Origin of the sequence: Photobacterium carnosum, assembly GCF_002849605.1 — a bacterium.
Classification (GTDB): Bacteria; Pseudomonadota; Gammaproteobacteria; order Enterobacterales; family Vibrionaceae; genus Photobacterium; species Photobacterium carnosum.
Map to the genome: position 1 here is coordinate 1 of NZ_NPIB01000006.1, position 57,671 is coordinate 57,671.

At 38.8% G+C, this 57,671-nt stretch carries 51 protein-coding genes, 1 other RNA gene and 1 pseudogene; 26 read left to right on the forward strand and 27 right to left on the reverse strand.

The window, feature by feature from the left end; genetic code table 11:
- Positions 1 to 481: 481 nt before the first annotated feature.
- The 4 genes from CIK00_RS07015 to CIK00_RS07030 all read right to left on the reverse strand — a co-directional run bounded on the left by CIK00_RS07015 (position 482) and on the right by CIK00_RS07030 (position 3,485).
- The gene (locus tag CIK00_RS07015; protein WP_101768197.1) at positions 482 to 913 is read right to left on the reverse strand and encodes a type IV pilus modification PilV family protein; all 432 of its coding nucleotides are present in this window, start codon (positions 911 to 913) and stop codon (positions 482 to 484) included.
- Positions 903 to 2,213 carry a hypothetical protein gene (locus CIK00_RS07020; RefSeq protein ID WP_101768198.1) on the reverse strand — a complete coding sequence of 437 codons (1,311 nt, stop codon included), beginning with the start codon at positions 2,211 to 2,213 and terminating at the stop codon, positions 903 to 905. The genes CIK00_RS07015 and CIK00_RS07020 overlap by 11 nt, the downstream gene beginning before the upstream one ends.
- 92 nt (positions 2,214 to 2,305) lie before the next feature.
- A complete protein-coding gene (locus tag CIK00_RS07025) occupies positions 2,306 to 2,926 on the reverse strand; it encodes a PilW family protein (RefSeq protein ID WP_101768199.1) in 621 nt (206 codons plus the stop codon).
- On the reverse strand, positions 2,913 to 3,485 hold the full coding sequence (locus CIK00_RS07030; RefSeq protein WP_167388532.1) for a GspH/FimT family pseudopilin: 573 nt from the start codon (positions 3,483 to 3,485) through the stop codon (positions 2,913 to 2,915). Before CIK00_RS07030 ends, CIK00_RS07025 begins: the two co-directional genes overlap by 14 nt.
- A 134-nt stretch (positions 3,486 to 3,619) precedes the next feature.
- On the opposite strand from CIK00_RS07030, the gene CIK00_RS07035 reads away from it, so the two are divergent.
- Positions 3,620 to 4,012, forward strand: a complete 393-nt coding sequence (locus CIK00_RS07035; protein WP_101768201.1) for a type IV pilin protein — start codon at positions 3,620 to 3,622, stop codon at positions 4,010 to 4,012.
- Positions 4,013 to 4,278: 266 nt separating this feature from the next.
- Here CIK00_RS07035 and dnaJ read toward each other — a convergent pair whose 3' ends face one another.
- The 3 genes from dnaJ to grpE all read right to left on the reverse strand — a co-directional run bounded on the left by dnaJ (position 4,279) and on the right by grpE (position 8,289).
- Complete coding sequence (dnaJ, locus tag CIK00_RS07040) at positions 4,279 to 5,421, reverse strand: molecular chaperone DnaJ (RefSeq protein WP_101768202.1); 1,143 nt, start codon at positions 5,419 to 5,421, stop codon at positions 4,279 to 4,281.
- A gap of 100 nt (positions 5,422 to 5,521) precedes the next feature.
- A complete protein-coding gene (gene dnaK / locus CIK00_RS07045; protein ID WP_101768203.1) occupies positions 5,522 to 7,438 on the reverse strand; it encodes a molecular chaperone DnaK in 1,917 nt (638 codons plus the stop codon).
- 236 nt (positions 7,439 to 7,674) lie between these two features.
- A complete protein-coding gene (gene grpE, locus CIK00_RS07050) occupies positions 7,675 to 8,289 on the reverse strand; it encodes a nucleotide exchange factor GrpE (protein WP_101768323.1) in 615 nt (204 codons plus the stop codon).
- 194 nt (positions 8,290 to 8,483) lie between these two features.
- On the opposite strand from grpE, the gene nadK reads away from it, so the two are divergent.
- From nadK to bamE, 3 genes are all read left to right on the forward strand, one after another.
- Positions 8,484 to 9,365, forward strand: coding sequence for an NAD(+) kinase (gene nadK, locus CIK00_RS07055; protein WP_101768204.1), 882 nt, complete (start codon positions 8,484 to 8,486; stop codon positions 9,363 to 9,365).
- 181 nt (positions 9,366 to 9,546) lie between these two features.
- Positions 9,547 to 11,214, forward strand: coding sequence for a DNA repair protein RecN (gene recN / locus CIK00_RS07060; protein WP_101768205.1), 1,668 nt, complete (start codon positions 9,547 to 9,549; stop codon positions 11,212 to 11,214).
- A gap of 170 nt (positions 11,215 to 11,384) precedes the next feature.
- Entirely contained in the window at positions 11,385 to 11,741 is a 357-nt protein-coding gene (bamE, locus tag CIK00_RS07065) for an outer membrane protein assembly factor BamE (protein ID WP_036795911.1), read from the forward strand.
- Positions 11,742 to 11,827: 86 nt separating this feature from the next.
- Here the strand turns inward: bamE and CIK00_RS07070 are convergent, their stop codons facing one another.
- Positions 11,828 to 12,136 carry an RnfH family protein gene (locus CIK00_RS07070; RefSeq protein ID WP_080158412.1) on the reverse strand — a complete coding sequence of 103 codons (309 nt, stop codon included), beginning with the start codon at positions 12,134 to 12,136 and terminating at the stop codon, positions 11,828 to 11,830.
- Positions 12,126 to 12,560, reverse strand: coding sequence for an SRPBCC family protein (locus tag CIK00_RS07075; RefSeq protein WP_101768206.1), 435 nt, complete (start codon positions 12,558 to 12,560; stop codon positions 12,126 to 12,128). Before CIK00_RS07075 ends, CIK00_RS07070 begins: the two co-directional genes overlap by 11 nt.
- Positions 12,561 to 12,765: 205 nt before the next feature.
- Here CIK00_RS07075 and smpB point away from each other — a divergent pair, with 205 nt between their 5' ends.
- The 7 genes and pseudogenes from smpB (at position 12,766) to CIK00_RS07115 (ending at position 19,999) form a co-directional block, all read left to right on the forward strand.
- Positions 12,766 to 13,242: an SsrA-binding protein SmpB gene (gene smpB / locus CIK00_RS07080; RefSeq protein WP_101768207.1), complete on the forward strand. Its 477-nt coding sequence runs from the start codon at positions 12,766 to 12,768 to the stop codon at positions 13,240 to 13,242.
- 111 nt (positions 13,243 to 13,353) lie between these two features.
- Positions 13,354 to 13,723: a transfer-messenger RNA gene (ssrA, locus tag CIK00_RS07085) on the forward strand.
- Between the two features lie 157 nt (positions 13,724 to 13,880).
- Positions 13,881 to 14,332, forward strand: a pseudogene (locus tag CIK00_RS07090) (tyrosine-type recombinase/integrase); the annotation flags it as partial.
- A gap of 952 nt (positions 14,333 to 15,284) precedes the next feature.
- Positions 15,285 to 16,691: a 3'-5' exonuclease gene (locus CIK00_RS07100; protein ID WP_101768209.1), complete on the forward strand. Its 1,407-nt coding sequence runs from the start codon at positions 15,285 to 15,287 to the stop codon at positions 16,689 to 16,691.
- 2 nt (positions 16,692 to 16,693) lie between these two features.
- The gene (locus CIK00_RS07105; RefSeq protein WP_101768210.1) at positions 16,694 to 17,344 is read left to right on the forward strand and encodes a DarT ssDNA thymidine ADP-ribosyltransferase family protein; all 651 of its coding nucleotides are present in this window, start codon (positions 16,694 to 16,696) and stop codon (positions 17,342 to 17,344) included.
- Between the two features lies 1 nt (position 17,345).
- Entirely contained in the window at positions 17,346 to 18,992 is a 1,647-nt protein-coding gene (locus CIK00_RS07110) for an ADP-ribosylglycohydrolase family protein (protein ID WP_167388533.1), read from the forward strand.
- Positions 18,993 to 19,345: 353 nt separating this feature from the next.
- On the forward strand, positions 19,346 to 19,999 hold the full coding sequence (locus tag CIK00_RS07115) for an HNH endonuclease (RefSeq protein WP_101768212.1): 654 nt from the start codon (positions 19,346 to 19,348) through the stop codon (positions 19,997 to 19,999).
- Positions 20,000 to 20,058: 59 nt separating this feature from the next.
- Here CIK00_RS07115 and CIK00_RS07120 read toward each other — a convergent pair whose 3' ends face one another.
- Entirely contained in the window at positions 20,059 to 20,580 is a 522-nt protein-coding gene (locus tag CIK00_RS07120) for a recombinase family protein (RefSeq protein WP_101768213.1), read from the reverse strand.
- Between the two features lie 54 nt (positions 20,581 to 20,634).
- Here CIK00_RS07120 and darG point away from each other — a divergent pair, with 54 nt between their 5' ends.
- Complete coding sequence (gene darG, locus CIK00_RS07125; protein WP_101768214.1) at positions 20,635 to 21,651, forward strand: type II toxin-antitoxin system antitoxin DNA ADP-ribosyl glycohydrolase DarG; 1,017 nt, start codon at positions 20,635 to 20,637, stop codon at positions 21,649 to 21,651.
- A 93-nt stretch (positions 21,652 to 21,744) separates the two neighbouring features.
- Here the strand turns inward: darG and CIK00_RS07130 are convergent, their stop codons facing one another.
- Complete coding sequence (locus tag CIK00_RS07130) at positions 21,745 to 22,122, reverse strand: hypothetical protein (RefSeq protein ID WP_101768215.1); 378 nt, start codon at positions 22,120 to 22,122, stop codon at positions 21,745 to 21,747.
- Between the two features lie 217 nt (positions 22,123 to 22,339).
- Here CIK00_RS07130 and CIK00_RS07135 point away from each other — a divergent pair, with 217 nt between their 5' ends.
- The 6 genes from CIK00_RS07135 (at position 22,340) to yjjX (ending at position 27,999) form a co-directional block, all read left to right on the forward strand.
- Positions 22,340 to 22,876, forward strand: coding sequence for an HPP family protein (locus CIK00_RS07135; RefSeq protein WP_101768216.1), 537 nt, complete (start codon positions 22,340 to 22,342; stop codon positions 22,874 to 22,876).
- On the forward strand, positions 22,869 to 23,285 hold the full coding sequence (locus CIK00_RS07140) for a universal stress protein (RefSeq protein ID WP_101768217.1): 417 nt from the start codon (positions 22,869 to 22,871) through the stop codon (positions 23,283 to 23,285). The genes CIK00_RS07135 and CIK00_RS07140 overlap by 8 nt, the downstream gene beginning before the upstream one ends.
- A 323-nt stretch (positions 23,286 to 23,608) precedes the next feature.
- Positions 23,609 to 24,166, forward strand: coding sequence for an alkyl hydroperoxide reductase subunit C (ahpC, locus tag CIK00_RS07145; protein WP_101768218.1), 558 nt, complete (start codon positions 23,609 to 23,611; stop codon positions 24,164 to 24,166).
- Positions 24,167 to 24,417: 251 nt separating this feature from the next.
- Entirely contained in the window at positions 24,418 to 25,998 is a 1,581-nt protein-coding gene (gene ahpF / locus CIK00_RS07150) for an alkyl hydroperoxide reductase subunit F (protein WP_101768219.1), read from the forward strand.
- A gap of 714 nt (positions 25,999 to 26,712) precedes the next feature.
- The gene (locus CIK00_RS07155) at positions 26,713 to 27,351 is read left to right on the forward strand and encodes a helix-turn-helix domain-containing protein (RefSeq protein ID WP_101768220.1); all 639 of its coding nucleotides are present in this window, start codon (positions 26,713 to 26,715) and stop codon (positions 27,349 to 27,351) included.
- A gap of 132 nt (positions 27,352 to 27,483) precedes the next feature.
- Entirely contained in the window at positions 27,484 to 27,999 is a 516-nt protein-coding gene (gene yjjX / locus CIK00_RS07160) for an inosine/xanthosine triphosphatase (RefSeq protein ID WP_101768324.1), read from the forward strand.
- 55 nt (positions 28,000 to 28,054) lie between these two features.
- Here yjjX and trpR read toward each other — a convergent pair whose 3' ends face one another.
- A complete protein-coding gene (trpR, locus tag CIK00_RS07165) occupies positions 28,055 to 28,372 on the reverse strand; it encodes a trp operon repressor (RefSeq protein WP_101768221.1) in 318 nt (105 codons plus the stop codon).
- A gap of 237 nt (positions 28,373 to 28,609) precedes the next feature.
- Positions 28,610 to 30,547, reverse strand: coding sequence for a murein transglycosylase (gene sltY, locus CIK00_RS07170; protein WP_233426543.1), 1,938 nt, complete (start codon positions 30,545 to 30,547; stop codon positions 28,610 to 28,612).
- Between the two features lie 290 nt (positions 30,548 to 30,837).
- Between sltY and ettA the strand changes: the two genes are divergently transcribed.
- Positions 30,838 to 32,505 (forward strand): energy-dependent translational throttle protein EttA, encoded by a 1,668-nt coding sequence (ettA, locus tag CIK00_RS07175; protein WP_101768223.1) that lies wholly within the window; start codon positions 30,838 to 30,840, stop codon positions 32,503 to 32,505.
- A 269-nt stretch (positions 32,506 to 32,774) separates the two neighbouring features.
- Positions 32,775 to 33,758 (forward strand): M23 family metallopeptidase, encoded by a 984-nt coding sequence (locus tag CIK00_RS07180; RefSeq protein ID WP_101768224.1) that lies wholly within the window; start codon positions 32,775 to 32,777, stop codon positions 33,756 to 33,758.
- Positions 33,759 to 33,874: 116 nt separating this feature from the next.
- On the opposite strand, the gene radA is transcribed toward CIK00_RS07180, so the two are convergent.
- A complete protein-coding gene (gene radA, locus CIK00_RS07185; RefSeq protein ID WP_101768225.1) occupies positions 33,875 to 35,266 on the reverse strand; it encodes a DNA repair protein RadA in 1,392 nt (463 codons plus the stop codon).
- Between the two features lie 150 nt (positions 35,267 to 35,416).
- On the opposite strand from radA, the gene CIK00_RS07190 reads away from it, so the two are divergent.
- Positions 35,417 to 37,765: a PilZ domain-containing protein gene (locus tag CIK00_RS07190; protein ID WP_101768226.1), complete on the forward strand. Its 2,349-nt coding sequence runs from the start codon at positions 35,417 to 35,419 to the stop codon at positions 37,763 to 37,765.
- Positions 37,766 to 37,833: 68 nt separating this feature from the next.
- Here the strand turns inward: CIK00_RS07190 and serB are convergent, their stop codons facing one another.
- Positions 37,834 to 38,799, reverse strand: coding sequence for a phosphoserine phosphatase (gene serB, locus CIK00_RS07195; protein WP_101768227.1), 966 nt, complete (start codon positions 38,797 to 38,799; stop codon positions 37,834 to 37,836).
- A 265-nt stretch (positions 38,800 to 39,064) separates the two neighbouring features.
- Here serB and CIK00_RS07200 point away from each other — a divergent pair, with 265 nt between their 5' ends.
- The gene (locus CIK00_RS07200; protein ID WP_101768228.1) at positions 39,065 to 39,679 is read left to right on the forward strand and encodes a YtjB family periplasmic protein; all 615 of its coding nucleotides are present in this window, start codon (positions 39,065 to 39,067) and stop codon (positions 39,677 to 39,679) included.
- 101 nt (positions 39,680 to 39,780) lie between these two features.
- Here the strand turns inward: CIK00_RS07200 and deoD are convergent, their stop codons facing one another.
- The 6 genes from deoD to CIK00_RS07230 form a co-directional block, all read right to left on the reverse strand.
- A complete protein-coding gene (deoD, locus tag CIK00_RS07205) occupies positions 39,781 to 40,500 on the reverse strand; it encodes a purine-nucleoside phosphorylase (protein WP_045039527.1) in 720 nt (239 codons plus the stop codon).
- Positions 40,501 to 40,704: 204 nt separating this feature from the next.
- Positions 40,705 to 41,925 carry a phosphopentomutase gene (gene deoB / locus CIK00_RS07210; RefSeq protein ID WP_101768229.1) on the reverse strand — a complete coding sequence of 407 codons (1,221 nt, stop codon included), beginning with the start codon at positions 41,923 to 41,925 and terminating at the stop codon, positions 40,705 to 40,707.
- Between the two features lie 10 nt (positions 41,926 to 41,935).
- Complete coding sequence (gene deoA / locus CIK00_RS07215) at positions 41,936 to 43,267, reverse strand: thymidine phosphorylase (RefSeq protein ID WP_101768230.1); 1,332 nt, start codon at positions 43,265 to 43,267, stop codon at positions 41,936 to 41,938.
- Between the two features lie 208 nt (positions 43,268 to 43,475).
- A complete protein-coding gene (gene deoC, locus CIK00_RS07220; RefSeq protein ID WP_101768231.1) occupies positions 43,476 to 44,252 on the reverse strand; it encodes a deoxyribose-phosphate aldolase in 777 nt (258 codons plus the stop codon).
- 594 nt (positions 44,253 to 44,846) lie between these two features.
- Positions 44,847 to 46,139, reverse strand: a complete 1,293-nt coding sequence (locus CIK00_RS07225) for a NupC/NupG family nucleoside CNT transporter (RefSeq protein ID WP_101768232.1) — start codon at positions 46,137 to 46,139, stop codon at positions 44,847 to 44,849.
- A 218-nt stretch (positions 46,140 to 46,357) separates the two neighbouring features.
- Positions 46,358 to 47,161, reverse strand: a complete 804-nt coding sequence (locus CIK00_RS07230; RefSeq protein WP_227990426.1) for a TatD family hydrolase — start codon at positions 47,159 to 47,161, stop codon at positions 46,358 to 46,360.
- A 168-nt stretch (positions 47,162 to 47,329) separates the two neighbouring features.
- Here CIK00_RS07230 and prfC point away from each other — a divergent pair, with 168 nt between their 5' ends.
- Complete coding sequence (gene prfC, locus CIK00_RS07235) at positions 47,330 to 48,919, forward strand: peptide chain release factor 3 (protein WP_101768233.1); 1,590 nt, start codon at positions 47,330 to 47,332, stop codon at positions 48,917 to 48,919.
- Positions 48,920 to 49,027: 108 nt separating this feature from the next.
- On the opposite strand, the gene rimI is transcribed toward prfC, so the two are convergent.
- The 5 genes from rimI to ubiT form a co-directional block, all read right to left on the reverse strand.
- Complete coding sequence (gene rimI / locus CIK00_RS07240) at positions 49,028 to 49,483, reverse strand: ribosomal protein S18-alanine N-acetyltransferase (RefSeq protein WP_101768234.1); 456 nt, start codon at positions 49,481 to 49,483, stop codon at positions 49,028 to 49,030.
- On the reverse strand, positions 49,473 to 49,874 hold the full coding sequence (locus tag CIK00_RS07245) for a DNA polymerase III subunit psi (RefSeq protein WP_101768235.1): 402 nt from the start codon (positions 49,872 to 49,874) through the stop codon (positions 49,473 to 49,475). Before CIK00_RS07245 ends, rimI begins: the two co-directional genes overlap by 11 nt.
- Positions 49,875 to 50,035: 161 nt before the next feature.
- Positions 50,036 to 51,133: a glycerol dehydrogenase gene (locus CIK00_RS07250; RefSeq protein WP_101768236.1), complete on the reverse strand. Its 1,098-nt coding sequence runs from the start codon at positions 51,131 to 51,133 to the stop codon at positions 50,036 to 50,038.
- A gap of 254 nt (positions 51,134 to 51,387) precedes the next feature.
- A complete protein-coding gene (locus tag CIK00_RS07255; protein ID WP_101768237.1) occupies positions 51,388 to 51,894 on the reverse strand; it encodes a GNAT family N-acetyltransferase in 507 nt (168 codons plus the stop codon).
- On the reverse strand, positions 51,884 to 52,405 hold the full coding sequence (gene ubiT, locus CIK00_RS07260) for a ubiquinone anaerobic biosynthesis accessory factor UbiT (protein ID WP_101768238.1): 522 nt from the start codon (positions 52,403 to 52,405) through the stop codon (positions 51,884 to 51,886). Before ubiT ends, CIK00_RS07255 begins: the two co-directional genes overlap by 11 nt.
- A gap of 223 nt (positions 52,406 to 52,628) precedes the next feature.
- Between ubiT and CIK00_RS07265 the strand changes: the two genes are divergently transcribed.
- From CIK00_RS07265 to CIK00_RS07275, 3 genes are all read left to right on the forward strand, one after another.
- Complete coding sequence (locus CIK00_RS07265; RefSeq protein ID WP_101768239.1) at positions 52,629 to 54,668, forward strand: sensor domain-containing protein; 2,040 nt, start codon at positions 52,629 to 52,631, stop codon at positions 54,666 to 54,668.
- A 141-nt stretch (positions 54,669 to 54,809) separates the two neighbouring features.
- Positions 54,810 to 55,817 carry a ubiquinone anaerobic biosynthesis protein UbiU gene (ubiU, locus tag CIK00_RS07270; RefSeq protein ID WP_101768240.1) on the forward strand — a complete coding sequence of 336 codons (1,008 nt, stop codon included), beginning with the start codon at positions 54,810 to 54,812 and terminating at the stop codon, positions 55,815 to 55,817.
- A gap of 10 nt (positions 55,818 to 55,827) precedes the next feature.
- Positions 55,828 to 56,703, forward strand: a complete 876-nt coding sequence (locus CIK00_RS07275; RefSeq protein WP_101768241.1) for a U32 family peptidase — start codon at positions 55,828 to 55,830, stop codon at positions 56,701 to 56,703.
- 66 nt (positions 56,704 to 56,769) lie between these two features.
- Here CIK00_RS07275 and nlpI read toward each other — a convergent pair whose 3' ends face one another.
- Positions 56,770 to 57,663, reverse strand: coding sequence for a lipoprotein NlpI (gene nlpI / locus CIK00_RS07280; RefSeq protein WP_101768326.1), 894 nt, complete (start codon positions 57,661 to 57,663; stop codon positions 56,770 to 56,772).
- Between the last annotated feature and the right edge of the window lie 8 nt (positions 57,664 to 57,671).

Genomic DNA, 57,671 nt, shown 5'->3' on the forward strand with positions numbered 1-57,671 from the left:
TGCATGTGTTAGGCCTGCCGCCAGCGTTCAATCTGAGCCATGATCAAACTCTTCAATTAAAGTTTTGTTGGTCTTTCGACCGGCTCAATAAATACTGACTTTAATACCAACTCTTTATAAATAAAGAGTGTAATTTTAAAGCTTTTTATCATTTAAAAAATGATAATTAAATAACTGTGCCAAAATAATCTTCTCTATAAATAGATTGGGTCATTTTGTATTGGTCACTCAGTTTATTGATAAATCTTTCGACTTAACTATTCAGTGAGTGCCCACACAGATTGCATGGTCAAATTGTTAAAGAACAATACTGACTTTAGGTAACTGCTTGCGCCGCTGTCCGTGTCAGTGAGGTCGCATTATAGGGAGATTTTTGATCCTGACAATTGTTTTTTTACAAAAAAAAATCGTTTGACCATTTTTTGTTCAAAACGATTTAATTTGGTTTAAATTATGTCTTTTTAGCGATGATAGCCGTTGTTTAATCAAATTCACTGTATTTAGAGATAGCCGTTTTTAAAGATACCGCTTGCGGTACGCCACGACGATCATCCCAGCTAACACTAACATCAATAGTTCGCAGTGCATCAGATAACGATAAAGTGTTGGCATCACAAGTAAGCGTATAATCAGTACCATTCACCATCGATTGTAGACAATTAGTTGATTCAGCCATGCTCACAAAGGAAATCAATCCAGTAGCACCACTAATATTACTGGCGCGGGTTTGGTAATACTCCATCTGCGCTTCTGCTATATGAAGTGCATCTAAGGTCTTTAATGCATTTTCTGCTTTTACTTCCATATAGGCTTGCATCTTCACTAACCCCAATACGCCAACAGAAAGTACACCAAGAGCAATCACTACTTCTAATAAACCAAAGCCTGTTATTTTTTTTATATTAGAAGTCATGCCAAGATCCTTCTTGCCAAAATAAACTATCAATATATTTACTACTTTTCCCTTTGTTATAGGACGGAATTATTGAGCCATCGATATTTACTATTTTATTAGGTGCATCAATTCCTATTCCTCCATCTATATATACAGACCCACGAACATTGATTACACTTTTATCATATTCTCCAGCTGTTACATTATGTTCTTGAAATCCACCAGGAGTAACGCCAATCAGAGTTAGGTTATTAAATAAATCTATCCACCCATCTCTAACATTAAAACTATCAGAAACATATTGATAAATAAGACCATTAATATGAGATACTGCCTCTAATAAAACTAACCCATCAAAAAATACTAATTGGACAGCATTATCCGCAGTATTCTCAATGACACTCCCAAAAGGATTACCATCTAATGCACAGCTGCCATGAACCCATATTCTTCTTTTTCCTGCTACATAAGAATTTTTAATTAATGTATTACAGTTTTTAACCCACCCACCAGAAGTCCGTTCGGAAGCACCTTTACCAATAATAATTCCTTTAGGATCACTCTCTATTTCTGTCATGACTTGACTGTATTCCGAAATATCTTTCCCAAAAATAGATTTAAATATATCTAAAGTAGCATTTTCAACAATATCTTTACCTTTTACTGAGCTTGTTCCATAACTTGGAGGATGATTTACATCAAATAAATTTGAACGATAATCAGAAGCACAATTAAACCCAACAGCAGCTAAAGGTCCTCCGGCATGACTGCTAGTACTTAAATCAGTAGTTAAAAAGTGATCATCATTACCCGAAGTATATTGAAACGATACAACGCCACCAGACGTTATCGTTTTACAGTAAAAATCTCCGTCATTATTTTTTTCCTCAGTGCTATTTGGCACAAAATGCTGAGACCCTTTTAATTCTACTGACGCACTTGTTTCTAAAGTAGAAATAACTCCGCCACCACCAAGTATTATTGTTTTAGTTATTTTTTTTAAGCTATTAAAAAATTTAACTTTACTTTCTAATTGAAACTCTGTTGATGTCACAGGAATCAGTTTTAACGTTAATTTAGTAGTATTACATTCATCAAAATCAGTGAAATTATTTTTCTTTATCTTATATTCAGCAAACCCACACTCCAATCCACCTTCGGCAGCCCAATGCGCTTGCCTTGCCAATACTTCATTTTGTGTACGTTTAATCTGATAAAATAAATTCTTATATGACGCCAATGAAAATAACAACGCCACTATTAATAGCATGCTAGTAATTAATAATGTCGTCATCCCTGACTGTTGGTGTTTATTCATTATTGCCAATCCCTTGTCTTAATCTGAATCGACTTCGTGGTACTTACTGAATCATCATTTTTTAAATGCCCAGCAAGCGTGATTTTATTTAGTTACCTAGTTGCACTGGCAGTGCTTATGGGGTTGTGCCAATTCCTTGTTTTAATCTGAATCGACTTCGCGGTACTTACTGCATCATCATTTTTTAAATGCGCAGCAAGGGTGATTTTAATTAATTGACTGGTCGCACTAGCAGAGCTAATAGGTTTATTCTCAATATCAAATTGATTTACAGAAATCTGCTTATCATAAATTAATGAATAAGCATCTGTTGGATTACAAGCTGTAGCTATCGTTTTTATTGCCGAAGATACGCGATAAACTAATTTTTTATCTTTTCCTTTATACATCAATTCATTATATCGACGTCCATCAGGAGAATCATAAGCGTAAGATAAGCAGTTATTCGCAGGATTTACATAGACGACATTACTCGCCCCTGAAATTATCAAACTTGAAGCACCACTCGACACATACCCAGCTCGCAGTACATCTTCTTTGATCAATCGAAAAGCATCATTAACATCTTGTTGAAGCAACAATTCTAATGAACGCTTATTTGCTGCTTGATAACCCGATAAAAAAACCGAACCGACAACACCAATCGCAATAAGCCCTACTGATGAGGCTATAAGCAGCTCAATTAAGCTAAAACCTTGATTAGCACTCTTCATAAGTACCCAACTTTTCAGAACCAGCTTCTAAGCAGGTATAAATACGCCCAGTAATGGTATAAACCGTTGTTTTTAATTTATAGTCACCAATGCTATAGCGATAACTACCATTAGCATTAGGTTTTCCATGAAGAGGCTCAAAAGAAAATTGCTTTAATGTTTTGCTATTTTTAAAAATAACCCCAGAAAAGTTAGTACTATCGATTGAAGAAAGACTATCGGTATCGATATCATCACAACTTTTTTTACTTTTATATGTTGAAGTAAAAACACACCAATCACTATTTATTCTCGTACTTGACACCAATGGGGCATTAACATACACATTTTTCCCACGCATCACTGCTTCTGATTTGGCTTGCACCAGTAACCACTCTATTTCTGTCGCCAAGCGTTTAATTTTATTAGATTCAATTAATCCATTAAAACTCGGGGCTGCCATTGCAATAACAATGCCCATGATCACAACCGTGAACACCAATTCCAGCAGCGTAAATCCTCGCTGACTGTCACCGCTGTGATGTATGTAATGAAAGTACGTGATAATTTCGCGAGCCATTCTCCAAATCCCTATTAACGTCATTCTGATCCCTAAGAACAACTTGCTTCAGAGTTTATCACCACCGCAAAATAGCAGAATAAGGATATCAATCAGTTATCGAGGCAACTCGAATATTTAAGAGATTACGGAAGATGATTAAACAAAAAGGCGTGACGCTGATCGAAATGTTGATTGTAGTGGCAGTCATTGGAGTATTAACAGCCATTGCTTACCCTTCATATCAATCGCATGTATTGAAGGGCCATCGTACTCAGGCGATGGGGGATTTGATTAAAATTCAATTAGCGCTAGAAGAAAGTTATACCCAAGATAGTGCCTATGATTTTACTATTGTCAGTGGTGGTAGTTGTTCTTTTTGCGATACTGATAAAGACCGTTATGTATTCACGATCACACCAAAAACCGCAGATTATATAATCACCGCTACAGCACAAACTAAGCAAGAAAATGATACTGACTGCTTAGATAAGAAAAGATTAACGTTAAACAGTAATAGTAAAGGTTCACCTGAGCGTTGTTGGTAATATTTTCACTGGCTTCTTTTATGCTCAAACGCGTGATAAATAGATCACGGATAGCTCGTACCTCTCTTCCGAGATGACGGATTATTTCCTTTATGATGAGGGGCTTAGTTCTACTTATTCCATTAATTAAGTGGTCATATTTAAAAAGCTAGATTCCCTATCGCTCTTGCGGACATTCACTGTAGGGAATGGCGATATTGAGCCACAAAAAAACCGCTACTAGCATTCACTAATAGCGGTTTTTATTTATTCTTTTTTACGACTGATTAGTTGGTTAAATCGTCGAAAAACTTTTTCACACCGTTGAAGAAACCTTCAGATTTTGGCTTGTGCTTACTCGCATCTTTGCCACTAAACGTTTCTTCCAGTTCTTGCAGTAATTCTTTTTGACGCTTACTTAAATGTACTGGTGTTTCAACCACCAATTTACAGATAAGATCACCGCGTAAACCACCACGAACAGAATCAACACCTTTACCACGCATACGGAACATACGGCCCGTTTGCATTTCAGCCGGTACTTTTAAGCTTACACGACCATCAAGGGTTGGTACTTCAACTTCACCACCTAATGCTGCCATTGTGAAACTTACAGGCACTTCACAATGTAGATTATTACCTTCACGCTGGAAAATGTGGTGTTCTTTAACATGAACTTGAACATACAAATCACCCGCTGGTGCACCGAGTTCTCCAGCTTCGCCTTCGCCAGTTAAACGAATACGATCGCCAGTATCAACACCCGCAGGAATTTTAACTGATAGCGTTTTAGTTTCTTCTACACGGCCTTCACCATGACACTTACTGCATGGATCTTTGATAATTTGACCACGACCATGACAGTGTGGACAAGCTTGCTGAACCGCAAAGAAACCCTGACGCATCTGTACTTGTCCAGCACCATGACAGGTACTACACGTTGTTGCAGATGAACCTTTTTTAGCGCCTGAACCGTCACAGCTATCACAACCAACTAATGTTGGTACACGGATTTCTTTCGAACAACCGCGAACAGCTTCTTCCAACGTTAGTTCCATGTTGTAGCGAAGATCTGATCCACGCTGTGCGCGTTGTTGACGACGACCACCGCCACCACCAAAGATATCACCAAACACATCACCAAAGATGTCACTGAAGTCTGCACCGCCGCCGAAGCCGCCGCCGCCGCCGCCCATACCACCTTGTTCAAAGGCTGCATGGCCGTGTTGATCGTAAGCAGCGCGTTTTTGGGCGTCTGTTAGAATTTCATAAGCGTATTTCACTTCTTTGAATTTCTCAGCAGATTCCGCATCACCCTGGTTACGGTCGGGGTGGAACTTCATTGCTAAGCGTTTATAAGCTTTTTTAATGTCACGCTCACTTGCGTCACGAGCCACACTTAACACTTCGTATAAATCACGTTTCGACATAACTTGATTGTCACCTAGCTAGATATAGTTACGGGCGTTAGAGTAACCTCAAACGCCCGTAATTTAAACAAGATGTTAATTAATAGATATTAATAACGTCTTATTTGTTGTCTTTAACTTCTTCAAACTCAGCATCAACAACGTCGTCGTCTTGCTTAGCTTGTTGCTCGCCAGTTGCGCCATCAGCTTGTTGTGCTTGCGCTTTTTGTTGAGCAACTTCCATTAGCTTTTGAGATGCAGCAACAAGCGCTTGAACTTTCGCGTCGATTGCTTCTTTATCTTCGCCTTTACGTGCTTCTTCTAGTTCAGCAATAGCAGCTTCGATTTTTGCTTTCTCATCAGCAGGAAGTGCATCACCAGCTTCTTCAATTTGCTTACGAGTACCGTGAACAAGTTGGTCAGCTTGGTTACGAGCAGTTACTAGCTCTTCAAACTTCTTATCAGTTTCTTTGTTAGCTTCAGCTTCCTGAACCATCTTCTCGATGTCAGCATCGCTTAGGCCGCCAGACGCTTGGATAGTGATCTTCTGCTCTTTACCAGTCGTCTTATCTTTTGCTGAAACGTTTAGGATACCATCGGCATCAAGGTCGAAAGTTACTTCGATTTGAGGCATACCACGTGGCGCAGCTTGAATACCTTCTAGGTTGAACTGACCAAGAGACTTGTTGAAGCTCGCTTGCTTACGCTCACCTTGAATAACGTGGATAGTTACCGCGTTTTGGTTATCTTCAGCAGTAGAGAACACTTGGTTCGCTTTTGTTGGGATAGTTGTGTTCTTCTCGATAAGTTTAGTCATCACGCCGCCCATGGTTTCAATACCAAGAGACAATGGAGTAACGTCTAGAAGAAGAACGTCTTTAACTTCACCAGCAAGTACACCAGCCTGAACAGCAGCGCCTACAGCAACAGCTTCATCAGGGTTAACGTCTTTACGTGGCTCTTTGCCGAAGAATTCAGTTACTTTAGCCTGAACCATTGGCATACGAGTTTGACCACCAACAAGGATGATGTCGTTGATGTCGCTAACAGAAAGACCAGCATCTGCAATAGCTACTTTTAGTGGCTCAAGAGTACGTTGAACTAGATCTTCAACTAGTGCTTCTAGTTTCGCACGAGTCACTTTAACGTTCATGTGCTTAGGACCAGTTGCATCAGCTGTGATGTAAGGTAGGTTGACATCAGTTTGCTGTGCAGAAGACAGTTCGATTTTCGCTTTTTCTGCTGCTTCTTTTAGACGCTGCATTGCTAGCGGATCGTTCTTAAGGTTGATACCTTGGTCTTTTTTGAATTCGTCTACTAAGTAGTTGATTAGACGTGTATCAAAGTCTTCACCACCTAGGTGTGTATCACCATTAGTTGCTAGAACTTCAAATGTCTTCTCGCCATCAACTTCATCGATTTCGATGATTGAGATATCAAATGTACCACCACCAAGGTCGTAAACAGCGATAGTATGATCACCGCCGCTCTTATCAAGACCGTAAGCAAGTGCTGCTGCTGTTGGTTCGTTGATGATACGTTTAACATCTAGACCTGCGATACGGCCAGCATCTTTTGTTGCTTGACGTTGTGCATCGTTAAAGTATGCAGGTACTGTGATAACTGCGCCAGTTACTTCCTCACCAAGGAAATCTTCAGCAGTTTTCTTCATTTTCTTAAGAATTTCAGCAGATACTTGAGGAGCAGCCATTTTTTGGCCTTTCGCTTCTACCCATGCATCACCGTTATCAGCCTTAACAATTTTGTAAGGCATGATTTCAAGATCACGCTGAACTTCTTCGTCTTCAAAACGACGACCGATTAAACGCTTGATAGCGAATAATGTGTTTTCAGGGTTTGTTACCGCCTGACGCTTTGCAGGTTGACCAACTAGCGTTTCGCCATCTTGCGTGTATGCAACAACTGATGCTGTTGTACGCTCGCCTTCTGCATTTTCAATTACACGTGGCTTACCGCCGTCTAATACAGCTACACAAGAGTTAGTTGTACCTAAGTCAATACCAATGATCTTACCCATCAGACAATCTCCGAAATTCGTTATATGTTCTTAACTATACCCAAAATCATAAATGGGTTAGCGGTTCGGGATAACCCCGTGACAAATACATTTAATGTCTTATGACTACTAAATAAGGCCGCCAGATTACTTTTCAAGGGGAGATCCCAAAAAAAATGCAAAAAAATAAAAAAACCCACCGAAGTGGGCCTTATTTTGCGACATTATCAAGTAAACCTTGATTCCCTTATCACAAATTACGCTTGAGTATTCACATTACCTGCAGCGGCTTTTGATACCATTACCATTGCTGGACGGATCACACGGCCATTTAGCTCGTAACCTTTTTGCATTACAGCCATCACTGAATTGGGTGCAAAATCAGCACTTTCTTGCATAGCCATTGCTTGATGGAATTCAGGATTAAATGCTTCACCTTGTGGATCAATCACTTTTAAACCAAATTTGCCAACAGTTGATGTCATTGTCATCAATGTTAGTTCAACACCTTCCATCATTGCTTTAGTTGCTTCGTTATTCTTGTCGGCCATATCAATAGCGCGCTCAAGGTTATCAATAACTGGCAATAGTTCTTCAGCAAATTTGTTTAATGCGTATTTACGTGCTTTGTCCATTTCTTGCTCAGAACGACGACGAACGTTATCGCTTTCAGCACGAATACGTAAAGCCATATCTTTCACTTCGTTCACTTCAGCATCTTTTGCTAATAAAGCAGCTTCTAGTTCTGCAATACGAGCTACGTATAACTCTTGCTCAGATTCAACAAACTCACCCTCGACAGCTTCGACTTCAACAGCTTCGACTGCATCGTTTAGCTGCTCATCCTGTACATTGTGTTTTTTGTTAGTCATGCGTTGGTTCTCCGCCAAGATAAAAGGGGTTTTATTCACTTAGTAGCCTTATTGGATAAGCGCCACTTTTTAAATAGTCTTGAGCATATTATGGGGATGAACTTCAATGATTCAAGCCAATATTGACAACAAACCACGACAAGTTGTTTTTTCTAAGGCTATACTGACCTACCATCATTTGTCGGAACAGGGACATGAAGCGTATTTTTGACACTATCGCGTTAATTGGCAAACCACGTAATCCTGAGGCATTGCAAACGCATACTAGCCTTTATGAATGGTTAACCGCACAAGGTTATAACGTGTTAGTCGATCATCGATTAGCCAACGATATTGACGTACCTGAGCATTGCTTTTGTGATTTACTCACCATTGGCGATAAAGCAAATTTAGCGGTTGTTGTAGGTGGTGATGGCAACATGCTAGGTGCTGCTCGCGTATTATCACGGTTTGATATTTCAGTGATTGGCGTTAATCGCGGTAACTTGGGGTTCTTGACTGATCTTGATCCTGAAGATTTTGAGCAACAACTCGCGCTCGTACTTGCTGGCGAATTTATTAAAGAAGATCGATTCTTACTTGAAGCCGAAGTGCACCGTCATGGTCAAATTAAAAGTCGTAATTCAGCCTTAAACGAAGCTGTGCTACACCCTGATAAAATTGCCCACATGATCGAATTCGAAGTCTATATAGACGATTGCTTTGCGTTCTCACAGCGTTCTGATGGCTTAATTATTGCGACACCAACAGGCTCAACAGCCTATTCACTTTCTGGTGGCGGCCCAATTTTATCAACCAGTTTAAATGCCATCACACTGGTGCCAATGTTTCCCCATACTTTATCATCACGGCCATTAGTCGTAGACGGTGATCGTTGCATCAAGCTACTCGTGTCGCCCAATAATGGCAGCACCTTAGAAGTTAGCTGTGATGGCCAAGTCTCGCTTCCCGTAAGCCCTGGCGATGAAGTTCATATTTATCAAAGTGAAGATCGTCTGCAATTAATCCACCCTAAAAATTACAGTTACTACAATGTACTACGTAGAAAATTAGGTTGGTCGAGCCGATTATTTTAAGACCACAACGCCCCTCTTCCCTTAGACCAGCACATTTTAGTGGCTGGTTTTTTTATAGCTGCACAAAAAGTTAACCTAAGTCACATTTCATCTAAATAATTATCACCTCAGCACTTTACTGGTTGTAGATACAGTATATACTGTATGAAAAAACAGGTGTTGATTTAAACAGGTGAACACAATGCTCGCGCATATGACGATCTCTAATTTTGCTATTGTCAAAACTCTTCAATTTGAACTAAAACCAGGCATGACCACCATTACAGGTGAAACTGGTGCAGGTAAATCTATTGCAATTGATGCATTAGGTTTGTGTCTTGGTGATCGTGCTGAAGCTTCAATGGTAAGGCCGAATGAAGATAAAGCTGAAATTTCAGCGTCATTTTTATTGGCAAACAACCAAGCAGCTCGACGTTGGCTCGAAGATAACGAACTCAGTGATGGTGAAGAGTGTATTTTGCGCCGAGTGATCACCAAAGAAGGCCGTTCACGTGGCTTTATTAACGGCAGCCCTGTTCCCGCATCACAACAAAAAGCGTTAGGGCAACTGCTGATCAATATTCATGGTCAACATGCTCACCAACAATTAATGCGCCCTGAATATCAACAACAAATGCTTGATCAATATGCAGGTCATCATTTATTAATAAATCGAACTCGCAGCGCCTATCAACGTTGGCGTCAAGCGCATAACGAGCTAAAGCGGTTAACCCAAAGCCGTGATGAAAACGAAGCGCAAAAACAATTACTGCAATACCAAGTCAAAGAACTCGATGAATTAGCCTTAGGCGAAGAAGAATTTAGTGAAATTGAAGAAGAGCATAAGCGCCTGTCAAATTCAGGTGAGCTCGCGATTTCAAGCCAAACAGCACTGTCGGTTCTGTATGACAATGACGATGGCAATGCACTGCAACTATTACAACTCGCTTGCCAAGAGGTAAACAACCTTGGTGAATATGACAGCAGTTTAAGTGCGATTCCGCAAATGCTTGAAGAAGCGATTATTCAAGTTCAAGAAGCTAGCCAAGAATTACGTAGCTACCTTGATAACTTAGATATGGATCCTCATCGGTTAATTTACCTTGAAGAGCGCTTAACTAAAATCATATCGATGGCACGCAAGCACTATGTAATGCCAGCAGAGCTTTACCAAAAGCACCATGACTTACTGAAAGAACTTGAAAACCTTGATTGCAGCGATGAACGTTTAGAAGACATGGCGGCTAACGTTGAATGTTTACGTCAGCAATGTATTGAAGCCGCTGAAAAATTAAGCAAAAGCCGCCAGCGTTACGCTAAAGAGTTAGATCAAAAAATCACCGAAAGTATGCATATGTTAAGTATGGAGCACGGTGAATTTGAAATAGCACTGACAAGCGATCCTGATCGCATGTTAAGCCCGCTAGGCTACGACAGCATTAATTTCTTAGTATCAACGAACCCAGGCCAACCGTTACAGCCATTAGGCAAAGTGGCATCGGGTGGTGAGCTTTCCCGTATCTCACTCGCGATTCAAGTGATCACTGCTCAAAAAGTTGAAACCCCAAGTTTGATTTTCGATGAAGTCGATGTCGGCATCAGTGGCCCAACAGCGGCTATTGTCGGCAAAATGCTACGAAAGCTCGGCAAATCAACCCAAGTTATGTGTGTGACTCACTTACCGCAAGTCGCAGGTTGTGGTCATCAGCAAATGTTTGTTGCCAAAAAAACCACTGATGGTCAGACAGAAACCCAAATGCGCCCATTGAGTACTGATGATCGTATTGCAGAGCTAGCACGCCTATTAGGTGGCAGTGAGATTACTGAGCGCACTCTCGCAAATGCAAAAGAACTACTGGTTGCGGCTTGATTTAATTTCGCATCTTGCGCGAATATGAAATAAACTAAAACATTGATGCAACTATTGCCATCAGCAGTAGTCGAATATCAAAATATATTACTTTTTTTCTTTACCGCTTTTTACTTCTGCCAAGACCTTGTTTATCATCGCAGCAGTTAAAGCTAAAAAGCCAGGATGCTATGAGTTGGAAAAACATTGCAGCCCTAACCTTAGTGTTGGGCTTACTTAGCGGCTGTTCGGTCGCTGAACGTTTGGTTTATCGTATTGATATTGACCAAGGTAACTATGTAGAACAAAAAAGTGTTAATACCTTGCGTGTTGGCATGACGAAAACACAAGTTCAATATGTACTGGGTACACCTATGTTAGTTGATCCAAGTTACCCCAATACATGGAACTACATTTTCTACGAACAAAATGGTCATGATAAGCCAGTTCAAAAGAACTTGTTCTTAACCTTCAACCAACAGGCACAGCTTGTTAGTATGAAAGGTGATTACAAACAAGGTCCTAACTTCATGGATCCTATGAATTAATTCTATTCATAGAAAATGGTTGTTTTCAAAGTAATAAAAAAAGCTCGCTAATGGCGAGCTTTTTGTTGTCTGCAATAAAATAAATATTACTTTTCTGCGTCTTTTTTCGCTTGTTCTGCGCGCTTACGGCGGATCTCACGCGGGTCAGCCACTAACGGACGATATATTTCAATCCGATCGCCATCACGCGCAGTCGCATCTAATTTCACATTACGACTGTAGATACCAACTTTATTGATATTCAAATCAATCTCAGGATACATAGTTAATATCCCTGATTGCTCGATGATCGCTTGAATAGGCGTTTCAGCAACAACCGCCAGCTTTAACACCCGTTGTACGTTGGGCAGTGCAAAAACAACCTCAACATGAATTAAGGGTTGATCAGAATGCATACACTTCTCTTGCTCGCTGTGTGAACGCCTGCACCATATTACCGGTCAGATCACGAAAAATTTTACCAAAGGCAATATCAATCAGCCCACTGGTAAATTCAAACTCTAAGTTTAATTCAATTTTACACGCTGTCGCATCAAGTTCAGTAAATGTCCATCCGCCAACTAATTTTCGAAAAGGACCATCCACCAGCTGCATTTGAATCTGGTTAAAATCAACCAATTTATTATGCGTCACAAATGTTTTGCGTATACCCGCCTTAGCAATATCAACCGAGGCCATCATATGGCTGGCTGAACTCTCAATGATTTTACTACCTGCACAGCCGGGTAAAAACATCGGGTAAGATTCAACATCATTCACCAAGTTAAACATTTGTTGTGCGCTAAAAGGCACCAGTGCCGAACGGCTAATTTGTGGCATAGTTTCTCCTTCATCGAACACATCCTCACCCTGAAGATAAAATCTATTCGTTGCGTTTAGTCAATGATACCATTACTGGGCTATCGACCAAAATAACAGTTACCATCAAGCGGTATTATGGTAACGTCCATAGCTTATTCGACCAGAAAAATCACTGATATTAGATTTTGTTCTGGGACTGCAACAATGACTCTACGAGGTCAACATGGCTAAAAAACCAAAGCAAAGTAGCAATACTATTGCCAAAAATAAAAGCGCTCGTTTTGAATTTTCCATCGGCGACGAATACGAAGCCGGAATGGTACTACAAGGTTGGGAAGTAAAAGCCATCCGTGACGGTAAAGTAAACATGACTGAAAGCTATGTTTTCTTACGTAACGGTGAAGCCTTTATTTCAGGCTTAACCATTGCACCATTAAATGCAGCATCAACCCACGTTGTCGCTGATCCAACCCGTGTACGTAAGCTATTGCTTAACCGTCGTGAACTGAGAAAAATCGAAGATTCAGTAAACCGCGAAGGCGATACTATCGTGGCATTGGTGATGTACTGGAGCACTTCTTTCGTAAAAGTGAAGATCGGTACTGCACGTGGTAAGAAACTGCATGATAAACGCGCTGACAGCAAAGCCAAAGATTGGCAACGTGATAAAGCCCGCATCATGAAAGGTAGTAACCGTTAAGCTACCTATGCAACATGATGTTAGCATTTGAATAGTAATCAATCACTTGGTCAATAAATTATAATATAGTTATTGACCTTGTTAAATATTCTGCTAACATCAATCGCATCTGGGGCTGATTCAGGATTCGACAGGATCACGAAGGCTTGTGGAGCATGTCGAGGTGCGGTTTGCCTCGTTAAACAACCGCAAAAAAATAGTCGCAAACGACGAAAACTTCGCACTAGCAGCTTAATACCCTGCTGAGAGCGCTCCTGCCCTAGCTTCCGCTTGTAAGACGGGGATTAACAGGGGTTCAAACCCAAACGAGATAGCGAGGGATTCTTTGACTAGAGAGATGAACCGCGAAATAGAATTCTGGTATGTATTTGCATAGCGTGTCAATTCGCAGTGACGATACGAGAATAAAGATTGACTAAGCATGTAGCGCCATCTGTTAGACTGATTTTGGACGCGGGTTCAAATCCCGCCAGCTCCACCAAACGTTTGGAAAGGGCCACTTCTTTTGAAGTGGCCTTTTTTAATGCCTAAAATTCAGTAAAATCATCGTATTAGCTTGTTTTACGTCCTTATATTCCCTCTGTTGACTTACTTTAGCTCACCGTTGATATGCACGGTTATGGCCGTCCTTTATTTTCATGACGCGCCCATCAGAAGCAGCAGGCGCTCGCTGGGACGAAATAGATTTAGAAGCAAAAGTCTGGACGATTCCACCAGCAAGAATGAAAAAACGTCGTGAGCATCGTATTCCATTAACTAAGCAAGCCATTGCCCTATTGGAAATCATGAAACCAATTAGTGGACATCGAGAATTTGTGTTTCCATCCGATAGCGATCCATTAAAACCATGTAATAGCCAAACGGCAAACATGGCTCTTAAACGAATGGGCTTTGCGGGGAGGCTTGTTAGCCATGGTCTAGCTCACTTGCGAGTACTACGCTTAACGAGCAAGGCTTTGAAGCAGATTTGATTGAAGCTGTATTAGCACACGTTGATGATAACCAAGTACGTAGTGCTTATAACCGTACTGATTATTTAGAAAGACGTATTCCTATGATGGAGTGGTGGAGTGGTGGAGTGGTGGAGTGAGTATATAAATGACTCGGCTCAGGGTAGCCTATCAATAACAGGAAAAGTATAACGACCTATTGACAATATTAAAAAAAATAATTAATAGTAATTATCTATTATTAAAAGTAAATTTATCAAATGACGCTTAAAGAAAAAGTCGAACTAGTTTATAAACAATTAAAAGATGAGTTTTATGAGATTATTTTAGGACCATCAATTTTAATACTAATTGCATTAATTATTACTATTATTAGTAATAAAAATTTGGCTATTAATGATGTAACGTCTGCGCTTATATCTAGCAGTTTATTTGTAATAATAACAATCTGCATGATAAATTACCTACTCCCAATTACTTATATAATAAAAACTAAAAAATCAAATATATATGCTGTCAAAATGCTCGAATATGGCATGGGATTTATTCGTACTCTTATATCATTTTGCTTGTACATAATTATATTTTTGGCTTTTAATTTAAAGCATCCAGATTTCAACATTATAATTTTTTACATGTTAATCTTTGTAATGTCATTCTTACTATTTATAAATATTATGACAAAATTCATTATTGCTAAATATAGAATAAACTAATATCAATATAGTAATAGAAGTCGTTTATCTTTTAGATATTCGACTTTTTTACTTAAATTCTCATGATTAGGTATATAAATAAGCATAAGCGAATAGATTTACAATATATTAACCAAGTTTAATTTTAAAAATAAACATGTTCAATACCTAGAACCAATCTATAGAGATCACCAAGTTTCAATATAATAAAACTAGTGGCCATAACGATAAATCATTCATAATAATTAAACAAACCATCAGAAAACACCTTAACTAGCTGTTAATTAAGCCATTACCGCCCTATTTTGCTACAAATATCACTAAAAAAATAAAGACAACCAGTATCATACACGTCACATATGATATACGCATAAAAAATAAGGCCATTAGATTCTATATGGAAGCATTAAAAACAGTAAATTTAACTCCAGAGCAAAGAGCATTGGCTATAAATACCATGCCAATGAATCGGATTATTCGTGGTGCAGCTGGTAGTGGTAAAACAACAAGTGCGTTATTTTTACTTAAAATAGGATTATTACACCATAAGACAATGAAAATGCGTACTGGAGATACGTCACCAATCAAAGCGATTGTATTTACATTCAATAAAACATTAAAAGCTTATGTTGAGTCACTTGCAAAACAAATAGCAGGCGATGTGACAGATATTGCAATAGATATTGAAGTTGTTCATTTAGCTAAATACATGATGGATAGGTACCCTTACGCAGAAGATCAACATCTTCGTATCACTCCTCATAAAATGGGAATTCCTTTTCATATATTATCAAGATCCCCTCTATCATATATAGATACTCTAGATGAAATTGAATATATCTTAGGTAGATACAGATATTATGAATTTAACACTTATATAGAAAATGAAATTGCTAGTAGAACAAATAAATATACAACTAACAAAGAAATTCGAAAAAATATAATTGATTTTGCCGTAAAACCATATATTGATTTTAAATCACATAATAATTTTATAGATTTAAATGATATGACAAATTATTTCGCCTCAAATAAAGTAGACTCATTTGAAGTATTAATAGCTGATGAATGTCAGGATTTTTCTACTAACGATTTAAGATCTATCATTAACCAACTATCTAACGATAGTTTTGGTACCTTCGTATTAGATACAGCACAAAAAATATATAAGCGTTCATTTACATGGAAAGAGGTTGGATTAACCATTCGTCCTGAAAACTCATTTAGATTAGAAAGAAACTATCGTAACACAAAAGAAATAGCTGACTTTGCATCATGCTTATTAAAGAAAGTTAATCTTGACCATGATGCAACACTCCCAAATAACTCAAGTTGCGATACTAGTGGCGCAAAGCCGATAATATTTGAGGGCTTATTCAGTGAACAAGCGTCTTTCGCCATAAACTATATTAAAAATAATATTGATTTACAGCATGAAACTGTCGCCTTTCTACATCGTAAAGGGTATGGATATTTTGAATATCTTCGTTGTCAATTAACACAAAATAACCTCCCATATTGTGAAATAACAAGTCAACATAATTGGCCATCTGGGACTCAAAATATCGCCTTATCTACCTTACATTCAGTCAAAGGGCTTGAATTTGATCATGTTTTTATAATTGGACTTAATGAAGAACACTTTATATATGATGAAGTCAATGATCACGATTACCAAGAAGCCTGTCGCTTAGTTGCAATGGGAATAACAAGAGCAAAAAAAACTATTCTCCTTGGTTACAAAAAAGAAAATAAGCCCTTATTTATCAATGAGTTCTGTGCGTCCACTTACGAAATGAAATAAAAATGTCGAATATAAAAAGTTTTATAGCTACTCATAAAATAGAAGAAGTTCTTCATTTTTCAACTAATCATGGTCTTGTCGGCATGGCAAGTCTTAACGCTATAATTTCAAGAGATCAGATTAAAGACATGGATCCCAATAGCCCTCTTTATGCTTTAAACGCTAAGAATGCTAAATTCAGATCAGATCCGGAATGGATTGAATATGTAAATCTATCAATAAGTCGAATTAACTCTAGTTTCTTTAGATTTAGCCGCACTTGGAAAAGAGCTCCTTATGATTATTGGATAATACTATCTTTCAAACCTGAGATATTAGAACATCAAAATGTTGTATTCTCTACAACAAACAATATTTATCATCGTTCATGTATTAGGAAACAAGGTATTGATGGTTTAAAAAATTGCTTCGCTGACTCTGTTATTTCAAAAAATAACACCCGTATAACTAGAACGAAAGATTTACCTTTAAACTGGACTACATGTCCCGAAGCTGAAGTTCTATATTACAAAACTTTATCACTTGATTATCTAAATTGTATTTACGTCGAAGACAATGATACTTATGATCAAGTGGTAACAACACTATTTGCATTGACAGATAAAACTGATTTTAATGTAATCATTAACCAAGATAAATTTAAAGGACTATGAAGTGAGTGATATCAGACATCAAGCAACTGTTCGTTCTGCACTATGGGCCGCTTATGGTGATGCTCTCGGCTTCATTACTGAACTTGCAAAAGATAAATCAGCAGTCAAATATAGATCAGGAAAAAGTGAAATATGTTCACTTATTCCTTGGAAGCGAGTTCTTGGTGGTATGTATGGCATTAGTACTAACTTAGTGTCAGGTTGCTATTCAGATGATACTCAATTAAGACTATCTACATCAAGAGCAATAAATGGCCAAGGCTTTTTTGATGTTGAGGCTTTTGCTAAATTCGAATTAACTGTATGGCAAGCATATGCTCTTGGGGCAGGAAGAGGGACTAAAGCAGCAACACAATCTCTTACCTTCAAAAATAAAAATTGGTTTAATAACTTCTTTTCCGTCAAAGGCAATATTTATACTAATGGCGGTGGTAATGGTGCAGCAATGAGAATACAACCTCATGTATGGGCTGCCCAAGATTTATCCAATCCTATATCATTTCTAACTGATGTTGTAAAAAATAGCATTACAACCCACGGACATCCACGAGGAATTGCTGGTGCTGTTTTCCATGCATTGTCATTAGCAACTTTACTTCAAGGATCTTCTCTTACACTTGAAAAATTAGTAACTATAGCTGATTCATGTAAAAATATTCCTAATATTATACGTTCTGATGACTACTTATCTAATATCTGGCTGCCAGAATGGGAAGAGCAACTTGAAACAACAATAGATCAAGCTTTTGAAATCGTTTCTAATGAACTCCTTGAAGACTTAAAAATATCACAAGATTGGCTTAATGATCCCCAAGAAGACTACCGTAATTTAATTAACCTTCTTCATTTAGATAAACCAGAACAACGTGGTTCTGGTACAAAAACAGCTCTAATTTCATCAATTTTAGTTTTAAAACTGAATAAATTAACTGCGCAACAAATAATCTATGAAATCGTTAATGCTCTTAACACTGATACAGATACTATAGCAACAATGTTTGGAGCATTAGCTGGTATTATTTCAAATGATATACCTATCGAAAATATACAAGATCAAAAGTACATAAAAAGTGAAGCATCAAGATTATATTACATATCTCAAAAAATTGAGGTGCAAGGTTTTGTTTATCCAAATTTAATAAAATGGACACCACAGAGAAGTGCTGTTGCAAATATTTTTTTACGTGATAACAAATTAGAATTAAATGGGTTTGGTATTATAGAACCAATTAGTACCCCATCCCACGGAAAACAAAAAAGCCATTACTATCAATGGTTTAAAACGGAGTGGGGATTTACAGCTTTAATAAAAATAAAAAGCGAGTATCTGCCATACTCTGAACAACAAAATATAACCAATGCACATGTAGAGCCTCTATCTGATAATAAACTGCCTAATCAATTAGTTAATAAACAAATACAACAAGATCTCCCTCTTTCAATAGAAAATCCTGTGGCAGATATTAATGAGGTAAGTATTGATTATTTAACCAAAAAAGCAATTGCCAGTCATTTTAATCCTCAAATAATAGGAGAGCATATATTACTCCTTAGTTCTAAAAATGAGCTCCCTATAGAGTCTGTAATTAGTTATAGCTCTATAATTGCTAAAGCTAAAATCGGTAGAGACAAACGAGGCGTTAACTAAACATCTCCAGAATTAATTATTCAATATTGAGCCAGACTATTAATAGTCTGGCTCATTCTATATAGAATTGATTAATTAAGTATCAATAAAAAAATATTATCTGATGAGTTAACCAAAAACCTAATCACTTTAGTCATTGATATAATTTCTCTTTTTTCTCTTGAGAATACTAACTATGATTGTAAATAGCTATAACACTACCAATAGTATGCCTAATAACAACATGGAAAAAAGAGAATGAAAACTCCTAAAGATCTCAAAATCGGAATAAGACTTACTAATAATGAATTACACGACTACTTTAAGGTTGGTAATAGTGGTGGGATGATAATAATATTCTTCACTACACAGGCATGGGCGCGATAGGTCCGCAGTCATTTTATTTTGCACAAAATAAAACGGTTACAGACTCTCAAACCAATGGTATTACTCTTTACTTATTTGAGAGATTTGATAACAAGAAACCATACAGCTTCCACAGCGAGTGTGAATTAGCAGCCCCCCCTTATATTAACCAACAACTTGACGCAAATAAAAATCCACATGATGTCTGTATTTTCCCTCTTCGCCTTAAAATAGGTATACCTATTACTTTTGACGAAACAGAGCTCGAACATAATATTATATTAAAACAAAAAATAGCCCGAAAACTCACAGATAAACAACTTTCTGAATTAGAGAAGAAAAACAATTCAACACCGGAAAAAAAGAAGACAGGTAAACAGGTATCAGCATACAAACGTGATCAATTTGTTATTGAATATGCCCTAAGAAGAGCAAAAGACAATTGCCAGCTTTGCCTTGAACGAGGTCCTTTTAAAAAGAAAGACGGCTCTTACTTTTTAGAAGTCCATCACATAATATGGCTATCTAAAGGTGGTACTGATACCTGGGATAATGTTGTTGCACTTTGCCCTAACTGTCATAGAAAAATACATATTTTGATAGATATAAAAGATATCAACAAACTAACAATAAAAGCTAAACAGAAACTATCGAACAATTAAATTTTACGTAAAACCCCTCTTTATACCTTATAAAATTGGTATTGATATATATTTTATCTTTACTTATTCCAATGCCTTTTTACTGTTGCAATACTAATTCTTAATTCTTTCGCCACATTACTTTGCGATAATCCACCAGCTTTTTTAGCTTGTACTGCTATGGTCGTATTATGTGCTTCTGGTCTACCAAGTTTCTTTCCTTGAACTTTTGCCCGTTCAATTCCTTCTTTAGTACGCTCTCTTATTCGATTCCGTTCAAACTCAGCAAAGGCTGCAAACATTTGTAGCATTAGCTTTCCTTCGGCACTGGATAAATCCGCAACAGGTAAATCTAAGCAAACGACCTTAATCTCTTTTTGGGTTAATAAATTAATCGTATTTTGTACATCAATATTGTCACGCCCCAAACGGTCTAATTTTAAAACAACTAACATATCACCCGTTTCCATCTGGTGATTAATCAACATTTTAAATTGCTCTCGCTTCATTGCTTCCACTGAGCCTGAAACTGTTTCACTCACTACATGCGAATCTGAAACGTCATAATCTTTTTGACGAATAGCAATAATTTGGTTTTGTATTGTTTACTCTATTGCTGTTAAATCTGAGTGGTATTATTAATTGAGTAGTTCACAATGATTTCGTACGTTAAAGGCAATATTCTTCACGATCAAGCTGATGCCATTATCAATACCGTCAATACTGTTGGCGTTATGGGTAAAGGATTAGCTTGTGACAATAAAGAATTAACGACAGGGCAACTGTTATCTATACCTACTCACTCAATGAATGCCCCTTACTTTATTATTAACTTTCCAACTAAAGCACACTGGAAAGGCAAATCAAAAATAGAATATATCCGTGAAGGATTAATCGCCTTAAAGAAAGAAGTTGAGCGTTTAAATTTAACATCAGTCGCTATACCAGCTCTTGGTAGTGGTTTAGGTGGATTGCCATGGTCTGAGGTTGAATCTGAAATCTTAAGCTCGTTAAGCGACATGCCAGATATAGAATGGCGTTTATATCCCCCTCAGAATGCACCACAAGCTGAATTGATGGTAAATAAAACCCCAAAGCCTAGAATGACTATTGGTCGCGCGGCAGTTATAGGTTTAATAAATCAATACCTATCAACAGGTTTACATTACAACCTATCACTACTTGAAGTTCAAAAACTGGTGTACTTTTTAACTGCATCAGGTGAAACACTAAATAAAGTCCAGTTTCAAAAGCATCACTATGGTCCGTATGCCGATGTGTTACGCCATGTACTTAATAAAATGGAAGGTCATTTTATTTCTGGCTACGCTGACGGTAAAAATACGCCAGACGTTCCAATTACATTGAAGCAAGATGCAATTACCAGTGCACAGTCATTTTTAGACTCTCACCCAGAGACAAAGCATCACTTTGATGAGGTAACCAAACTGGTCAATGGCTTTGAGTCACCTTATGGCATGGAATTACTTTCAACCGTTCACTGGGTCGTTACTCATGAATGCGCAGGTGATGAAATTAATCCAGATGATGTAGTTAGTAAGGTTCACTCATGGAGTGAGCGTAAAGCGCAGATGAAGCCAGTTCATATAAAGGCTGCATTAAAACGGTTATGTGATGAACAGTGGTTAAATAAAGTTGCGCCATCTTTATAATAAAAAGCGCCAGCAAACCTACGTTGCTAGCGCCTTAAATAAACCATCATGTTACGTATGACGTACATGGTGGTTAATGATTACATTGAGTGACTACTCATCAATGCCGCAATCAGTACAACTTTGTAATACGATTTCATGTTCAAAAACAGCAGTCTCGCTACCGTCTGCTAGTAGCTCTGCAATTTCTTCCGCTACTTCTTGCTCATCTTCTGCTTTTACTTGATTTGCTAGTGCTTCTTCTGAGTAACCGTAAAAGTTTAGTAATAAGTAATCACGCGCTTCATCTTTAGAACAAGTCACGTTCACCAACAATTCTGGCTCAACATTATCTTGTGCGATCATCGCTGTTACTTGTGCGATAACCTCTTCTTTCATTGCTGGTGTTAACCAACCAAGATCAGCGTTTACTGTGTTTTTTTTGCATTTATAACAAGGCAGTTTATGGAAGTAATATTGAAAGCTAGTCATGAGTCATTTCTTCTTTAAGTTTTGTATAACACGATTATGAGGATTTTCTCACAAAATACTATCTCAATAGGTATTGAAGATAAAAACTCTTGCTGATAAACAAATAAGCATCATGACCGCATTCTTAGATAATACTTATGAGGCATTAATAACCATCACGTTTAATTATAATTGACATATACTATTAATAAATTGAACTAATAAGTAAGTATTACGAATGGATAATATGCAAAAGGGGATCCATTATAAGATCACCCACCCAGCTCATAAACTATGGATGATTGCGTTAGTTGCCGCAGCAGGATCTGCATTATGTATTGGTATTCTTGCCTTTGTAGATGGGGTCGCCAAGGGTGACTATCTATTAGTCGCGCCTTTTGGAGCCACAATGGTATTGGTCTTTGGTTTACCACAAAGCCCTTTAGCCCACCCTAAAAATGTCGTATTCGGTCACCTGACGACAGCGATCATAGGCATTATCTTTGCCAATCTTTTACCTGTAACGTTTTGGTCTTTAGGCTTAGCGGTTGGGGTGGGGATTTTTATGATGATCATGCTCAATGTTACCCATCCACCTGCAGGCGGAAACCCGTTGTTGATCATGTTAGGTGCACATACCAGTATTCTGTTCGCGTTTTATCCCATTTTTGCAGGTAGCTGCTTCATTGTTCTTATTGCACTGTTGTACCATGCATTAGTCTCTCGTTTAGAATATGCATGGGTTAATAAACCGAAAGAAGGCAAAGATGTATAAAAAAGTATTGTATGCGCTAGATATCGATTCTAAGCCCTATCTTCTCAAAGCGATTGCTTTAGCTGATCAACTCAATGCAGAACTCTTTGTAGGTTATGCAACGAATCTTGATGAACAACTATTTTCTGATGATGCGTATTTAGGAAATACCGTTGGGGATGATATTGTTAATACAGAAAAAGCCGAGCTAGAAAGTAAAATACAGGCGTTAATTACTGACACGACCATAAATAGAGATCATGTTTGTATTGTTAATGGGCCTGTTGGGATGGCGATTGAACGATTAGCGACAAATTTATCGGTTGATCTCGTGGTGATGGCAAATTCTCACCATTATTTTAGTTTTTTATCGAAAAATGCGCTTCTAATAAAATTAGCAACTCACCATGATTTTTTAAGTTTGTCTTAATGGTAAGCGTGTTACATTTTTAGAAAGGCTCTATTTTATAGTCAAATAAAGTAGGGCTTTTTTATTACCTAGATTATCTGAGTTACTCAGCAAGCTATCCTCTTTGCTATTCCCTTCATAGCTAAATCATTCATAGCTGACCACCCATTATGTGCTGTCAGTATCAATCCAGAACGGATGCTCAGCAATAATAGGTTTTAGCTATCGAATGTATCGGCTGTAACGATTTCCTTAAGATCCCTGTTTTGACAATAATGGTTCCAGAGATTTGATTTGCACTACAGCATAAAGAATTAAAATTATATTCAAAAGGATTCCATATTATGATCAACACTGAAATCAAGCCATTTAGCGCTACAGCATACAAAGAAGGCAAATTCGTAGACATCACTGAAAAAGATGTTTTAGGTAAGTGGTCAGTATTCTTCTTCTACCCTGCTGACTTTACTTTCGTATGTCCTACTGAACTTGGCGACTTAGCAGACCATTACGCAGAGCTACAATCTCGTGGTGTTGAAGTATTCTCAGTATCAACTGATACTCACTTCACTCACAAAGCATGGCACGACAGCTCTGACACTATCGGCAAAATCAACTACTTCATGGTAGGCGACCAAGCAGGTAACATCACTAATAACTTCAACGTTATGCGTGAAGGTCAAGGTCTTGCAAACCGCGCTACTTTCCTAATGGATCCACAAGGTGTTATCCAAGCAATGGAAATCACTGCAGAAGGTATTGGCCGTGAAGCTGAAGACCTAATGCGTAAAGTGAAAGCAGCACAATATGTTGCATCACACCCAGGTGAAGTTTGTCCTGCAAAATGGAAAGAAGGCGAAGCAACACTGACTCCTTCTCTAGACCTAGTTGGTAAGATCTAATCTTATTGACCTTAGATGACAATATTCGTTTTTGACGCCGAATCCGAAATAAATATTATTCATCTTACTTTTAAATAATTCACTTATTTAAAAGTAATAAGGCATCAAACATCTCCTAATGTTTGGTGCCTTATTAATTAGAAGACCTTCAAACATATTTACGCCTTTTTATATAGGCAATATGTCGTATTACAGTAGACCCGCATTCATTATCTGCTGTTAAGCCGTGAACAAATTAAAAAGGCAAAATTATGTTAGAACAAAACATGAAGCAGCAACTAAAAGCGTATTTAGAAAACTTAAAAACTGATGTACAACTGGTATTAAGTTTAGATGATAGTGACACTGCACAAAAATTACATGAATTGGCTTACGAGATTGCAGAACTCAACGATAAAGTCAGTGTTATAGAAGATAATAACGCCAGCGTACGTAAGCCCGTAATGCAAGTGATTAACCCAACCAAACAGACTTCAATGAGCTTTGCTGGTCTGCCAATGGGACATGAATTTACATCATTGGTATTAGCACTACTGCACAGCGGTGGTCACCCAATGAAACTAGAACAACCAGTTATCGACCAAATCGCCGCATTAGATCAAGACATCGTGGTTGAGACTTTCATTTCATTATCTTGCCAAAACTGTCCTGACGTCGTTCAAGCTTTCAATATGATGGCGGCGATTAACCCACGCATTAAAGCAAGCATGATTGATGGTGCAGCTTTCCAAGCAGAAGTAACTGAACGTAATATCATGGCGGTACCGACTGTTTATGTAAACGGTGAAGTATTTGGTCAAGGTCGTATGTCGCTAACTGAAATTTTAAACAAGTTAGACACTGGCGCAGCGAAGAAAGCAGCCGTTAGCTTAAATGATAAAGCCCCCTTTGATGTATTAGTGGTTGGTGGTGGTCCTGCTGGTGCTTCTGCTGCCATTTATGCAGCACGTAAAGGTATTCGCACTGGTGTTGTCGCTGAGCGCTTCGGTGGTCAGGTGATGGATACTATGTCTATCGAAAACTTTATTTCAGTTCAAGAAACAACAGGTCCTCGTTTAGCAGCAAGCCTAGAAGAGCACGTAAAACAATACAACGTTGATATCATAAATGAACAACGTGTAAGTAACATTATTGAAGCGGCTAATACTGATGATGGCTATGCTCATATTTACTTAGAAAGTGGCGCAATTCTAAAATCTCGCAGTGTGATCATCAGTACCGGTGCTCGCTGGCGTGAAATGAACGTCCCTGGTGAGCAAGAATACCGTAATAAAGGTGTAGCTTACTGTCCTCACTGTGATGGTCCATTATTTAAAGGCAAACGTACTGCGGTTATCGGTGGCGGTAACTCTGGTATTGAAGCGGCAATTGACCTAGCCGGTATTGTTGAACACGTTACTGTGCTTGAGTTTGCCGACACATTACGTGCCGACCAAGTGTTAATCAATAAAGCAGAAAGCTTGCCTAACATCGACATTATTACAATGGCTCAGACTACTGAAGTTGTAGGTGATGGCACGCGCGTTACAGGTATTAGCTACAAAGATCGTAATACTGATGAAATCAAACACATCGAACTTGCAGGTATCTTTGTTCAAATTGGCTTAGTGCCAAATACTGAATGGCTAAAAGAATCAGCCGTTGCATTAACACCACGCGGTGAAATTGAAATTGGTACTCACGGTAATACTAACGTTAACGGCATCTTTGCTGCTGGCGATGTAACCACCGTTCCTTTCAAGCAAATCATCATAGCAATGGGTGAAGGTGCAAAAGCAAGTTTAGGCGCATTTGATTACTTAATTCGTACACCAGCACCAACTGAAAAATAATTATATCCATACTATAAATTAATCAAATAAACAAAAGGCCTGTTCTCAATCAGAACTGGCCTTTTTAATATTAAAAAAATAACACACTGAATAATCACCCTTTTAGCTATAAATACTTTATCTAACGTCGAATCAACTGCTCTCTAATAATGAAACAATCAAAACCACCATCATATGTATATTTAAACTTAAGCATTAAATGCGTATTTAGCATAAACAACAGTAATAACCATACTTCAAGCCCGTATTATTCTTCAATTAATCAATAATAAAATTAATACCAATAAAAACTATTTAATTTCATTATTGACTTAATCATCATTAAAAATGTTAATTTTACAAAATAAGGTGCGTTTTACAAAAATAAAAAAACAAATGATCCCATCTTATTTAACACTCTAGAGTTTACTTTTAAATTATTTAAAATCATATTGTTATAACTTTTTGTTATTTTTACATCTCCCTTTTACTGTCTGTATTCGTAAAGAACCCAGACATAAAAATTACCCGTTTCACAATCAAAACTTATTTCTTTCTGCGTATTTTGTTCCACTTTTTACCCATCTTTCCTCTGGGGTATATTCCTTTAACCAAATCAATCGCACTTTTTAAGTAACAATGATTCCTTTTCTACACTTTTGAGTAATATCTTTTATAACTATTGAGAATTCATATTGTATTCACCCCCCCTATTTGAAGCAGGAAGCTAGTTACATGGAATATTTAGAAAGAATTAAGCGTTTAGCTAAAGTTCAAGGCATCAGTCAAAAACAACTTGGTGAAGCGCTAAACCTTCAGCAAGGTACAATGAGCCGTAAACTCTCGGGTAAATACGGTATTGAAGTACGTGAATTAGAAAAAATTGCTGAAACATTAAATACATCAATTGGCTATATTTTAACGGGTCAAATTGACACAGGAACACAAGCAACGACAACTATCAGTACTGAACACGATAGCTCTGCAACCTGCACATATATTCCGGTGATCCATCGTAAAGATTTTTCAGCTTACAATTTAGGTGATTCGGTTGAGGTGATCAGTAAGCGTGCGATCCCCCAGCATTTAGAGCGTGATGCATGTATAGGTCTATTCATTGATAATGAAAACATCTCGCATTGCGCACCAGTGGGTAGCTACGCATTAGCAACTAAAGAAGCCGCTTACCGTCCAAAGCAACCCGTATTTGCTTCTTTACGTGGTAGTGAGCCTGATTTTTATCACATGACTCAACTTGCTGATGGCGTTGTATTCTCGACTTCACAACCTGATTTTCCAAATCTATTTGTCAATAATGGTGAGTTTCAAATTCACGGTTATATTATCCAATCAGACTGGGCTTACGATCGTTAATCACGACAAGCTGCTCAATTAGGGATTAAGGAAGGCTCATCTTTTTAGGTGGGCTTTTTTATTACTTTTATTTCGAACATAAAGCGGTTATTTTTAAACTATTTAATACGTTATTTAACTGAATTTATCATTATGCCTACTATTATTGTCGCCTCAACCAATCCTGCAAAAATTACCGCAGTAATCGATGCATTCAATGCTGCTTTTCCTCAACAAATATTTACCACAACAGGTGTAAGCACTGACAGTGGCGTGCGTGATCAACCATTAACGTGTGAAGAAACATTACTAGGGGCGAATAATCGCGTTATTTCTTGCCGTGAACGTTACCCTGATGCAGATTACATTGTCGGGCTAGAAGCGGGATTAGATGATAATTTCACTTTTGCATGGATGGTAATTGAACACCAAGGTAAAAAATCGACAGCACGTTCTGCTTCGCTACCTTTGCCGCCACTGGCTTTAGCAAAAATAGCACAAGGAATGGAGTTGGGAGATGTGATGGATGAAATGTTTGCTCAACAAAATATTAAACAAAAAGGTGGTGCTATTGCAATGTTAACCCACCATTTATTAAGTCGTAGTAGTGTTTATCAACAAGCATTAATTCTCGCGTTAATCCCTTTTTTACATCCTGAATTATACTAAAGACAATTCAGTGTGTATGACTAACGCGCGATATTTTAATAACGACTAATTAGCATTATTCTGCGACAGAAGGGGTATTTTTAGCTAGAAAATCAGCTAACCATGCTTTTGTTGCGTCGTCTTGATGTTTAAGTTCATTTGAACCGCGTGTAATTGTTGCTACCCCAACACCGAGTAACTCACTAATTTTACGCTGACTACGTTCACCATTTAGTAGCTCGTGTACTATGTTCACTCGTGCGATTAAGGCTTCTCTTTCATCATGAGTTAATAATACTTTAAACAGTAACTGATCTCGTTGCTCCATAGAAGCTTGCTGAAGTAAATCTAAAATCTGTTGCCAGTCAGTATATTTTGGTGAGTCTACAACCATTTTCGTTTATCCCGTAAGGCATTATATACGCGGTGCAGTGTACCGCGATTCCTACATCAGACCAAGTAAGGGTTATTATCCTAGCCGTTGCTGGCTAAATAATATTTATATCAATCAGTATGATATTTACGATTAGAACGCTAACACTCATATGGAAATATTCTCTTATTAATAAATAACCGCTACTGTTATTTTTAACATAACAATAGCGGTTAATTTACAACACTCAAGTAATGATTAATAGCGAGCTTTTAGTTCTGAGGGGCTAAATAACACCCCTTTACGTCCCATTAATTCATTATAATAAATATCAAACATCAGCACATTTTGGACATAACCGCGAGTTTCATTAAACGGTATTTGTTCAATAAAGGCATAAACATCAAGTTTACCGTCGGTTACTTTTTTCCATTGTGATACTCGACCGGGGCCGGCATTATAAGAAGCAAAAGCATAAATACGATTATCATCATTTCGCTTTAACATCATTTCTAAATACGCACTGCCTAAACGAATATTCACACTCGGATTAAATAAACTTTGTTTACCCTTGTATTTATAATCAAGTTTTTTCGCTGTTTCTGCCGCGGTTGCTGGCATAAGTTGCATTAATCCACTCGCACCAACATGTGATCGTGCATGAATATTTAACGCACTTTCTTGACGCGCTAATGCCATCATGGTCGACGTTGGAATATTTCGTTGCTTACCAAAGAAATCAAATAACCATTTGTGTGCCAATGGAAAGCGCAACGTCATATGATCCCATAATTTACCCGAAATCGTAGCCTGAACAGCAAGGTAATGCCATTGATGTTTCTCTGCATATACCGCTAATTGACGTTTCGTTTGTACATTGGTGATTTTAGATAACAAATAACCCCATTCACGGTTAGCAGCAGTCACTTTATCAAGTGCTATCAACTCTTTAATACGCACTAAACTCTTTTTATAAGGCTTTAATAATGCGGTCGACGTCGGTGCTTTCGTTAATGGATAGACAATCGGCTTATGTAATATTGTTGCCGCTGCTGCACTGTAAAAGTCACGCTCACCTAATAATGAAGTATAGATTTTATTCGCTTGTTTTTTATTACCGTTTTGCGCTAATAATTTCGCTTTCCAAAATGTCCAACGCGGCGTCTGTTGTGCTTCTTTTGGTAAGCGATCAATCCACAGCTGGGTCTGTTTCCAATCCGCCTCACGAATAGCATTACGCACACGACGCTCTAACAGGCTGGCATTGTCACTCTGTGCTAATTTGCTGTCACGCCATTGCGCTAAGCTCGCATCTGTCGTTGACATAAGACGCGAAGCAACAGCATCAGCCAATGTTTGTTTGGTGGCTTTATCAAAATGTTGTCCACGTACCACTTGGTCATACTCAGCAACCGCTTGTTGAGTATCGGTACGTGCTAATAATAAAAAGGCATTCTGAGTCAACGCTTGGTTAAACGGTGTGACTTTACTTTTTTTAGCAAACTCACCCACATTTTGAGGTTGGTTATATAACGCTAACACAGCCTCACCACTAGCTTGCGCATCGCCCGTTAATAACTTATCAAGGTAGCTTAATAAACTTTTATTACCCTTGGCATAGGCTAATACCATGCGATCTAACACCATCGCATTAGTGCGTTTACCCGCTGCATTCCAACTGTCTAATAAATTATCGCAACTAGCGGGTAACGAACTGCCTGTTTGCCACAATTTACTCGCACCTTGCCACGCTAATTGAGCATGGCCCATTTTCTCTTTGGCGTAATAAAATGCACATTGAAGATCAGTATTACGAGGGACCGCAGGTTGGATCATTAAAAAATCATGCCACCGTCCAGTCCTTACTAATTGGTTTAAATAGCGGGTTTTAATCGACTGACTAAACGGTAACATTTTATATTTATCAATAAACACCTGCACTTGGCTCGATTTTTGAGTCGCCAACTGGGCATTAAATTCACGATACTCCAAATAAGGATAAAGTGGATACCCTCCTAACTTGGTTTTCTCTTGATGAAAGAGTGCCATATCATTGGCTGAAAAAGCAGTTTGGGCTTGTTCATACCATGTACGTTGTTGCGCTAAAGAAGCGGCATGAACAGTCACAGTACTGGTTAACCCAACCGTCAACAAAGCCAATGAAAAAATGCGAGAAGAACTAAATAGACGTGCCACGATTAACTCCATATCAAAAAAACACTAACAAACATGTACAATCCTTGTTCAAAGATAGCAAAAAAAAAGCCACATTAACGCAAAATAGTGTTACTTCATAAGCACTAACACACATTCATCGGTAGTAATTACTATAAAGTCTGATTGTGATAGCAACGATAACAATAAACAATCCCTTTCTATCGCTAAAATACATTACTCAACCGAGGAATAGATAACAATTCGGATGAACTTTTAAAGATTATAGGTACTATATAAACTTCATTTTAGAGTAGAGATCACACACGGATATGGCTGATTACGTCTATACCATGTCGCGAGTGGGCAAAATCGTCCCACCTAAGCGTCAAATCTTAAAAGATATTTCACTGAGTTTTTTCCCTGGTGCCAAAATTGGTGTCCTTGGCCTTAACGGTTCAGGTAAATCAACCTTACTGCGCATCATGGCAGGCATTGATACTGATATTGAAGGTGAAGCACGTCCTCAAGCTGGCCTTAAAGTCGGTTACCTACCTCAAGAACCTGTATTAGATGAAACCAAAACAGTACGTGAAATTGTTGAAGAATCGGTTTCTGACGTTAAAGAGGCTTTAATTCGTCTCGATCAAGTATATTCAGCCTATGCTGAACCTGATGCTGATTTTGATGCACTTGCAAAAGAACAAGGCGATTTGGAATCATTAATTGAAACCAAAGATGGCCACAACTTAGGCATGCAACTTGAGCGTGCTGCCGATGCATTACGCCTACCCGATTGGGATGCGGTGGTTAAAAACCTCTCTGGTGGTGAGCGTCGTCGTGTCGCTATTTGTCGTTTATTGCTTGATAAACCCGACATGCTGTTACTTGATGAACCGACCAACCACTTAGATGCCGAATCAGTGGCATGGCTAGAGCACTTCTTGGTAGATTACAGTGGTACTGTGGTAGCGATTACCCACGACCGTTACTTCCTAGATAATGCTGCTGGCTGGATTTTAGAACTTGACCGTGGTGAAGGTATTCCATGGCAAGGTAACTACACGTCATGGCTTGAGCAAAAAGATGCCCGTCTAAAACAAGAATCCACTCAAGAACGTGCTTTGCAAAAAACCATTGAGAAAGAACTTGAATGGGTACGTCAAAATCCTAAAGGTCGTCAGGCTAAATCAAAAGCACGTATGGCACGTTTTGAAGAGCTTAATACGACCGAACACCAAAAGCGTAATGAAACCAATGAACTCTTCATTCCGCCCGGTGAACGTTTAGGCGATAAAGTGATTGAAGTTAGAAACCTCACTAAATCGTTTGGCGATCGCATACTTATTGATGACTTATCATTCAGTATGCCTAAAGGTGCAATCGTCGGTATTATCGGTGCCAATGGCGCGGGTAAATCAACGCTATTTAAGATGTTAAGTGGCGATGAACAACCAGATTCTGGCACTATTGAACTGGGTGATTCCGTGAAACTGGCGTCAGTTGATCAGTTCCGCGATAGCATGAATGACAACAATACGGTTTACCAAGAAATCTCTGAAGGCGCTGATATTCTTAAGATCAATAACTTTGAGATCCCAGCTCGTGCGTATGTATCACGCTTTAACTTTAAAGGTAGTGATCATCAAAAACGCATCGGTGACTTATCAGGTGGTGAACGTAACCGTGTTCACTTAGCGAAACTGCTAAAAGCGGGCGGTAACGTATTACTTCTCGATGAACCCACCAACGACCTTGATGTTGAAACATTACGTGCACTCGAGGAAGCGTTACTTGAGTTCCCTGGTTGTGCGATGGTTATCTCACACGACCGTTGGTTCCTCGACCGTGTTGCGACCCATATTCTTGATTATCGTGATGAAGGTAAAGTGAGCTTCTTTGAAGGTAACTTTACTGAATACACTGATTGGCTGAAGAAAACCTTAGGGGCTAATGCTGCCGATCCTCACCGTATCAAGTACAAACGTATTACCAAATAATTAGTGTCATCCTATAAAAGAGCTGTTTAAACAGCTCTTTTCATTAAAATAAATCTTCTTTTAAATCAATCGTTTTAATTAAGCATTCATTAATAGATACAATATAACCTCATTTTTGTGATGTGATAACTAGCAATAATGAAAATGAAGACATAGACTGAGTCGCTTATTATTTATCGCTCGTTGGCACTTCTTACACCCAACAATGGCAGCTTAAATTCGTTGTTAATTGTCGACTCTCTCTTACTTATCAATAATAGCTATAGATTATGCCTCATTTAAAACCACCAGCGTCAAAGCTATCATTCATTACTAAATCATCACACTTATTACTACAGCATTATCGTACAGTTATCATCATTGCAGTGTGTGGCCTATTTAGCTACAGCAGCTATTCAATGTTTCACCTTTATCAGAATGCTAAAATTTCACAGATTAAAGCCCAAAAACTCAGTGCGCAGGCATTAGCATTAAGTGCCTCACTGTTAGAAGAAACGGCAATGAATCAAGATCTCAACCAAGCATTAGCCGCTAAGAAAAAATCATTAATTGCACTGAATCAACGGATTGATGATATGGAAACTGTATTGGGTATTGAGCCACCAGCCGGTAACCAAACCATAACCCAACGGGTTGATACGGCAGCGATTAATTCAGCCGTTAGAGCAACATTATTTCAATTAATCCCCAATGGTGCTCCAACCCCTAATGTCCAATTAACATCAAGCTTTGGATCTCGTATTCATCCGATAACCAAAAAACGTAAACGCCATAATGGCCTTGATTTTGCTGCTAAAATTGGCACTCCGATTTATGCGCCTGCCGATGCGGTTATTGAACGCGCCCGTAGCAGTAACTATGGCTATGGAAATCAATTAACCCTTAATCATACCATGGGCTTTATTTCGACTTACTCACACATGAGTAAATTTAAAGTTAACCAAGGCGAGTTTGTTAAAAAAGGTCAACTTATTGGTTGGACAGGTAATTCAGGACTATCTACCGGACCTCACTTACATTATGAAATTCGTTTTTTAGGCAAACCGCTAAATCCGCGACCCTTTGTGAAATGGAACATTGAAAATTTTGATGCGCTATTTAAACAAGAAAAAAATGTCCAATGGGCATCATTGTTAAACACCATCAATAGTATGGTTGCGATGCAGGTGCAGTTAACAGGCGATGAAAATCACAACACGGGTATGACAACAGTCAGTCATACTCAACCGTCACCAAACCACGACGAGCTGTAAACAAAACCAACCTTAATTACCTGTAATGAATAACAAAAAAAGGCCGACCACGATAATGTGGTTGGCCTTTTTATTTGAAGCTACTGCTGTTAATAGGATTAATTAGCGCATTGGTATTAGTTAATCAGCTCAATTAACTCGTGGATAGTTTTAACCGCCACAATTTTTGCACCCAACCCTTCCATTGATTTATGGTAGTTACGATAAGGAATAAAGATTTCCGTAAAGCCATGTTGCGCCGCTTCTTTTACCCGAGGCACGCCGCTGTCTATCGGGCGCACATCACCGTTAAGGCTTAGCTCTCCCATAATGCAGGTTGTACGCGGCACCACAAATTCATTTAAGCTACTTAATAAGGCGGTTACCAATGCTAAATCGATACAGGTTTCTGATTCATCAATTTTCAAACCACCGACAATATTGAAAAAAGTATCATGGAAGATTTTGGTCTTCGCGTGCTTACGTAAAATACCCGTCAACATTTTAATTCGATTCATATTTAATCCGACACAAACCCGTTGAGGAAATTCCCCTTCTGTTTCAGTCGTTAAACATTGGATCTCAAGTAAAATATTCCGGTTTCCCTTACGAATACAAGTAATTGCAGACCCTGATGATTCAGTGGTTGATCCTGATAAGAAAATTTCACTTGGGTTATCAACACTGAGCATCCCACGCTCGGTCATACGGAAAATACCGACCGTATCGACATCACCAAAACGGTTTTTATTGGCGCGTAGTGTTCGAATTTGACCATCATTGGTATCGATATGCAGTAACGCATCGACAATGTGAACCAATGTCTGTGGACCCGCAATTTCATTGTTTTTATTAACGTGGGCAATCAAAAACATAGTGACGTTGTTTTGTTTACAATATTGCGTCAGTGATTGCGCCGCGGTTTTTACTTGTGACGGTGAGCCGGGGCTACCATTAGCTAATTCAGTTGATACCGCTTGAATGGAGTCAATAACCGCAAATTTAATCTGTTTCGCGTCTAATTCCGCAATAATAGCTTCAACGCTAGTTTCAGCCATTAAATACAAATTATCTTCATTGCAGTCTAATTTAAGTCGATTAACACGGTTTTTAAACTGCGATAACGATTCTTCCGCTGTACAGTATAACGATGGCATTAATTGTGACATTCGCGCCACTAAATCAGACAATAATGTTGTTTTACCTGCACCGGGATCACCCGAAATAATATTGACTGAGCCAGTGGTTAATCCGCCACACAACACCCGATCAAGCTCACCAATACCGGTTAACATTTTCTGGGCATCAACGGCTTCAATTTCATGCAGTTTTTTAGAGCCACCACCCGCAATACCAGCGTAGCCAGACATACTTGAACGAGCCGAAGTAGCGACCCCAGTTTTGGTATTAGGAATTGTAAATTCAGTGATCGTATTCCATGATTTACACCCAGAACATTGACCTTGCCAACGCGCAAAATCCATTCCGCAATCACTACATACATATGCTCGTTTTGCTGCTTTTGCCATTCTAAATCCTACATCATTTATTATTTACAATCGCGAATCATATTAGTGTCAATAAACTATCAAATAACGACAAATATATGTCAGTTAATACTAAATTTTTCACGCTATTGGTCGATGATACTACTAGCCATTTATCAATAGATCCAAACCATGCATCTCGACGATTATAAACCACTGATTGAGCAATTATTGCCAATTTATAACCAGCCTGATTTTGAGGCCGTGTTCCAGTTACTGACTCAACACGAAAGTGGCCCAATACGGCTACAAATAAAAATGGAAATCAATCGCTTAATGACCCCTTGTAATAAGATTATTGATCTGCGAGGGCGCGTTAAAGGCCAATGCCGACAATATACGTTTAAGGGCCTTAATCATTGGCTTGATGATGTCGCGATCAATATTTATCATCACCGTAAGGCGATATTTGCGGATCAATATTGCTATGGTTTATATGAAGAATTAATCAATACCCATAATAATTTTCGTATTCTTCATCAACAACAAAAAATATCACCAAGCAACACGACGCCAACAGATACCCAATATAGCTTATTTCAGGCACAGTTGATTCGATTTGGATATTATCTTAATCGCGAAGAAAAACGACTCAGTATTGCGACGCAGATAGCATTAACATTAGCCAATGAGCAGCAAATCTTAGCCACAACAGTTGATCTTTCTCTTTCAGGAGCAAGATGTAAAGTACCCACGGCGTTTGACTATCAATTAGGTCAAACCATTACGGCTTCGTTTCCACAACTGGCACAACAATACCAAGATGCTCGACTCAATCAAAGCCACTATTACCGTATTTTAGCTATTGATGATATTCAAGAGAATGACAGTATCAAATGGTTACGTTTACTGGCATTAACTGATAACACGGCCTTACAAGCAATCATTAAACATGATCAACATCAATCGTTAAGTCTTAAAAATCATGATGATAAAATCATTCAGTTACGTACTCAAGGTTATGAGCACTGTTATCTAAAGCACACAATAACGATGCCATTATTTTTTGCTGGAGAAAATCTAAAATACAGCTTATTAACCGATCATAATCAGCATCAATGGCAATATTGGCATGATGAGCGCAATCAGCCAGTGATCAATCATCTGTTGTCTGCAACCCGAATTAAGAATCTTGAGCTAAGTGGTATCTCGCATACCAGTACCCTAATTTATAGTTTCTTCCATGAGCATCAAGGCCAACGTTATTTTTACTCGGCAGCGCTGCCTGAAATGACACGTCAACAACGGCTATTATTTTGGCAGATAGGGGCTAAACGCGAAAGCTGGCGAGTTATGCGCTTAACGATTTACCCTTTAACGCAAAATGACACCCAAACATTGGCACAACTGACTCCAGAGATGATGCCTTATTGTCAGGACTTATCACACATCGGTACTTTACAAGATTTAACTCATGCTGAAGTACAACCAGACTATCTCTGTGGCATGCCATCGACTTTATCCGCCCAAGAGCTTAATCAATTTCGCCACCCTCGAAACCCAATCAGCCAAGCGGAAGCTATTCATTTTGATCCTAAACCACTGCGTAGTGAATCTCGATTTAATTATAAAACCAGCATTGTATTACAACAAAATCAACATAGGATCAGTGGTTATTTGATTGATTTTTCAAGTCGTGGGCTCAACATTCATTTAGATCAACCACTACGATGTAAGCAAGGCGATATAGTACTGATTGAATTTACTCAATTAGCCCGAAGTACGAAAAATGATATTTTAAAAAAAATGCCATACCAGATTATTCGAACCAGTCCAAATGGTAAAAACATTCAACTCATAACCATTGAAAATGAAGACGGTTTATTAGGCGGTCAATTCCTACGGACTTTAATTGAATTTAACCTTGAAAGATTAGCACTCTGTAAAGAACCTCAACCGTCACCAGCGATGCTATTAACTATGCATCAAATGTTATTAACCCGCCTTCACAGCTTGCCGTATTTTGCAGAAAAAGTAGATCATAAAATAAAGATAAAAGCTGTCGGTTCCAATTTTCCATTATCACCACTTGCCAACATGTTGCATCAGCTAAGTGATAATGACCGCTTGGATCTCGATATTATTTTTAAACAGCGAGTAAAGGAAATGTTGGCCAATCCCATGCGTCCACGAGATAAACCACAATCGCCTTTTATTCATGAATTATATTTAGCGGTTGAGTATCACGATAATCAAATACATAAGATTGAGACTAAACTGCGGGGAGATTTTGAGGATCTTGCCACTCAACGAGTTTATATACAGCAAGCACGTCAGCAGGGTGAATTATTCGCATTACGTATTACGGCGCTACCATTATTAAATCCGCTGACAATACTGATAAGTCAAAAACTCAGTAAATTAGCACGCTTATCGCTGCATCGAGCGCGGGCGTTAGAAATAGAATTTACGTCGTTAATGGGCTGTGGTGAGATTTTTGACATTACCGATGAGGTATTAATACGTCTTGAAATTCATTAACTTTAATGGACAATCCGCACCATTCTCAGGTGCGGTTTATTCAACAGATAATTAACCGAAGAATCGTATTACCATGCTAAACGTTGCTCAGCTAATGATGCCGATAATATACAAATAATCGCCCCTAAATCAGCATGTCGAATTGCCACATCCGCCTGCTGCTCAACGTTAGGTTTCGCATGATAAGCAATACCTAATCCAGCGACGTCCATCATCACTAAATCATTAGCGCCATCACCGACGGCGACGGTATTATGGGGTTCAATATCAAACTCTTCAGCAAGCGCCAGTAAAATATCGGCTTTTGATTTTGCATCAATAACATTGCCGATCACTTTCCCCGTTAACTTACCGTCAATAATCTCAAGGGTATTTGAGGTTGCAGAGACTAGATTAAATTGCTGCTTAAGATAATCTGAAAAATAGGTAAAGCCACCAGAAGCAATAGCGACTTGCCAACCATAATGATACAAGGTGGCAATAAGTTGTGGTAACTCGGGCATTAACGGCAACGTATCACGTACTTGAGTTAAAATAGCGGCATCGGCCCCCACTAACGTTGCTACACGTTGACGTAAGCTTTGTTCAAAATCTAACTCGCCTAACATCGCCCGTTCAGTCACCGCGGCAACCTCTTCACCGACCCCCGCTAAGATGGCGATTTCATCAATACATTCAATCTCAATCGCAGTTGAGTCCATATCTAACACCACAATCCCAGGCATTGATAAATCAGGAATATCACTCACGTAAGCAAAATCTAACTGCTGATCCAATACTCTCTGTTGGTGCTCTAATGTCAGTTCACTGGCAATCAAAATCGCATCATATGATCCTACTTTCCATGCCGCTACAATCTCAATAGCACTCAAAGCCACACCATTAATTGCATCAATATTATCGGTAGTAATGTGTTTACCATAGACCAACCAATTGGCTTGGCGTTTACTGGTATTGGTGACGGATAATATTTCTGGAAAGCGTTTATATAAGGTCGGGTGTTTGTTGATTTTGAGTACGTTCACAACGTCCATTGTGTCATCCTTAACAATTTAATTACTATAAACCTAACGATTGTACTCTTGAAGAGCAAGGTCAATTGTAAGTTTAGTGTTACATAAATAACCGAATAAAAACCAATTATTGACATAAAATCATCAACTTAAGATTGATTTTATTGACTATTTATTAACGCCCATTATTTGTTAATAAACTTTAACACTTCACTCTAAGGGGAAATAATCATCCATTATTTTTTTAGTGTAGAATAACTGTAATCAACATAATCGAGTGATATGAATGATCCAATGGAACACTAAGCGATGGCAACGTCAGCGGCTACAAAAAGCCATGATATTGTTTGTATGCCTATTAACATCTATTGGCATACTGCAATATGGCTCGATACTGAGCCAACAAAACTACCAAATTCTCAGTGAGCAGACTCAAGCCTTATCACAAATTATTATTCGTCAAGCGGCTAACAATGCTGCGGATGATATTGAAAATAAAAATCAGCGCCAACTGCAATTATTAGTCAATAATTTAGCAGCAGAACCTCTTATATTAGATGCAAGTATCTATAATATTGAAGGGGTGGCACTCGCAAAAACTAAAACAGCATTGCCATTAGAACAACTAACAGGACTTTCGACACCATTAGCACTTGCAAGTATTGGTCGTCAGCAAATTGCCGAACCCGTATTGATGAATGGTCATATTATTGGCTTTATGCGCATCACTCTAGAGCACGATAAATTACTGGTTAATGCCATTGATCACATGTCGACCATGACTGCGATTATTCGCGGACTTATTATTGCAGCACTAATTATTGGAATTTTACTGACCATCGTCTTTAGTCGTCAACGTTATCAAGGCAGTTTTCCTTTTCTGCATAATCAGCACCCATAATCTTATCTTTCGTACATAAAAAAGCGGCAACAGCCTTAACTGTTACCGCTTTTTTTTAATGCTGATTGATATTTATATTAACATATCCATCACATTATCGATTACTCAGCATCGCCAAGTAATACTGATTCTAATGCGATTTCAATCATCTCGTTGAACGTTAATTGACGCTCTTCAGATGTTGTTGCTTCACCACGTAAAATATGGTCAGAAACAGTACAGATAGTTAGTGCTTTAGCACCAAACTCAGCAGCAACACCGTAGATACCTGCCGCTTCCATTTCAACACCAACAATGCCGTATTTATCCATTGTTTTGAAGAAATCGAAATTTGGATTGTAGAATAAATCAGCTGAGAAGATATTACCTACTTTAACAGGGATACCTTTTGCTTTTGCTGCATCTACTGCATTTTGTACCATACCGAAATCAGCAATTGCTGCGAAATCGTGGCCACCAAAACGGATACGGTTTACTTTAGAATCTGTTGATGCACCCATGCCAATAACAACATCGCGCAATTTAACGTCATCACGTACCGCACCACAACTACCAACACGGATAAGTTTCTTCACGCCAAAGTCTTTAATTAACTCTGTCGCATAGATAGAACAAGAAGGGATACCCATACCGTGGCCCATAACAGAGATCTTACGACCTTTGTAGGTACCAGTGAAACCAAGCATGCCACGTACGTTACATACTTCTGTCACATTCTCTAGAAATGTTTCAGCAATGAACTTAGCACGTAGTGGATCACCAGGCATCAGTACTACGTCTGCAAAATCACCCATTTCAGCATTAATATGTGGAGTAGCCATCGTTATATCCTTTTGTTAATTGAATCAGCAATCAGTGGCGATAACGTCTTTTTACATTCACGCACAACTGATTACTAATAACCGTTTAATATCGATCTGATGACGATCGTTATCGTACAAATATATCCATTTTTATACTAATCAAGGCAATTAATCCAATAATTCCTCACCTTGATGATTAAGATAATGCCAGTCTATTACGTTTTATAGAAATGACTTACCGTAATCCATATCAGAAGTACCAAAATGTGTCGCTAAGCTTTGACCAATATCAGCAAATGTTTCACGACGACCTAATGAGCCCGCCTGAATTTTTGGTCCAGTTACGATCACTGGAATGTGCTCACGTGTGTGATCAGTACCAGGCCATGTTGGATCACAACCATGGTCAGCAGTAATAATTAATACATCGTCTTCTTTTAGCAATGCTAAAATTTCAGGTAAACGACGGTCAAAATATTCTAATGCTGCGGCATAACCAGCAACATTACGACGGTGGCCATAAGCTGAGTCAAAATCAACAAAGTTAGTGAATACGATGCTGTTATCACCCGCAACATCAATTTGCGCTAACGTTGCATCAAATAAAGCAGGAATACCGGTTGCTTTTACTTTACGAGAAATACCACAACCCGCATAAATATCAGAAATCTTACCGATAGAAATAACTTCGCCTTGCTTCTCTTCAACTAGCTTTTGCAAAATAGTAATTGCAGGTGGCTCAAGAGATAAATCACGACGGTTACCCGTACGCTCAAATTGACCTTTGCCAGCACCAATAAATGGACGCGCAATAACACGACCAATATTATAATCTTCTAGCTCTTCACGGACGATATGACAAAGTTCCATCAGCTTATCAAGACCGTAAGTCTCTTCGTGACATGCAATTTGGAATACAGAGTCAGCCGATGTATAGAAAATTGGTTTACCAGTTCGCATGTGCTCTTCGCCCAAATCATCCAGTATTTGTGTACCCGATGCATGGCAGTTACCTAAATAACCGTCTAAGCCTGCACGCTCAAGGATGCGATCAGTTAGTTCTTTAGGAAAACTATTGGTTTTATCACTGAAGTAGCCCCAATCAAACAATACTGGCACACCTGCAATTTCCCAGTGACCTGAAGGGGTATCTTTTCCTGATGATATTTCTTGCGCATGGCCGTAAGCACCAACGATTTCAACATCAGCATCCATACCTTCAGGGAAATGACCACATGACTCTTCACACGCTTTGGCTAAACCTAACTTAGTCAGGTTTGGCAAATAAAGAGCACCACTACGATCACCGTTATCAGCTTCACCACGCGCACACGCTTGAGCAATGTGACCTAGGGTATTTGCACCTACATCACCAAAATCAACCGCATCTTCCGTCGCGCCGATACCAAAAGAATCTAAAACTAAAATAATTGAACGTTTCATGTTTGCTCCGTTATACGTCTTGTTCGCCAATACGACGGTATACTTCAGGGGTTGGCTCTGACTGCGTATCAGCAATACTGATATTGGCACGAACCGCTTTAGCCGCTTCTTGCCATTGTGCTTCAGTACGGGCGTGTACCATCGCTAGTGGGGTATCAGCATACACTTCATCACCAAGACGAATCATATTTGATAAACCAACTGCATAATCGATACTATCACTAGCGACACGACGACCACCACCCATACCGACAACAGCCATACCTAAACCACGGGTATCCATCGCAGTTGCAAAACCAGTTGTTTCAGCAAAGACAGGTTTAATGATTTCTGCTTTATCAAGATAGTTATCATAATTATCGATAAAATCAGTTGGACCACCAAGACCTGCAACCATTTTGCCAAAACGTTCAGCTGCTTGACCATTATCTAACACAGTTTGAAGTTTCGCACGTGCTTGTGGTAAATCAGATGCTAATTTACTGATAACTAACATTTCAGCACATAATGCCATCGTTACTGCATATAAACGCGGGTTACGGTATTCACCCGTTAAAAACTGTACCGCTTCGCGAACTTCAAGCGCGTTACCCGCTGTTGATGCTAACACTTGATTCATGTCAGTCAACAATGCGGATGTACATGTGCCCGCACCGTTAGCAACCGCCACAATTGATTTAGCTAATTCTTCTGATGCTGCGTAAGTTGGCATAAATGCGCCTGAACCTACTTTTACATCCATGACTAAGTAATCAAGGCCTGCCGCTAATTTCTTCGACAAAATAGACGCGGTGATTAATGAAATATTATCCACTGTAGCCGTTACATCACGGGTCGCGTAAACACGTTTATCCGCAGGGGCTAAATCACCGGTTTGACCAATAATAGCCACACCTGCTTCTTTGGTTACTTTTCCGAACACTTCATTGCTTGGCGTAATGTTGTAACCTGGGATTGATTCCAGTTTATCTAACGTACCACCTGTATGACCAAGACCACGACCAGAGATCATTGGTACATAGCCACCACATGCCGCTACCATAGCGCCCAGCATTAAAGAGGTCACATCACCCACACCACCGGTTGAGTGCTTATCAACAATTGGACCATCAAAATTCATATGGCCCCAATCAATCACCATGCCGGAATCACGCATAGCGCATGTTAATGCCACGCGCTCATCCATGGTCATATCATTAAAATAAACCGCCATTGCAAATGCAGCAATTTGGCCTTCAGATACCGTATTTTTAGCAACACCTTGAATGAAGAAATTAATTTCATCAGCTGTTAGAGCAATGTTGTCGCGTTTTTTACGAATAATTTCTTGAGGTAAATACATGACGATCCTCTTATTGATATGTATTTCAATCGGGAAAATTAACTATTTATTTATAAAATTTACGTACACGAATCCACTCAGTGATGCCAAAACATCATTGGGAATAGCATTAAATAAAATAGATAATTGCAGCTAATATAAAATAATTAGCGTTAAGAATAATAAATGAAAATTAAGGTGGCATGACACCACCTTATTTAGCTAAAGCTTAGTAACCGCCTTGTGCCGCTTGCTCGCCTTCACCTAACGTGTGAAGTAAATTAGCAAGTAGGCTTGATGCACCAAAACGGTAATGACGGCTATCAGCCCACTCTTCACCAAGAATAGTGTTTGCCATTGCTAAATATTGTTGAGCATCTTCAGCAGTACGTACGCCACCAGCAGGCTTAAAGCCAACTGTTTTTGCTACACCCATATCGTTAATCACATTCAACATGATTTCAGCATATTCAGGTGTTGCATTGACTGGCACTTTACCTGTAGATGTTTTAATAAAGTTAGCACCTGCATTAATACAAATTTCAGACGCTTGCTTAATAAGCGCTTTCGTTTTTAGCTCACCGGTTTCGATGATTACTTTAAGAAGCGCATTATCACCACACGCTGCTTTACATTGCTTCACAAGCTCAAAGCCTACTTCTGCATTGCCAGCCATTAGCGCGCGGTATGGAAATACTACATCGACTTCATCTGCACCGTAAGCAACAGCCGCTTTTGTTTCAGCAACGGCGATCTCAATATCATCGTTACCGTGCGGGAAGTTAGTTACTGTTGCAACACGTACATCAGGTGTACCTTGCTCACGTAGTTGCTTCTTAGCGACTGGAATAAAACGAGGGTAGATACATACTGCAGCAGTGTTACCAACCGCTGTTTTTGCGTTCTTACATAGCGCGATCACTTTTTCATCAGTGTCGTCGTCATTTAATGTTGTAAGATCCATTAATTTTAATGCACGTAGTGCTGCAGCTTTTAAATCGCTCATGACTCTCTCCAGTCGTAATGTTTGATCGCGGTAGTGTTAATATTGCTACCTGAATACTCAATATGAATTCAGCAGTGATTCACTGCGGTGCAACGACATTCACTATCGCTGTCATCTATAGTCGGACTTTATTCCTTGAAGACCCAGAAACACAAATAAATCGATTCTGATTACTATCCTTAGTACCGCGTAGGCTACCCCGTATAAGATTAAGTCACCCTAATCTATTTAGGTTTTACCACCTTATAATACCAACTCAACCACAACTCGACCATCAAACTCGTGTTTCCTGTGGTGGATAATATGTTTACTGAAATCAAAAGTGTTTTCGCAACTCATGCAACTGAGACATAAAAAAAGCGCTTTTTTGCATGATTTTTATTTATGATGCAAATAACATCAATAAGGCGATCAATAACAACCCCGCGACTGTTTCTATAAGAGAATAATAACAGAGTGAAAATTCAGAAAGGGGAACGCAATCGATTTTATTACATTAAGCAAAACTTAAATGGAATCGCTTTTCTCTAAACAAAAAAAACGCCACAGCATGAGCCATGGCGTTTCTTCTCTGAGGTAACTATTTACGTATAACTATGATGCTAAGGTAATAAACAAACCTGCAATGGTTGCTGACATTAGGTTAGATAATGTACCTGCCGCAACAGCCTTCATACCAAAGCGAGCAATTTCAGCACGACGCGTTGGTGCTAGACCACCTAAGCCACCCAGTAGAATTGCTACTGAAGATAGGTTAGCGAAACCACACAATGCGAATGAGATGATAGCTTTAGTCTTATCTGTCATTTCTACGCCAGTTTGTGCTACTAACATGCCACCATCAGCGACATCTTTTAGGTAAGGGGCAAAGTTTAGGTAAGCAACAAATTCGTTAACAACAACCTTCTGACCGATAAATGAACCAGCAACTTGTGCTTCACCCCATGGCACACCAATAAGGAATGCAAGTGGAGCGAATACATAACCTAGAATCAATTCTAGTGTTAACTCAGGCATACCGAACCAACCGCCGATACCACCAAGCATACCATTCACTAATGCAATCAAACCGATAAACGCTAGTAGCATTGCACCAACGTTTAGTGCTAGTTGCATACCAGATGATGCACCAGCGGCTGCTGCATCAATAATGTTCGCTGGTTTTTCTTCATTTTCATCTTCATCGTTACCTGCGATTTGCTCAATTGGCTGCTCGGTTTCAGGTTTAATGATTTTAGCAAATAATAGACCACCAGGAGCTGCCATAAATGAAGCGGCAATCAAGTACTCTAGAGGCACACCCATTTGTGCGTAACCTGCAAGTACACCACCCGCTACTGACGCCAAACCACCACACATTACTGCAAACAGCTCAGACTGAGTCATCTTAGGAACAAACGGACGAATAACCAAAGGCGCTTCTGTTTGACCTACAAAAATATTAGCTGTTGCAGACATTGATTCTGCGTGAGAAGTACCCAGTACTTTACGTAAACCGCCACCCAGAACATTGATAACAACCTGCATTACACCGATGTAGTACAACACGCTGATAAGTGCAGAGAAGAAAACGATAACTGGCAATACGCGTAATGCGAATACAAAGCCACCGCCACCAAATAATTCAAACATTTTGTTTGATGTTAAACCACCAAACAAGAAGTTAATACCGTCATTACCATAACCAATAACGTTAGCTACTGCTTGAGACATGCCATACAGCACATCACGGCCTACAGGCACATAAAGAACAAAGGCACCCAAAAGAAATTGGATAGCAAATGCACCACCAACAGTACGTAAGTTGATCGCTTTACGGTTATCAGATAGAAGTACGGCAAGTAATAGCAGTACCACCATCCCAACTAGGCTCATTAGCAGGCTCATGATTTATGGAATCCTATAGTTAAGTTTTGGCGTATTGACAGTTAGGCTCTTTTATAGAGCCCGCGCATTATACTCATGGAGTTACGGATGATGTAATGCAAAGATCACAGTTTATGAGGAAATTTGATGTACCATAATCAACTATTGTGACTCGCATCACATAACACTTACGTTACAAGTCACACTGTTAACGCAATCGTTTGGCTTTGGCAGCAAAATCACACATTTATTTGAAATAATTCAGTACATGTTAAGGTTGTTGCTTGTGCTATTTGTGCATAAGTGTCCCCTCGAATATCAGCTAATACGGTAACAATATCGACTAAACGCTCGGGACGATTTGGCTGACCTTGATACCCAAATACCGGCATATCAGGTGCATCAGTTTCTAATAACAACGTTGATAACGGCAATTTCGCTATAGTAGCGCGTGTTTTTTGAGCGCGGCTATAAGTAATTGTGCCACCAATTCCAATTTTGATACCAAGATCAATAAGCTGCGTTGCCTGTTGGTAACTGCCACTAAATCCATGATAAACACCTCCCATTTTAGGCGGATGCTGACGCAGTAATTTTAGTAATTCAGGAAAGGCTTTACGGCAATGTAGGATCACGGGCAAATCATACTTATTAGCTAATTGAAGTTGTGCTTGTAGCCATTGCAACTGTTGGTCTCGATTAACATCAGCGACGGCAAAATCTAACCCACACTCTCCTACCGCTACACACCGATCATCATTATTAGCTTTAGTAAGCTGACGTGTTAATTCATCCACAACATCAATAGAATGTTGGCGGCTAAAAAAAGGATGAATACCTAGCCCATAATATAAACCTGAAAATTGCCGACATAATTCGATAACAGGTTGCCAATTACTGCCACCAACGGTTGGAATAATAATCGCTTTCACGCCTGCTTGCTGCGCTTGTATCCATGCTTGTGCGGGATTATTTGAGAAAGGAGCAAAGTCGAAATGACAGTGGCTATCTATTATTACTGAATCACTGGTTACTATAGACATACTATGAGTCTCTATTAAGGCAGATATTATTGCTAATATTACGAAAATTAGCATTCAAATACGGCATTATTTACCTTTGTGAGTAATTCTCGCTGCGGCTAGATTGAGTCTAAGGGTAAAATCAGCGACAATAGCAAACAATGCACTTCATTCAAAAAGAACATGCTAATGTCGCAAACACAGTTTCAGAGCGAAGTATCTAAACGTCGTACTTTCGCTATTATCTCCCACCCCGATGCGGGTAAAACCACCATTACTGAAAAAGTATTGTTGTTCGGAAACGCGATCCAAAAAGCTGGTACAGTAAAAGGTCGTGGTTCTAACCAGCATGCAAAATCTGACTGGATGGAGATGGAAAAAGAACGTGGTATCTCAGTAACCACATCAGTTATGCAGTTTCCTTACCATTCTTGTTTGGTTAACTTACTGGATACTCCAGGACACGAAGACTTCTCAGAAGATACTTACCGTACATTAACCGCCGTTGACTCTTGTCTAATGGTTATCGATGCCGCAAAAGGTGTTGAAGATCGTACTCGTAAGTTAATGGAAGTTACCCGTCTACGTGACACACCTATTATTACCTTCATGAATAAATTGGACCGTGAAACACGAGATCCAATGGAATTACTTGATGAAGTTGAAGTTGAACTAGGTATGGCATGTGCGCCAATTTCATGGCCTATCGGTTGTGGTAAAGAATTTAAAGGTGTTTTCCATATTCACCGCAATGAAACAATTCTTTACAGCACAGGTCAAGGTCACACCATTCAAGAACAACGTATCATTAAAGGCTTAGATAACCCTGAGCTTGATATTGCAATTGGTAGCGATCTTGCGGCGATCTTGCGTGAAGAACTAGAGTTAGTGATCGGCGCATCTAATGAGTTTGATCGTGAACTCTTTTTAGCGGGCGAACTAACACCAGTATTCTTTGGTACTGCACTAGGTAACTTTGGTGTTGACCATATGCTTGACGGCTTAACAGAATGGGCTCCAGAGCCATTACCTCGCCAAGCCAATACCCGTGAAGTAGAAGCAACTGAAGAGAAATTCTCAGGCTTCGTGTTTAAAATCCAAGCTAACATGGATCCTAAACACCGTGACCGTATTGCCTTTATGCGTATTGTGTCTGGTACTTACGACCAAGGCATGAAGATGAACCATGTTCGTACAGGCAAGAGCGTCAGTATTTCTGATGCAGTTACCTTTATGGCGGGTGACCGTTCACGTACTGAAGTGGCTTATGCGGGTGACATTATTGGGTTGCATAACCACGGTACAATTCAGATTGGTGATACCTTTACTCAAGGTGAAGACATCAAGTTTGCGGGCATTCCGAACTTTGCCCCTGAACTCTTCCGTCGTATTCGTCTAAAAGATCCACTTAAGCAAAAACAATTACTAAAAGGCTTAGTGCAACTTTCAGAAGAAGGTGCGGTACAGGTATTCCGTCCACTACAAAACAACGATCTGATCGTTGGTGCAGTTGGTGTACTTCAGTTTGATGTAGTTGTGGCTCGCCTTCGAGCAGAATACAACGTTGAAGCAATTTATGAAGGCGTTAACGTGGCAACTGCACGTTGGGTTGAATGTAATGATGCGAAGAAACTTGAAGAATTCAAGCGTAAGAACCAAGCACACTTAGCCTTAGACGGCGGTAATAACTTGTCTTACATCGCACCAACAATGGTTAACCTAAACCTTGCTAAAGAGCGTTTCCCTGAAGGTGATTTCCGCGCGACACGTGAACACTAATCAACGTTCTGGTTATGATGTCTCGTTCTAAAACAAGTTAAATACAAAAAAGCCGCCATCATATGATGTGCGGCTTTTTTATTAATATTAATTTAGTAACCAACAGTATTAACCAAAAGGCATAAACATATAAGCCATGATTAATGCATCTTCACGGCCATTAACTGCTGGGTAATAACCGACACGTCGATTGGTTTCATTAAACCCAGTCGCTTCATACAATTTATAAGCACCAAGATTACTTTCACGTACTTCAAGCCAAATTTCTTCTGCTTGTTTCGCATCTAACGCATCAATAAAACCATTGAGTAATAACTTACCGTAGCCCTTACGTTGCTGAGTAGGATCAATCGCAATATTAAGCAAAGTACCTTCACCTGCGACTAATTGCCCAAAGCAATAACCCACAACCTGCTCATTTACCACTAATACATAGTTAGCAGCAATACGATTTGGCTCTTTACGGATCATTGATTCTGCCCACGGAAAGGTATTCGCGGCTTGTTCTATACGCCAAACATCATCGGTATGGTGCGCTTCTAATGGAATAATTTTATGAGTCATAACTACAAATCTGTTGCCATAATGCTTTCTTAGATGAAGGATCATTATGCATAAGTTTTAATGAGGCCGAATTCAGAACCTGACAACCAGTAGGGTGTGCCCCTTGGCAACCGGCAAACCAACACCACATTAAATGATGTTCTGCGATTTGATCAAGTGCCGATAACGGCAAGGATAACGCTTGTTGTGGAGTTAATTTCATACTTGACAAAATCCGCCCAAATAACCAAGCATCATGCTCATTTAATTCCTCAGCTGTAACAAAAAGCAGCTTACACTCAGCGGGCAGATTAATGACAGGTAATACTTGGTTAGGAAAAAGCTCTGGCTTTCGCACTTGCCAATAGGTGATCCCCATTTCCTGTAACACCTGAATATCGCGTTGCTTCATACCCTACCTGCTATGGAATATAAATGGAGGCTGATCCTAGCAAATCCACACTGCTTTGTACTCATAAACTATTGTCTTCTGTCTCTAACTGCTTAAAAACAACAATGCCGACATTTAGTCGGCATTGATTATTATTATTCAGTCATCATTAACATGAAAAATTAGTCATGGTAACGTTGTGCTAATGCATCAGCAGCAACCATTGCTTGGTAAACACGATCAGCATTTACTTTAACGGTCATATTACACATAGTGTCACCTTCAGCACAGGCAATTTCAGCCACTTGACGCCAATCAGCTTCCACCATTTCTTCGATACCAAAATCAGCAAGTGTTAATGGTAAGCCCGCAGTTTTCATAACATAAATTACGTTTTCAATTTCTTCTGCGTCAGCTTTTTCAAGTACTAATTGAGTTAGCAAACCAAACGCCACTTTTTCGCCATGTTGAATATGATGTAATTGTGGTAGTGAAGACATACCGTTGCTAACTGCGTGTGCTGCGGCTAAACCGCCTGACTCAGCACCGATACCACTTAGGTAAATCGTTGCTTCAACCATTTCTTCTAATGCTGGCGTAACTACATGGCGACGTGCTGCATCCATTGCCATTTCAACGTTTTCAACAATCAGTTCATAACACATTAATGCCATACCAAGACCGGTACGTGATACGCGTTTTTGAACAAGATTTAGACCATCAGCATAACAACATGAACGCGCTTCAAAGAACGTCGCTAGCGCATCACCAATACCTGCTGCAAAGAACTTCGTTGGTGCTGCGGCAATAATACCGGTATCAGCAATAACAGCATCTGGGTTTTGAGGTAAGAACAAGTAACGGTCAAACTCACCATCATCTTTATATATCACAGACAATGCAGTACAAGGCGCATCAGTTGACGCAATAGTTGGGAAAATAATCACCGGAATATGAGCAAAATGCGCAACCGCTTTTGCAACATCCATGGTTTTACCACCACCGATACCCACAACCACATTTGCACCGTGATGTTTTACGATCTCATGGATACGACCAATTTCAGTATCAGTACATTCATATTGAAATTGTTCTGCATGAGCAGTAATGCCTGCTTTTTCTAAGGCTGGTAACGCTTCTGCTTTAACTTTATTTAGAATAAATTCATCACAAATCAATAAAGCATTATTACCAAAATCTTTAATAAACCCATCAAGTTGAGGCAATAGGTTTTGGCCAATAATGAATTTTTTTGGTGAGGTAATACTACGTGGGATCATGAATACTATTCCTTAATGATTTTCTCTTAGCAATAAAATACCACCACCAAATATTAAGCTAAATGACAAATAAAGAGTTCTTAATTCTCAATATTAATCTTATTGCACAAATATGAATAACTTATGAATAAATACTAAAAAACCATAACTCTCTTAAACGTTTTGTCGTTAAACTATTTCGTAAAACTCTTTCGTAAAAGATAAGGTCATGGCTTTTTATTTGCTTAGTTACAACTGTTAAGCACATTATTCATTTATGCTAACGCATTAAACTCTTCGCAATATTCAACTAATCCTTGATGTTGTTGCACACTACCCGGTGCAATTTCTAACACCATAAAGGCTTCTTCTGTGCCAGGCCAACAACAAGTTAAACCATACTGTAAAGCCGCTTGATAACCCGCACGGTGGTAATAATTTGGATCGCCTAATACCACAACTACCGGATAATCAAAATCAGCTAACGTCGCTTGAGCCTCTGCTAATAAAGCTAAACCAACCCCTTGATTACGGTGATCTTCGCGAATAGATAACGGCGCAAGCCCTTGCCAATTGGTTTCTTGTCCCGCTATCGTTACTGGACTAAAAAAAGCATGTCCAATCACTTCACCATCATCGGTACAAGCAACTAATGATAAAGTTCGACAGCCATTTTCACGTAAACGCATCACTAAATTAGCTTCAGCATCGGTGTCAAAAACTGATTTTAATAATCGATCAATCAATAAAATATCAGCAGGCGCTTCAGATCTAATGAGCATGTATAACCTCTTTTTCAATCACGTTAGTCTGCATTCCCTGATGAATAAAATCAGCTGACTGCTGTAACAAAAATTTTACGGGTGAAGGTAGAGAATCAAGATCAATACTGTCCATTAGATTCTTTACTTCCAATCCCAGTTCAGTGTCCCCTTCAATACGAAGACGACGTTGGAAAAACAGTGTATCAGGATCTTCTTTACGTGCTGCAATTAATACTAAATCATTACACTCGCCACTAAAGCTCACATCATGATGTTCACAGTGCTCAGCAACGACTAATTTTTGATCTTGATAACTAATAAACCATTGAAGATCTAAATCACGCACTTCAACTTTTAACCACCGATCTTCAAGAAATTCAAAATCACCATCGGCCAATGCTTCTTTGAAAACCATGGCAAGACTCTCTAACATGATCTTTTTCTGAAGAGAGAAAGGTGTCAATTTCGCAGGGACACGTAATAATGCAGGACCATGTTGAACCAATTGTTTTCTAAGTTGAGCAATCACTATTTGTTTTCCTGTTTCAAAGTCGAACGCTAAAAATGAATTTTATGGCAATCTTAGCCATTTGTTTTATGCCTTGAGTCAAAAAAAAGCAATTGCTTGATTAAAACAAGTCATTATTTTGTTAGTGAGTATTATATTTATGTCGACTAACATTTACACTAGTTATGAATGCGCTATGCCTTATTATTAACATTAAAATCATATTACCAAGGATCAAACAGTTATGCAGATAGAGCAACTTGACTATTGGTTTCCGCTACTGACGAATAATAGTCCTTTTCTGTTTGCAATTATTGATGACCGACACTGCTATTATAATGTTAATACTCGTTATAGTGATATCAGTGGTAAACCACAACATGAGCTTATTGGTAGTAATGATACCGATGTTCTTGGCCACTACTATTACCAATGTCTAAAACCGTATTATGAGCGTGCTTTTAATGGTGAAGTAATTGAAGCTGAAGTCACAATTAATGACACTCCGCATCATACCAGTTTGCATATTAGTCTAGCGCCATTAACGAATGCTCAAGGTGAAATTAAACATATTATTTCACATTCAATTGATACTTCAGAACGTCATATACTGATTAATTCATTACAAGAATCTGAGCACCAATTAAACCAACTTCAAAATCTCATCACTGATGGCATTTGCATTGTAGAAAATAATATTATCAACAATGCTAATCAACGTGCTGTTGCGTTATTAGGCATCACATCAAAACACATATTACTCGGTAAAAAGTTTGATGAACTATTGCTAGATAGTAACAACCAACCTTGTCACTGTAATGCATTAACCCAAGCCACCCATAGTGATAATCAACATTATTACGCCATCAATAATACCGACCACTTACCACTAATAATAACAACAACCCCAATCACTCTCTTGGGTAAGACTGCTTTATTCATAAAACTGACCCCCACAACGAACACCAATGATCAACACCATAAAATTGAACAATTAACCCAACGCGATCCATTAACGGGGTTATTTAACCGTTATGGCTTTAGTCGCCAACTTGATCAATTAATGAAAGCCAATACTCCGCTATTTATGTTGTATATCGATATTGATAACTTCAAAAATATTAATGATTCATTAGGGCATCATATTGGTGATAAAGTCTTACAAGAAATAGCCCAACGATTGCAACAACTATTACCGAAAAATGCCATTATCGGTCATTTAAGCGGTGATGAATTTGCGGTTGTATTGACGCATCCAGAACATGAAAATAGTGGTGATATGATAGCTGAACAGATCATTACTTTAATTAACAAGCCATTTGATCTCCATTATTTTAGTAAACACCTCACCTGCTCAATCGGCATGGTCAAATCACCCGGTAACGGTCACGATGCGCGAATAATGATCCAAAATGCCGACACCGCAATGTATGAGGCCAAAAATCGCGGTCGTAATCGCTTAGTCGTCTTCAGTGATGCCATGAGCAAAGAAGCAAGAATGCGATTATGGCTTGAAATGGAACTACAAAAAGCATTGCAAAATAACAGCTTAGAAGTGTGGTACCAACCTAAAGTTAATGCTAAAAACTTTGAAATTGACGGTGCTGAAGCGTTAGTACGCTGGAAACATCCCGTTGAAGGCTATATTAGTCCAGCACAATTTATTCCTATAGCAGAACGCTCAGGGTTAATCGAACAACTTGGCCAGGTTGTGATGCGAGAAGTATTCACAACCATTAAGCAACTAAAAAATAAGAAGTTATTAAAAGGACGCGTCGCTATTAACTTATCGTCACGACAATTTGAAAACCCAAACCTCATCAATTTTGTTGACAACCTACGTCAATCTACGGGTATTAATACCAATGATTTTACCTTTGAGCTAACTGAAAGTACGGTGATGAATGATGGTGAACATACTATTCAAATGCTCAATGCCATTAAAAATCTAGGATTTGCATTATCTATTGATGACTTTGGTACTGGCTATTCATCACTGTCTTATTTAGCCCGTTTTCCGCTTGATGAACTTAAAATTGATCGCGCCTTTATTAAAGACATAGACACTATCCCTAAACAAATTATCTTAATCGAAAATATCATTAATCTCGGAAAATCACTTAATATGAGTGTCGTCGCTGAAGGTATTGAAACCCATCAGCAAGCCACCTTACTCTCAAACCTCAATTGTGATTATATTCAAGGATTTCATTTTCATCGCCCAATGCCAAAACAAGAATTAGAAGCTTTATTATTAAAAGAAAAAATTTATCTTAACGATTGATGTGAATCTAAAAACACGATCATTTAGTAACAATTTTATTGTTTAATATCAACAAAACCTGCCTCGCATCAAGATCCATAACCATAAACACTTTTACTATGATGACATCGTTTTTATGCAAAGATTGGATAATAAAATAACATGGAGCTTCTTTGCCCTGCTGGTAATCTTCCAGCATTAAAAACCGCCATCGATAATGGTGCGGATGCTGTATATATCGGTTTTAAAGATGATACTAACGCCCGCCACTTTGCTGGTTTAAACTTCACCGAGCGCAAACTAGAAAAAGCGGTACAATATGTTAAAGATCATGATCGTAAATTACATGTCGCTTTAAATACCTTTGCTCATCCTGATGGTTTTAGCCGTTGGACAAAAGCGGTTGATAAGGCTGCTGCAATGGGTGTTGATGCGCTGATTGTGGCTGACATTGGTATACTTGAATATGCAGCAACGACTTACCCTGATTTAGAATTGCACCTCTCTGTTCAAGCTTCTGCAACCAATACCGCTGCAATTGATTATTATCAGCAAAATTTTAATATTAAACGTGTGGTATTGCCGCGCGTATTGTCTATGCATCAAGTTAAGCAATTAGCACGTAACACCAATATGCAGTTAGAAGTATTTGCGTTTGGTAGCTTATGTATTATGTCGGAAGGTCGCTGCTATTTATCCTCATATATGACAGGCGAATCACCAAATACTGTCGGCGCTTGTTCACCTGCAAAATATGTTCGCTGGCAAGAAACACCACAAGGGCTAGAGTCGCGTCTAAATGAAATATTAATTGATCGCTATGCTGAAGGTGAAAACGCAGGCTATCCGACCCTCTGTAAAGGTCGATTTGATATTAATATTGACGGTGAACAGAAGCGTTATCATGCGCTTGAAGAACCCACCAGTCTTAATACACTTGATATTTTGCCTGAGTTATTTAAAGCAAATATTGCATCAGTTAAGATCGAAGGCCGTCAACGTAGCCCTGCGTATGTTGAACAAGTAACCCGTACTTGGCGCGCCGCTATTGACCACTATTTAGCAAATCCTGATGGCTACAGTGTTAATCCTGCGTGGAATTCATGTTTGGGTAATCTGTCTGAAGGCAAACAAACAACATTAGGTGCATACCACCGTAAATGGCAATAAGGGATCATTAATGAAATATTCACTTGGGCCATTACTCTATTTTTGGCCTCAGCATGATGTTGAAACCTTCTATCAACAAGCAAAGCATAGCAACGTTGATATTATTTATTTAGGGGAAACGGTGTGTTCCAAACGTCGGGCACTTAAAACAACTCAATGGATTGATATTGCAAAAGAACTTGCTGCTAATGGTAAACAAGTCGTGCTATCAACCATGGCGTTGCTAGAAGCCCCTAGCGAAGTTAACATCATGAAAAAATATATCGATAATGGCGACTTTATTGTTGAAGCTAACGATGTATCAGCTATTCAACTAGCATCACAAAGTAAAGTACCGTTTGTAGTGGGCCCCGCAGTTAACTGCTATAACGCGCAGACTTTAAAACTGTTTGTTAAACAAGGCATGACTCGTTGGTGTATGCCTGTAGAACTGTCTCGTGATTGGTTAAGTAACACTTTAACTGAATGTGAAAAACTGGGGATCCGTGATCAATTTGAAACTGAAGTTTTCAGCTATGGTTACCTACCATTAGCCTACTCAGCCCGTTGTTTTACTGCTCGCGCTGAAAATAAAGCCAAAGATGATTGCGAGACATGTTGTATTAAGTACCCTCAAGGGATCACGGTTAACAGTCAAGAAGATCAAAAAATCTTCACTCTTAATGGTATTCAAACCCAATCAGGTTACTGCTATAACTTAATCAATGATTTAAAAGGCATGAAAGACATGGTTGATGTGGTGCGATTAAGCCCTATGGGACTTGATACTTTGACCTTAATTGATGATTTTCGTGCTAATGAGCAAAGCACTATTCGCCATCCTCTTATTAATGGTCATCAATGTAATGGCTATTGGCATAATCTTGCGGGATTGGATCTTCGTTAGAGGGCCAAAAGAAATAAAAAAATAGCCGCTAATTATAGTGGCTATTTTTATATAAAATCATTGTGATTATTCGCTTAGCGAAGATAATTCTGGCGCTGCATTTTGTTCTGCCATAAAAATACGACTCAATTCAAGTAGCGACAATCTATGTTCAATAAACTCATACACATTTCCGGATAAAGCGAGTTTATATAGCATCACTGCTGTTGAATAATCTTGCTGCTGTTGATATCGCTGCGCTAAATAAAAATAGCCTTCCGTTAGTCGTAATGCTAACTGTTCATTGTTATCACTACTTTCTGCAATATCCGTGACAAATTGCTCTTCACTAATATCACCAAGGTACATTCGTACAATTTGCCAACCCCAATCTTGTTTATCACTCATCACATAACGCTGTTGAAGCAACGATTGTGCTTGCTGTGGCACAAATTTCAAATCATTAATATATAACCAAATCACGCGATAAGGATCATTAATATCCTGCTGATAATGGGGTAATAAATCATCATTAGCTAAATCATAACGCTCGCCATAATACAGCGCAATACCACGATTACGGTGGGCATAAGGATGATCAGGGGCTAAATCTAACGTGGAATCAAAGGATTCATAAGCAGAATCAAACATCCCCATTTGAGTAAAAATAACGCCTGCAACATTAAATAAATCAGGTTGATTAGGATTTAAGGTTAACGACTTATTAAAATCAAGTCGGGCGAAATCACGCAAACCTAAACTGTCATGCAGTAAACCACGATCATAATAAATGGTTGCTAAGGTTATTTGAGGAATATTGGGTTGTTGTAATATTTGCTCAATTCTTGCCAACTGAATCTGCTGTTGCAAACTAGGTTGATAAGGGATCGCCATTGGCGGATGGGTCCATGTCGTTGGCGTTGCTGAACATCCACTCAGCACCAGTGCAGTAGCTATTACAGCATATCGAAGATGGCGTATTATCAACT

What these genes read in the sequence shown, in the direction of transcription:
- CIK00_RS07225 (WP_101768232.1), bottom strand. Translation starts at nt 46,139, where the DNA reads ATGAGCCTGCTAATGAGCCTAGTTGGGATGGTGGTACTGCTATTACTT.
- ettA (WP_101768223.1), top strand. Translation starts at nt 30,838, where the DNA reads ATGGCTGATTACGTCTATACCATGTCGCGAGTGGGCAAAATCGTCCCA.
- dnaK (WP_101768203.1), bottom strand. Translation starts at nt 7,438, where the DNA reads ATGGGTAAGATCATTGGTATTGACTTAGGTACAACTAACTCTTGTGTA.
- deoA (WP_101768230.1), bottom strand. Translation starts at nt 43,267, where the DNA reads ATGTATTTACCTCAAGAAATTATTCGTAAAAAACGCGACAACATTGCT.
- radA (WP_101768225.1), bottom strand. Translation starts at nt 35,266, where the DNA reads ATGGCAAAAGCAGCAAAACGAGCATATGTATGTAGTGATTGCGGAATG.
- trpR (WP_101768221.1), bottom strand. Translation starts at nt 28,372, where the DNA reads ATGGTTGTAGACTCACCAAAATATACTGACTGGCAACAGATTTTAGAT.
- CIK00_RS07200 (WP_101768228.1), top strand. Translation starts at nt 39,065, where the DNA reads ATGATCCAATGGAACACTAAGCGATGGCAACGTCAGCGGCTACAAAAA.
- CIK00_RS07100 (WP_101768209.1), top strand. Translation starts at nt 15,285, where the DNA reads ATGGAAGCATTAAAAACAGTAAATTTAACTCCAGAGCAAAGAGCATTG.
- CIK00_RS07115 (WP_101768212.1), top strand. Translation starts at nt 19,346, where the DNA reads ATGGGCGCGATAGGTCCGCAGTCATTTTATTTTGCACAAAATAAAACG.
- deoD (WP_045039527.1), bottom strand. Translation starts at nt 40,500, where the DNA reads ATGGCTACTCCACATATTAATGCTGAAATGGGTGATTTTGCAGACGTA.
- prfC (WP_101768233.1), top strand. Translation starts at nt 47,330, where the DNA reads ATGTCGCAAACACAGTTTCAGAGCGAAGTATCTAAACGTCGTACTTTC.
- CIK00_RS07140 (WP_101768217.1), top strand. Translation starts at nt 22,869, where the DNA reads ATGTATAAAAAAGTATTGTATGCGCTAGATATCGATTCTAAGCCCTAT.
- smpB (WP_101768207.1), top strand. Translation starts at nt 12,766, where the DNA reads ATGGCTAAAAAACCAAAGCAAAGTAGCAATACTATTGCCAAAAATAAA.
- CIK00_RS07245 (WP_101768235.1), bottom strand. Translation starts at nt 49,874, where the DNA reads ATGAAGCAACGCGATATTCAGGTGTTACAGGAAATGGGGATCACCTAT.
- CIK00_RS07155 (WP_101768220.1), top strand. Translation starts at nt 26,713, where the DNA reads ATGGAATATTTAGAAAGAATTAAGCGTTTAGCTAAAGTTCAAGGCATC.
- CIK00_RS07180 (WP_101768224.1), top strand. Translation starts at nt 32,775, where the DNA reads ATGCCTCATTTAAAACCACCAGCGTCAAAGCTATCATTCATTACTAAA.
- grpE (WP_101768323.1), bottom strand. Translation starts at nt 8,289, where the DNA reads ATGACTAACAAAAAACACAATGTACAGGATGAGCAGCTAAACGATGCA.
- CIK00_RS07020 (WP_101768198.1), bottom strand. Translation starts at nt 2,213, where the DNA reads ATGAATAAACACCAACAGTCAGGGATGACGACATTATTAATTACTAGC.
- CIK00_RS07275 (WP_101768241.1), top strand. Translation starts at nt 55,828, where the DNA reads ATGAAATATTCACTTGGGCCATTACTCTATTTTTGGCCTCAGCATGAT.
- ahpC (WP_101768218.1), top strand. Translation starts at nt 23,609, where the DNA reads ATGATCAACACTGAAATCAAGCCATTTAGCGCTACAGCATACAAAGAA.
- yjjX (WP_101768324.1), top strand. Translation starts at nt 27,484, where the DNA reads ATGCCTACTATTATTGTCGCCTCAACCAATCCTGCAAAAATTACCGCA.
- CIK00_RS07025 (WP_101768199.1), bottom strand. Translation starts at nt 2,926, where the DNA reads ATGAAGAGTGCTAATCAAGGTTTTAGCTTAATTGAGCTGCTTATAGCC.
- darG (WP_101768214.1), top strand. Translation starts at nt 20,635, where the DNA reads ATGATTTCGTACGTTAAAGGCAATATTCTTCACGATCAAGCTGATGCC.
- bamE (WP_036795911.1), top strand. Translation starts at nt 11,385, where the DNA reads ATGAGTTGGAAAAACATTGCAGCCCTAACCTTAGTGTTGGGCTTACTT.
- CIK00_RS07035 (WP_101768201.1), top strand. Translation starts at nt 3,620, where the DNA reads ATGATTAAACAAAAAGGCGTGACGCTGATCGAAATGTTGATTGTAGTG.
- CIK00_RS07015 (WP_101768197.1), bottom strand. Translation starts at nt 913, where the DNA reads ATGACTTCTAATATAAAAAAAATAACAGGCTTTGGTTTATTAGAAGTA.
- CIK00_RS07255 (WP_101768237.1), bottom strand. Translation starts at nt 51,894, where the DNA reads ATGCTCATTAGATCTGAAGCGCCTGCTGATATTTTATTGATTGATCGA.
- CIK00_RS07250 (WP_101768236.1), bottom strand. Translation starts at nt 51,133, where the DNA reads ATGATCCCACGTAGTATTACCTCACCAAAAAAATTCATTATTGGCCAA.
- CIK00_RS07130 (WP_101768215.1), bottom strand. Translation starts at nt 22,122, where the DNA reads ATGACTAGCTTTCAATATTACTTCCATAAACTGCCTTGTTATAAATGC.
- CIK00_RS07030 (WP_167388532.1), bottom strand. Translation starts at nt 3,485, where the DNA reads ATGGCTCGCGAAATTATCACGTACTTTCATTACATACATCACAGCGGT.
- CIK00_RS07070 (WP_080158412.1), bottom strand. Translation starts at nt 12,136, where the DNA reads ATGCATTCTGATCAACCCTTAATTCATGTTGAGGTTGTTTTTGCACTG.
- dnaJ (WP_101768202.1), bottom strand. Translation starts at nt 5,421, where the DNA reads ATGTCGAAACGTGATTTATACGAAGTGTTAAGTGTGGCTCGTGACGCA.
- CIK00_RS07105 (WP_101768210.1), top strand. Translation starts at nt 16,694, where the DNA reads ATGTCGAATATAAAAAGTTTTATAGCTACTCATAAAATAGAAGAAGTT.
- deoB (WP_101768229.1), bottom strand. Translation starts at nt 41,925, where the DNA reads ATGAAACGTTCAATTATTTTAGTTTTAGATTCTTTTGGTATCGGCGCG.
- CIK00_RS07265 (WP_101768239.1), top strand. Translation starts at nt 52,629, where the DNA reads ATGCAGATAGAGCAACTTGACTATTGGTTTCCGCTACTGACGAATAAT.
- CIK00_RS07230 (WP_227990426.1), bottom strand. Translation starts at nt 47,161, where the DNA reads ATGTCTATAGTAACCAGTGATTCAGTAATAATAGATAGCCACTGTCAT.
- nadK (WP_101768204.1), top strand. Translation starts at nt 8,484, where the DNA reads ATGAAGCGTATTTTTGACACTATCGCGTTAATTGGCAAACCACGTAAT.
- CIK00_RS07075 (WP_101768206.1), bottom strand. Translation starts at nt 12,560, where the DNA reads ATGCCACAAATTAGCCGTTCGGCACTGGTGCCTTTTAGCGCACAACAA.
- CIK00_RS07190 (WP_101768226.1), top strand. Translation starts at nt 35,417, where the DNA reads ATGCATCTCGACGATTATAAACCACTGATTGAGCAATTATTGCCAATT.
- CIK00_RS07135 (WP_101768216.1), top strand. Translation starts at nt 22,340, where the DNA reads ATGGATAATATGCAAAAGGGGATCCATTATAAGATCACCCACCCAGCT.
- recN (WP_101768205.1), top strand. Translation starts at nt 9,547, where the DNA reads ATGCTCGCGCATATGACGATCTCTAATTTTGCTATTGTCAAAACTCTT.
- serB (WP_101768227.1), bottom strand. Translation starts at nt 38,799, where the DNA reads ATGGACGTTGTGAACGTACTCAAAATCAACAAACACCCGACCTTATAT.
- deoC (WP_101768231.1), bottom strand. Translation starts at nt 44,252, where the DNA reads ATGAGCGATTTAAAAGCTGCAGCACTACGTGCATTAAAATTAATGGAT.
- rimI (WP_101768234.1), bottom strand. Translation starts at nt 49,483, where the DNA reads ATGACTCATAAAATTATTCCATTAGAAGCGCACCATACCGATGATGTT.
- ahpF (WP_101768219.1), top strand. Translation starts at nt 24,418, where the DNA reads ATGTTAGAACAAAACATGAAGCAGCAACTAAAAGCGTATTTAGAAAAC.
- ubiU (WP_101768240.1), top strand. Translation starts at nt 54,810, where the DNA reads ATGGAGCTTCTTTGCCCTGCTGGTAATCTTCCAGCATTAAAAACCGCC.